Raw genomic sequence first — 51,372 nt, forward strand, 5'->3', positions numbered from 1 at the left:
CGGCAATGACCGCAACCAGTCCAGGATCTCCCCGTAATCAGGGGTCAGCCGACGCTCGAATACCTCACCGGTATCCCCGTCCAATGCACACCCGATCACCGAACGTGCGTGCACATCCAAACCAACACTCGTACGCTGAACCTTCACTGGGGCCTCCCACATCTTGTGGCTCTACCGGCCAGGACCTGATTCCTGTCGGCAACCCACGGTCACATGTGAGTGAGGCCCCAGCCCCCCATACCGTCTAAGCGCTAGTTCCCATGGCGCGAACCTGCGTCGCCCGGCTTCGCCGCGCTAGCAGTTCCCGCTAGGCCGGCATCAGCGCGGAGTCCGATTCCTCCTGCACCATGGGCGCGTCGGCGCCGCTGCCGAAGGTGTTCTCGAAGTGCTCCCGGAATCGTTCGGTGCACTGCTGCTGGGCGTCGGTGTCCGAACCGGCCTTGCTCATGCACGCCACATAGTCGCCGGCGCCAGCGGTCCGCCAGATGCCGACATATACGAAGATGCAGCCGATGCCGGCGATCACCGCCAGCGCACCCAAAATGATCCCGGCGAGTGCGACGCCGCCGTTGTCAGCCTCCCGCCGCTTGGCCCGGCCACGGCCGATCAGTCCGAGCACGACAGCCGCCAAGCCCAGTCCCACCCCACCGATCACCGACAACGCGGTCACGATCCCGGCGATCGCAACGATCAGGGCCGCGATGCCCGCCCCGTTCTTGAGCACCGGCGGTACCGCCGCGGGGGGATAGCCGAGGTACTGCCCGGGCACCGGCGGATACGGGTAGCCCGGCGGCGGAGGGTAGCTGGGACCGGGCGACGGCCAGGATTGCTGAGACTCAGGCGACAGCGAGGGCATGCCGGACTCGGGCATTGAGCAGACTCCAGATCAGAGCTTCACGCAGGTATCAAACAGGTCAGAATTCAAGGGTACCCGCGACGGGGCAATCAGGCCGCGGGTCGCCTGACGCCGCTACCCGGCCGGCAGCGTAGTACCGACCTTGTGTGAAGCGCTCCGAATCTTGAGTGCGGTGACGACCTCGACAATGCCGATGACGATGAGCCAGCTGCCGACGACCACCGCCAGCACCCATAGTGACGCGAATGGTGACGCCAGCGTCACCAGACCGGCCAGCAGACTGACCACGCCCGTGAAGATCTGCCAACCCCGGCCCGGCAGCGCCGGGTCGCTGATGGCTGCCACGGCAGTCGCCACCCCACGGAAGATGAAGCCGACCGCGATCCAGATGGCCAGCAGCAGCACCGCCAGTGCTTCTTCGTCGGAGTTGAAGTGCCGGAAACACAGGACCGCCAGAATCACCGACGCGGTGCCGCTGAGGAACAGCAACACGCGTCCGCCGGCGGACATGACGGGCAGGCTGAACGCGAAGATCAACTGCGCGATTCCGGTGACCACCAGATACACACCGAGCAGCACAGCGGCGGCGATGATGGTCCGGCCCGGCCAGACCAAGATCAGCACGCCCAAGACGAGGGCCAAGACACCAGAAACCAGTGTCGACTTCCACAGATTCGGCAGCAGGCGCGAAAGCGATGTTTCCATGGTCGAAGTCTGGCACAGATGTGGCGTTCCGGCCGGGCATTGGCCGCCTCAGCGGCCCGAGATGACCTGCGTGGTCTGCCTCGCATAAGCCTCGGCGAGGAACTGCTCGACGGCTACCGCCGTGTGCGCGGCCCGCGGCGAGCCGAAAATGTCGAAAGCGTGTTGGGCCAACGGCAACTCGGCATAGACGACCGGGCTCGTGCTGACTTCCCGTAGCCGCTCGGCAAATGCTCGGCCCTGCTCCACCGGCACCAGCGAATCATTGGTTCCGTGCAGCACGAAAAACGGTGGCGCATCAGCAGATAGATACGTCATCGGGGAGGCGTCGCGGTAGGTATCGGGGAAGCGCCGCCGGCTCTGCTTGAACACGTAGGCCCCCAATGCCGGGGTCAGCAGCGGGTGCAATCCAGTCTCGCCGGTGAAGTCGTAGATGCCGTAGAACGGGACCGCCGCCCGCACGCTGGTATCGGCGTCGGCGAAACCCGGTTGGAAACGCGGATCGTTTGCGGTCAGAGCGGTTAGAGCGCAGAGGTGACCACCTGCGGAGCCCCCGGTCACCGCGACCCAGTCCGGGTCGCCGCCGTAGTCGGCGATGTGGGCTTTGGTCCACGCCAAGGCCCGCTTGACGTCGATGATGTGGTCAGGCCAAGTGGAGCGGGGGCTCAGCCGGTAGTTGATCGACACACACACCCAACCGCGTTCGACCAGGTGGGCCATCAGCGGATGTGCTTGTCCGCGTTTACTTCCCACCATCCAGGCACCACCGGGAATCTGCAGCAGTACCGGCGCGCGACCATCACGAGGCAGGTCGCGATGCCGCCACACATCGAGCGTGTTGCGGCCGCCGTACTCGCCGTAGGGGATGTCGGAGTCGGAGGCGTAGTCCCGGTAGACCCGCATCATGCGCACCACGCCGGGTGCCTTGGCGATTTCCGCGTCCGACCCCGGCCGCTTCCACAAATCCCGGCTTTCGGTGCGTCGTCCCGCACCGAGTTCGGCGTCCAGCGCCGCGGTCAACGGTCTATTGGCGGTACGGCCGGCATAATTCAGCCCCACTAAGCCCAGCCAGGAGAGCGCCGACAGCAGCCAGCTGGTCCGCCGAGCCCGCGGCGACAACCGCCGACTCACCGCCGCCAACGCCGCGGAATGTCCGGCGATGAGCTGCAACGGCAGCTCCGAGGCGAACAAGCCGAAGGCGAACGCGTACAGCGACGGATAACCGCGCTTGGTCAGCGGGCGATACCCGTTCACGGTGGTGGCCAGACCGGCCAGCGAACCGAGCACGGCCAAAAGCCTTCGCATTGCGCTCCTCAGCGTTGTGGGACGACCTGATTCGGCACCCTACCGAAATCGGCCGAACCACCCGTTTATGCGGTGGTCCCAGCTTCGCCTCTCCTGCGTCGAGGCTCGCTGAACCACCGGATCAGCCCGCTGAGGTCGCCGACAGCGATCGGGGCGCCGGACCGCGCGAGGCCGGGGTACGGGCGTCAACCAGAAACCAGGTGCGCATGACGCCCTTGCCCTTGACGTCGACGTCGCCGCGCTCCTCGAACACGAAGTCCTCTTTGAGTCGTTCATAGACCGGCTGCGGCACCTGGATGCGGTTCGGGGCGCCGGTTGACTCCATCCGCGAGGCCAGGTTCACCGCGTCACCCCACACGTCGTAGAAGAACCGGCGGTGGCCGACGACCCCGGCCACCACCGGGCCGGTGGCCAAACCGATCCGCAGCGACACCGGCCGGCCCAGCGGATCGCGCAGGTCGGCGATGGTCGCGGCGATGTCGAGCGCCAGCCGCGCCAGCGCGTGCAGGTGATCGGGTCTCGGGTCCGGAACGCCGCTGACCACCATGTAGGAGTCGCCGCTGGTCTTGATCTTCTCCAGGCCGTGCTGATCGACGAGCCGGTCCAAGTCGCTGTAGAGCTCGTTGAGGAACCCGACCAGCTGGCCCGGGTCGGTCTGGCTGGCCCGTCGGGTGAAGTCGGCGATGTCGGCGAACAGCACCGAGGCGTCGGGGTAGCTGTCGGCGATCACGTCCACCGCCGGGTTTTTCAGTCGCTCGGCGACCGCGGTGGGCAAAATGTTGGCCAGCAGCGCTTCGGACCGTTCGTACTCGGCCTCCATCGCCGCTTCGGCGTGAGAGATCTCGCGCAGCGCGAACCAGACCGTGGCGACCACCATGAAGCAGGCCGACACGACCACCAGCACGTAGGACAGGTTGTGCAGCCACTCCGGTTGGTGGACGTTGTCGGCGGGGACCAGGAACTGCAGGGCAATGGTCAGCCCCGCACCGATGCCGGCCACCACGGCTGCCAGTTTGATCCGGTCCACGCCCAGAATCAGCACGCTGATCGACGCCGAGGCCAGAAAATAGAACTGGATCCCCGAGCCGGTGCCCACCATCCAGCAGACGACGGCGGTCGTCGAGTAGGCAATGGCCACGAAGGTCAGGGGCGCGAGAAGCTCGCCGTAGCGGTAGAGCAGCGGTGTCAGGACCAGCCCGGCCGCGGCGACGAGATTGATCGCGCCGATCCACCAGTAGGCGGGATCAACCCAGATCTCCAGCATTCCCCAGCCCGCGCTGATGAGCGCGGCCAGCCCGGCAGCCAGCTTGAGGATCCGCAGCCGCTGCGACACCCGCGCCGTGTAATGGCGGGTGCGGGCCGGTATGCAGTGTGTGCGCCGGTAGGGGCTGGAAGCCTCGGCCGGCACCGCGAGGAACCGCTTGACGGACACAAGCGACAGCCTAATCCGCTGAGCTGGGCCGTTGGCGGTTTCACCAGGTCGGGAGCGTGAGTCTAGGGTCGGCGCTCATGGTTGTGCGTTCCGTCGCGCTGTTCGTGTTGGCTGCCGTCGCCGAGATCGGCGGGGCCTGGCTGGTGTGGCAGGGGGTGCGGGAGCACCGCGGCCTGCTTTGGGCCGGTGCCGGGGTGATCGCCCTGGGGCTCTATGGCTTCGTGGCCACCTTGCAGCCCGATGCCCAGTTCGGCCGGATCCTGGCCGCCTATGGCGGGGTGTTCGTCGCCGGCTCGCTGGCCTGGGGGATGGCGTTCGACGGCTTCCGGCCCGACCGTGCTGACATCGTGGGGGCGCTGATCTGTCTGATCGGGGTGGGCGTGATCATGTACTCGCCGCGTTGACGCAGCGTCACCCGACGGCTTCGATACCCGAACTTGAGATCACGAAGCCACGTCCGGATGACTCGACGGTGCAGGTCACCCCGGCGGCTTCCGATTGACAGGTGAACGGTCCGGCAGCCGCGCTCTGGCCGAACGGAAGAATCGGTTGATCGAACGGGGGATTGGACAAACAGTTGACGCTGTCACTGCACATCGACAACTCCCCGTCGCTGTCCATCGATACGTGCTGCGGCGGATTCACCGACATGCAGTAGGCCGCATCGGGCAGTTCCCCGCGCCGGTAATTTATTTCGCAGTTGATCCCGGCCCGCGTCCCGAAAAACGGGACAAAGGGCAAGTTGCACGATTCGCAGTCGTCGTAGCTGGGCTCGCGAGCAATCTCCTGCAGTGGGTCGCGTTGCAGGAGATTGCCGCCGATGCCGCCGTCATGGCCGGATGACGCGTCGTCGTATTGCCCGCGAGTCTTGGCCTGCACGTACTTGGTGTCGTGCGCGTGGTTCGAGATCCACAAGAGAAAGCCGACCGACACGCCCAGCAGCACCACCAGCACACCCAGCACGGATTTCCTCAACGGGCCCTCCTCGGCTGCCAGTCCCGGCGTGCCCGAGTCTAATTTCGGCGGTGTCGGTAGGGGGCGACAATGACGATTCGTTCGGGACTTAGCGGCTCACCGGTTGGCAAGGAGCCGTCCGCGGGGCATTGCGCCTTATAGCGAATTCGAGGTATGAGGTTGCGCTGGTCAGTTAGGCCTTCGGCCAGCGGCATTCAACCTGACGTTCGTGGTGCCCTCGGTGAGATTCGAACTCACACTGCACGGGTTTTGAATCCGTTTCCTCTGCCAGTTGGGATACGAGGGCCCAGCGCTGACGCGCGGCTTCCTACCTTAGACGATGCCCCTCGGGGTTGCCCCAGCCGGCAGCCACGACAGAATAGGGGGATGACCGAGCCCACGTCCGACAGCAGCCCACGCCCAGCCCGGCGGGTGCTGATCGCCGAGGATGAGGCGCTGATCCGGCTGGATCTCGCCGAGATGCTGCGCGAAGAGGGCTATGAGGTGGTGGGCGAGGCCGGCGACGGGCAGGAGGCCGTCGAGCTGGCCGAACTGCTGCGCCCGGACCTGGTGATCCTAGATGTGAAGATGCCGCGCCGCGACGGCATCGACGCGGCGTCTGAGATCGCCGCCAAGCGGATCGCTCCGATCGTCATCCTGACCGCGTTCAGCCAGCGCGACCTGGTCGAACGCGCCCGTGACGCCGGGGCAATGGCTTACCTGGTCAAGCCGTTCACCGCCGGTGACCTGGTCCCGGCCATCGAACTGGCGCTCAGTCGGGCCGAGGAGATCACCGCCTTGGAGCGCGAGGTCAGCAACCTCTCCGACCAGCTGGAAACCCGCAAGCTCGTCGAGCGGGCCAAGGGCGTGCTGCAGACCGCACACGGCTTCACCGAACCCGAGGCCTTCAAGTGGATTCAGCGCGCGGCGATGGATAAGCGGACCACCATGCGCCAGGTCGCCGAAGTGGTGCTGGAAAACGTCGAGGCCCCGGTCAACCCACCGGCCTGATAGTCACGCCACCAACCTCGCTGAGCCCCGTCGGGTTGGTTCAGCAAGTACGCTCGATGACGTGCAGCGCAGAATCATGGGCATTGAGACGGAGTTCGGTGTCACCTGCACCTTCCACGGCCATCGGAGGTTGTCGCCCGACGAGGTGGCGCGCTATCTGTTCCGCCGGGTGGTGTCTTGGGGACGTAGCTCGAATGTGTTCCTGCGCAACGGAGCTCGGCTGTACCTGGATGTCGGCAGCCATCCCGAATACGCCACCGCCGAGTGCGACAACCTCATTCAGCTGGTCACCCACGACCGGGCCGGTGAACGCGTCCTCGAAGACCTGCTGATCGACGCCGAGCAGCGGCTGGCCGATGAGGGCATCGGCGGCGACATCTACCTGTTCAAGAACAACACCGATTCGGCCGGCAACTCCTACGGCTGCCACGAGAACTACCTGATCGTGCGGGCCGGGGAGTTCTCCCGGATCTCCGACGTGCTGCTGCCGTTCCTGGTGACTCGTCAGCTGATCTGCGGCGCCGGCAAGGTGCTGCAGACCCCCAAGGCTGCCACGTTCTGCCTGTCCCAGCGTGCCGAGCACATCTGGGAAGGCGTCTCGAGCGCCACCACTCGGTCGCGGCCGATCATCAACACCCGCGACGAGCCGCACGCCGACGCCGAGAAGTACCGGCGGCTGCACGTCATCGTTGGCGACTCCAACATGTCCGAGACCTCGACGCTGCTCAAGGTGGGCAGCGCGGCCCTGGTGCTGGAGATGATCGAGGCCGGGGTGCCCTTCCGGGACTTCTCGTTGGACAACCCGATCCGGGCGATCCGCGAAGTCAGCCACGATGTCACCGGCCGGCGGCCGGTGCGGCTGGCCGGCGGACGCCAAGCCGGTGCCCTGGACATCCAGCGTGAGTACTACGGGCGGGCCGTGGAGTACGTGCAGACCCGAGCCAGCAACCCCCAGCTCGAGCAGGTCATCGATTTGTGGGGCCGCCAGCTTGACGCTGTGGAAACCCAGGACTTCGCCAAGGTGGACACTGAGATCGACTGGGTGATCAAGCGAAAGCTGTTCCAGCGCTACCAGGATCGCTACAACATGGAGCTGTCCGATCCCAAGATCGCCCAGTTGGACCTGGCCTATCACGACATCAAGCGCGGGCGCGGAGTGTTCGATTTACTGCAGCGCAAGGGATTGGCCACCCGCATCACCACCGACGAGGAAGTCGACGAGGCGATCGACACCCCGCCGCAGACGACCCGCGCCAAGCTCCGGGGCGAATTCATCAGTGCCGCCCAGGCAGCCGGACGCGATTTCACCGTTGACTGGGTGCACCTCAAGCTCAACGACCAGGCCCAGCGCACCGTGTTGTGCAAGGACCCGTTCCGGTCGGTCGACGAGCGGGTCAAGCGCCTGATCGCCAGCATGTAGCGAACCGGTGATGACTCGGCTCAGCGGCCTGGCCGCCCTCATCCCGCTGGGCATCGCGCTGGCCGGGTCACCGGCCGCGCACGCCGGCGGCGTCGTCATCTGCCAGTTCAGCGTGGCCAAGCCGTTCGTCTACTCGGTCAATGGTGCCGACTACATGGGCAGCCGGGTCGACGTCAGCGATTGCCGGACCGATCTTCCCGGCACGCCGTTGACCCTGCAGATGCACCTGACGGCGTCCGGAGCGCCGTTGGAGCTGGCCGGCCCGTCGCACACCCTCACCTACGCCGAGACCCGTGCGGTGCACACCGGCGACAGCTTCTCGGTGGCGTTTCCCAACGACGACCGGTTGATGCCGCTGTACCCGGGCGTGTACGGCGCGAAGATGACGGCACGCACCGATCTCCCCGGCCAGCCGCGCGCCGAAGACCCCGAATTCTCGGACTACCAATGCAGCACCTGGGACTTCCCGGGCATGGCATGCACGCCGGCGACCCACATCTGAACAACCACCACGCCGCGAGCCCTTATCCTGTCTTGTCATGGCGACCGCGAAAGTCGAGCGACTCCTCAATCTCGTCATCGCGTTGCTGGCTACCCGCAGCTACCTGACCGCCGAGAAGATCCGAGCCACCGTGCAGGGCTACGGCGACAACCCCAGCGACGAGGCGTTCTCCCGAATGTTCGAGCGGGACAAGAACGAGCTGCGTGACCTGGGCATTCCGCTGGAGACCGGCAAAGTGTCGGCCTTCGAGACGGTGGACGGCTACCGGATCAACCCCGATGCCTACGCCCTGCCGACCATCGACCTGACCCGCGACGAGGCCGCCGCAGTGGCGGTCGCGGTTCAGCTGTGGCAGTCACCGGAGCTGCGCGCCAACGCCGAAGGTGCCGTCGCCAAACTGCATGCCGCCGGAGTCGAGGTGGACCCGAGGCAGGCCGACGTGCTGGTGGCGACACCCGCAGCGCTCCCGGGTATACACCGGGCCGAGCCGGCGCTGGGCGCGCTGATGGACGCCGTCCAGAACGGGCAGGCTGTGCAGTTCGAGCACCGGCCCTCACCGGTCGAGCCGTATGTCACCCGCACCCTCGAGCCGTGGGGAGTGGTCACCCACACCGGCCGCTGGTATGTGGTCGGCCACGATCGCGACCGCAACGCGATACGCACCTTCCGGCTGTCGCGGATCGGTCCGGAGGTTCGGCCGATCGGGCCCACCGGCGCCGTCACCCGGCCCGACAACGCCGACCTGCGCGCGATCGTCGCCGAGGCGGTCGGCGATGCACCCAGCGGGCTGCAGGCACGCATCTGGGTCGCCGATGGCCGTGCCGTGGCGCTGCGCCGGGCCGGCACCGTACTCGCCCGCCAGGCCCTCGCCGGCCGCGACGGCGACATCATCGGCGTCGATATAGGGACCCATGACCGGCTGGCCCGGGAGATCGCCGGCTACGGGGCCGACGCCATCGTCTTGGACCCGCCGTCGCTGCGCGACGATGTGGTGGCGCGACTGAGCGCGCGCGTGGGGGAGGTGCCGGTGTGACCCAGCTGTCGAAACGCCTGGTCCGGCTGCTGAACATGGTGCCGTATCTGAAAGCTCGCCCCGGGATCAGCAAGAAACAGGCCGCCGCCGAACTCGGCGTGAGCCTCAGCCAGCTGCAGAGCGACCTGCAGCAGCTGGTGATGTGTGGCCTGCCCGGTTACGGGCCCGGCGACCTGATCGACGTGACGTTCTATGAAGATCGCCTGGACGTGTTCGAATCCGCCGGTGTCGATCGGCCGTTGCGGCTGACGTCGCGTGAGGCCACGGTCATGCTCATGGCGTTGCGCACCCTGGTCGACATGCCCGGGATCGTCGACCCGCGGGCCGCCCGCAGTGCGATCGCCAAGATCGAGGAGGCCGCCGGTGCCGCAGCACCAGCGGCGCCCGTCTCGGTCACGCACGACGCCTCGGCCGCCGACGTGGTCCGCGACGGCGTCCAGCAACACCGAGCGTTGGCGATCGACTACTACGCGGCGTCGCGGGACAGCGTGTCGCATCGGATCGTGGACCCGATCCGGGTGGTGTTGATCGGCGCACACAGTTATCTGGAGGCGTGGTGCCGCGACTCCGAGGGGGTGCGGTTGTTCCGGTTCGACCGCATTGACGAGGTCCGCTTGCTCGACGAACCGTCGGCGCCGCCGGAGCCGGCGCGCCAGGCCGAAACCGACACCTCGCTGTTCGACGCCGACCCGTCACTGCCGGTCGCCATCGTGCGGGTGGCGCCGTCGGCGGCGTGGATGTTCGAGTACTACCCGATGCAGGATCTCGGCGAGCTCGCCGACGGCTGGCGCGAAGCCCGGCTGACCTACGCGTCCGATGAGTGGCTGATCCGGCTGCTGCTGGGTATGGGCGATGAGGTGCAGGTCAAGGCACCGGAATCGGTCGTCACAGGGCTACGTGACGCGTCGACCGCCGCACTGGCGATGTATGAGGTCAGCCTGTGACGGTCTACAACGCCGGAACCTTGGTGGCCGACCTCGTCTTCCTGGCCGTGATGGTAGGAATCGTGGTGGCCATCGTTTTTCTGGTCAAGGCCAGAGCGACGCACACTGAGCAACTGCCCGTGGTTCCGAACTGGTATCCCGATCCGGCTGACGCTGCGCAGCTGCGCTACTTCGACGGCCAGAGCTGGACGGAAGACACCCGGCCACGGGATGCACCACCGGGTTAGAGCCTCCGGCTGAACCGCCGGGTTGATGCGGCGGTCCCAGCTTCGCCTCTCCTTCGTCGAGCCTCGCTGAACCGCCGGGTTGATGCGGCGGTCCCAGCTTCGCCTCTCCTTCGTCGAGCCTCGCTGAACCGCCGGGTTGATGCGGCGGTCCCAGCTTCGCCTCTCCTTCGTCGAGCCTCGCTGAACCGCCGGGCCAATGAGCTGCGGTAGCATCGTGGCGACGTCTGGAGGTAACCAAAGTGAACGCTTTAGGACCGTCGCACCTGGCGATCCTCGCCGTCGCCGTGATCATTCTCTTCGGCGCCAAGCGACTGCCCGATGCGGCACGCTCGTTGGGTAAGTCGCTGCGCATCTTCAAGTCCGAGGTCCGCGAGCTGCAGAACGAGAGCAAGCCCGATTCGACTGCCACCTCGACCACCGTCCAGTCCGAGCGGGTCGATCCGCCGGCGGCCGGTGGCCAGTCGGCGTAACCCGGTTCCGCCGTCGCGGCGACCGCGCCCCAATCGACTGTGCGCACGCTCGGAGTTCTGCGGCGGCTCGACCCCCGTCAGCGGCGTAGCCGCACCAATCCCGACGGGACGATGTCGCTCGTCGACCACCTGCGGGAGCTACGTACCCGGCTGCTGATCTCGATGGCCGCGATCGTGCTCACCACGATCATCGGCTTTGTCTGGTACACCCAACCGCTCTTCGGGCTGGAAAGCCTCGGCGAGTGGCTGCGTCATCCCTACTGCGAGCTGCCGGAGTCCGCGCGTGCGGCGATCGCGCCCGACGGACAGTGCCGGCTGCTGGCCACGGCGCCGTTCGACCAGTTCATGCTGCGTCTCAAGGTGGGCTTGGCTGCCGGTATCGTGCTGGCCTGCCCGGTCTGGTTCTACCAGTTGTGGGCGTTCATCACCCCGGGGCTTTACCGCAAAGAGCGGCGCTTCGCGGTGGTGTTCGTCGTCTCGGCGGCCGTGCTGTTCGTCACCGGCGCCATCCTGGCCTACCTGGTGCTGGCCAAGGCGCTCGGCTTTCTGCTGACCGTCGGCAGCGACGTGCAGGTGACCGCGCTGTCCGGCGACCGCTATTTCGGGTTCCTACTGAACCTGCTGGTGGTGTTCGGGATCAGCTTCGAGTTCCCGCTGCTGATCGTGATGCTCAACATGGTCGGCGTCCTCAGCTACGCCCGGCTCAAAGAGTGGCGGCGCGGGCTGATCTTCGCGATGTTCGTGTTCGCCGCGTTCTTCACCCCGGGTTCGGACCCGTTCTCGATGATCGTGCTCGGTTGCACGCTGACTCTGTTACAGGAGTTCGCCATCCAGATCGCCCGGCTCCACGACAGGCGCAAGGCCAAGCGGGAAGCAGCCACCGCCCTTGACGACGAGCAAGCCTCGCCCATCGACGCGCCCACACCGGTCACCACGCCACATGACTAGTCCACCGGAAACGCCCGGACAGACCGAGCTGGATCGGTTCACCGCGGAACTGCCCTTCGGGCTGGATGGTTTTCAGCGTCGGGCCTGCGAGGCCCTGCAGGACGGTCGGGGAGTGCTGGTGTGCGCACCCACGGGAGCCGGCAAGACCGTCGTCGGCGAGTTCGCGGTCCACCTGGCGCTGGCCGGCGGCGGAAAATGCTTCTACACCACGCCGATCAAGGCGCTGAGCAACCAGAAGCACACCGATCTGGTGGCCCGGTACGGCAAAGACCGCGTGGGACTGCTGACCGGCGATTTGTCGATCAACTCGAATGCGCCGGTGGTGGTGATGACCACCGAGGTGCTGCGAAATATGCTTTACGCGAATTCACCGGCGCTGCAAGGCCTTTCCCACGTTGTCATGGACGAGGTGCACTTCCTGGCGGACCGGATGCGCGGCGCGGTGTGGGAAGAGGTCATCCTGCACCTGCCCGAGGAGGTACGGCTGGTCAGCCTCTCGGCGACGGTCAGCAACGCCGAGGAATTCGGCGGCTGGATCCAGACTGTGCGCGGCGACACCTCCGTGGTGGTCGACGAACATCGCCCGGTGCCGTTGTGGCAGCACATGATGGTCGGCAAGCGGCTTTTCGATCTGTTCGAGTCCCATTCCGACGCCCGCGCCGCGGGTGGCCAACCGCGAGTGGACCCCGAGCTGCTGCGCCACATCGCCCATCGCCGCGAAGCCGACCGGCTCACCGACTGGGGAAGCTCGCGTCGAACACGGCACGGGGGCGCGGGCCGCCCAGACCGGCCGACCTACCGGCCGCCGATGCGCCCGGACGTGATCGCCGTCCTCAACGCCGCGGGCCTTTTACCGGTGATCACCTTCGTGTTCTCCCGGGCCGGCTGCGACGCCGCGGTCAAGCAGTGCCTGCGCTCGCCGTTGCGGCTGACCACCGAATCCGAGCGGGCCCGTATTGCCGAGGTGATCGACCACCGCTGCGGCGATCTGGCCGACGACGACCTGGACGTGCTGGGTTACTACGAATGGCGGGAGGGGCTGCTGCGTGGTCTGGCCGGTCACCACGCCGGACTGCTGCCGGTGTTTCGCCACACCGTCGAAGAGCTGTTCGCCGCGGGGTTGGTCAAAGCCGTGTTCGCCACCGAAACCTTGGCGCTGGGCATCAACATGCCGGCCCGCACGGTGGTGCTCGAGCGGCTGGTGAAGTTCAACGGGGAGCAGCACGCCGCGCTGACGCCGGGGGAGTACACCCAGCTGACCGGCCGGGCCGGCCGGCGCGGCATCGACGTCGAAGGCCACGCGGTGGTGCTGTGGCACCCCGCGGAGAGCACCGCCGACCCCGACCAGGTGGCCGGGCTGGCGTCCACCCGTACCTTTCCACTGCGCAGCTCCTTCGCGCCGTCGTACAACATGACGATCAATCTGGTCCTGCACATGGGCCCCGAGCAGGCCCATCAGCTGCTGGAGCAGTCCTTCGCCCAGTTCCAGGCCGACCGGTCTGTCGTCGGCCTGGTGCGCAGCGCCGATCGCGGCGAGCGCACCCTGGACGAGATCGCCGCCGAGTTCGGCGGGCGCGACTCAGCCGTACTCGACTACGCCAGGCTGCGGGCGAAGATCTCCGAACGCGAACGCGCTCACGCCCGCGCTTCCCGGTTGCAGCGCCGTCGGGCCGCCAGTGACGCCCTGGCGTCGTTGCGCCGCGGCGACATCATCAATCTCAGCCACGGCCGCCGCGGCGGGCTGGCGGTGGTGCTGCAGGCCGATCGGGAGTCAGACGAGCCGCGCCCGCTGGTGCTCACCGAGCATCGCTGGGCCGGCCGCATCTCCTCGGCCGACTATTCGGGTGCCGTCCCGCCGATCGGCACGATGAGCCTGCCCAAGCGGGTGGAGCACCGCCAGCCGCGTGTCCGCCGCGACCTGGCCTCGGCACTGCGATCGGCGGCCGCCGGCCTCGATGTGCCCAGCTCGCGCAAGCGCCGCGGCGACGCAGACGAGTCACCCGTGGATCCAGAACTTGCGGCCCTGCGCCAGCGCATGCGCGACCATCCCGTTCACGATGCGCCGGATCGTGAAGCCAAGGTGCGTATCGCCGAGCGCTACCTGCGGGTGGAGGCCGACAACGCGCAGTTGCGCAGGAAGGTCGAGGCGGCCACCAATTCGCTGGCGCGCACCTTCGACCGCATCGTCGGGCTGCTGTCCGAACGCGGCTTCATTCGCGCCGGCGCCGACACCGAGCGCAGCGACGACGACCAGACGCGCGCTGACGCGGTCGACGCGGGGGATGGCGGTCCCCGCGTCACCGACGATGGCCGGATGCTGGCCCGGATCTACAGCGAGAGCGACCTTTTGGTTGCCGAGTGCCTTCGCACCGGGGCATGGCAGGGTCTCAAGCCCGCTGAACTGGCGGCGGTGGTCTCCGCGGTGCTCTACGAGACCCGCGGCGGCCAGGACTCCAGCGGCGCTGGCGGACTCTCAACCCTGCAGGCGCCAACCGAAGCGGTGCGCCGCGCCCTGCACCAGACCCGCAAACTCTCGGCGGCACTGCGGGCCGACGAGCGCCGGCACGGCATCAACCCGACCCGCGAACCCGACGACGGGTTCGTCGCCGCGGTCTACCGGTGGGCCCGCAGCGGCGATCTGGCCTCGGCACTGGCCGCGTCGGATGCGGCCGGCGCGGGAACGCCGCTGTCAGCGGGTGATTTCGTGCGCTGGTGCCGGCAAGTGCTCGACCTGCTGGATCAGCTGCGAAATGCGGCCCCCAGTCCGGAGTTGCGGGCCACCGCAAAACAGGCGATCGACACGGTTTTGCGCGGGGTCGTTGCCGTTGACGCCGGGTAGGCTGGTCCGGGCGCTACGGTGGAGAGCCGGCGGTGATCAGCACCCGCTACGTGAGAGGACTTGAGGAACAACGATGAGCGGACCGCAGGGATACGACCCGACGCAGCCGTGGCAGCCTCAGCAGCCCGGTCAGCCCGAGGACCAGGGCACCGGACAGGGTCCCGCGACCGGAGCTGAGCAGCAATGGCAGCCCCCGGCCTACACGCCGCAGCAGTACCCCCAATACCCGCAGCAGGGCGCGTACCCGTCGGCGCCGCAGCAATATCCCGGCTACCCGCAGCCCGAGCAGTACGGTCAGCCGTCGCCGTACGGCCAGCCGGGCCAATACGGTCAGCCGTCGCCCTACGGCCAGCCGGGCCAGTACGGTCAGCCGTCGCCGTACGGTCAGCCAGGCCAGCCAGGCCAGTACGGTCAGTACCCGCAGCAGCCGGGGCAATACCCGGCGCCGGGCACCGCGACCAAGCGCCCGTCCGGGATGGTCAGCTCGGTGCTCGCCGGGTGCGTGGGTGTCGCCGTCCTGGTGCTGCTGGTGCTCGGCTTCTGGAAGCCGGGTTTCTTCGTGACCACCAAGCTCGACATCGACAAGGCCCAGGAAGGCGTGCAGCAGATCCTGGCCGACCAGACCAACGGCTACGGCGCCAAGAACGTCAAGGACGTCCGCTGCAACAACGGGCAGAGCCCGGTGGTCAAGCAGGGCGACACCTTCAACTGCGAGGTCAGCATCGACGGGACCAAGCGTCAGGTCACCGTCACCTTCCAGGACAACTCGGGCACCTATGAGGTCGGCCGGCCCAAATAGGCCGCATTAACCGGCTGGCTTAGTCCGGCAGCGTGTCCAGCGCTCGCTGGAGCCGGGCGATCGAGGAACCGACTCCCAGGCGCTCCGCCAATTCGGCGACCCGCGCCGGGTCGGCTGCCACCCGCGGCAGGGTGTCCGACGGTGTCGACAGCGTGACCGGAGCGTCGGTGGCCACGCGTACCACCGGACCGGCGGCCTCGATGTAGGGCTGTCCCGCCTGCAGTTTGGCCCGAACCCCCTTGGCCATAGGCGATCCCGGGTCAGCGGCGGCGGCCAGCACTGCTTCGAGCGAGCCGTACTGGGTCAGTAGGCCGGCCGCCGTCTTCTCACCGATGCCGGCCACCCCGGGCAACCCATCGGAGGGGTCACCACGCAGCAGGGCCATTTCGGCGTAGGCAGCCCCGGCCCGCTCCGGCGGCAGGCGGTAGCGTTCGGCCACCTCGTCCGGGCCGAACAACGTCGCCTTGGCCAGTCCTTGGCCCAGATAGAGCACCGACACCGCGACCGGCTGGTCGGCGACCACCTGCAGCAGGTCGCGGTCACCGCTGACGACGATCACCGGGTCGCGTTGTTCGGCGGCCGCCAAGGTGCCCAGCACGTCATCGGCCTCAAAGTCGGGTGCGCCACCCGCGGTGATGCCGAACGCGTCGAGCAGCTCGGCGATCATCTCCACCTGCGGGCTCAGCTCGTCGGGCACCTCTTCGATGTCTGAATCATCGGGCACCTCTTCGGCCACCCGGTGCGCCTTATAAGACGGGATGAGGTCCACCCGCCACTGCGGTCGCCAGTCCAGATCCAGACAGACCACCAGCCGGCTGGGGCGCTGGCGGGTGATCAGGGTGGCAACCGAGTCGAAGAAGCCGCGCACCGCGTTTACCGGCCGGCCGTCGGGTGCGGTGATCGAGGACGGCACCCCGAAGTAGGAACGGAACCACATGCTGGCACCGTCGAGCAGCAACACCGGAGCAGTCATGGGTGCCAGCCTATTGGCCGGCGGTTGGCAAGGCTCGACGGAGGAGAGGCGAGCTGGACCGTCATTTAGGTGCGCCCGATAGCCTGATGTGCGTGACTTCCCGCTTCGAAAGCAGTGTCTACGCCCACCGATTGGCTGCCGCGGCCGCCGCGGCCGCGAAAGCCGGCCWGGCCGGCCTGGTGATCACGCCCGGTTACGACCTGCGCTACCTGACCGGGTCGCGGGCGCAGACCTTCGAGCGGCTCACCGCGCTGGTGCTGCCGGCCTCCGGTTCTCCGACCATGGTGGTGCCGCGGCTGGAGCTGGCCGCGCTGCGCGAATCCGCGATGGCAGACCTAGGGGTGGCGGTGCGGGACTGGGTCGACGGCGAAGACCCCTATCGCATGGTGGGCGAGGCGCTGGGCGCAGCATCGTCGTCGGCTGTTGCTGTCACCGACTCGATGCCGGCGCTGCACCTGTTGCCATTGGTCGACGTGCTCGGGTCAACGCCCGTTTTGGCGACGGGCGTCCTTCGTGATCTGCGAATGATCAAAGACCCCAGCGAGATCGATGCCCTGCGCAAGGCCGGCGCGGCGATCGACCGGGTACATGCGCGGGTGCCGGAGTTCTTGGTGGCGGGCCGCACCGAAGCCGACGTGGCCGCCGACATTGCCGCGGCGATCGTGGCCGAAGGTCATTCGGAGGTGGCCTTCATCATCGTGGGTTCGGGCCCGCACGGCGCCGACCCGCACCATGAGTGCTCCGAGCGGGTGCTGCAGGCCGGTGACATCGTGGTCGTCGACATCGGGGGGCCGGTCGAGCCCGGGTACCATTCCGACTCGACCAGGACCTACAGCCTGGGCGAGCCGAATCCCGAGGTAGCGCAACATTATTCGGTGTTGCAGGAGGCGCAGCGTGCCGCGGTCGCCAGCGTTCGCCCGGGCATGACGGCGCAACAGGTCGACGCGGCGGCCCGCGACGTGCTGGCGAAGGCCGGTCTGGCCGAATACTTTGTGCACCGCACCGGCCACGGCATCGGCCTCTCGGTGCACGAAGAGCCCTACATCGTTGCGGGCAATGATGAGACGCTCCGGCCGGGGATGGCGTTTTCGGTCGAACCCGGCATCTACTTTCCCGGCAAGTGGGGCGCCCGCATCGAAGACATCGTGATCGTCACCGCCGACGGCGTGGAATCACTGAACAGTCGGCCGCACGACCTGGTGGTGGTCCCGGTGAACCGGGCGACCGGCTAGCGGTTGCCGCGGTCGAGCAGGTCGGCAGAACCCAACACTCGCTCCACCTGCACTTCGATCACCACTCGCTGGGGATTGACCCGCGGGGTCCGGTAGCGCTGGGCGTAGCGTAGCTCGGCGTCACGAACCGCCGCGGGGGCGTCGTTGACCGTGGCGCTGCCTTCCAGGGACAGCCAGCGCGCGCCGTCGACCTGGCTCAGCACGGCGACCCCGGCGCGTTCGGCGTTGACCGCCTTCTGCGATCCGCCGGTGGTGATCACCCGGGCGATGTGGGTTTTCGGGTCGAAGGTGAACCCCACCGCGACCACGTGCGGCGAGCTGTCGGCACGCAACGTGGTCAGCATCGCCAGGTGGCGTTCGGTGAGAAACGCCAACGCGTCACTGGTGAGTCGAGTCGTTGCGTTCGCCATCACCGCCCACGCTAGCGCAGGCGATAATCTCTGCCGTGAGCGACACGGTTGACGGGCCGGTGGTGATTTTCGGCGGACGCAGTGAGATCGGCCTCGAGTTGGCGCAGCAGCTGGCGCCCGGCGCGACGGTGGTGCTGGCGGCGCGCTCCGCCGAGCGGCTTGAGGCCGAAGTCGCCGCGGTGCGCTCGGCCGGCGCGACCGCGGTACACACCAAAGAGTTCGATGCCGACGACGTGAGCGCCCACGGCCCTCTGGTGGCAGAACTGATCGCCGAGCACGGTCCGATCGGCACCGCCGTGTTGGCGTTCGGCGTGCTGGGCGATCAGGCCCGCGCGGAGTGCGATGCGGCGCACGCGGTGGCCGTCGTGCACACCGACTACGTCGCCCAGATCAGTTTGCTCACCCACCTGGCGGCGGCCATGCGCACCGCCGGCCGGGGCCGCATGGTGGTGTTCTCCTCGGTGGCGGGGGTACGGGTCCGGCGGGCCAACTACGTCTACGGCTCGGCGAAGGCCGGACTCGACGGCTTCGCCAGCGGGCTCGCCGACGCACTACATGGCACGGGCGTGCGCCTGCTGCTGGTGCGACCGGGTTTCGTCGTCGGCCGGATGACCACCGGCATGGATCCCGCTCCACTGGCGAGCACCCCGCAGCAGGTGGCGCTGGCGGCGGCCCGGGCCCTGCGCAAGGGCCGTCGCGCCGTATGGGTGCCGTGGGCCCTGCGCCCACTGTTCGCCGTGCTCAGAACGCTGCCGCAATCTGTGTGGCGCCGGATGCCGCGTTAACAAACGGGGGGTCCGCGCAGGCCCGCAACCGGGGGCTCCGTAGAATGTCTCGGAACCCGACATACCGGGTTGTGGGAATACGCGAAGAGTTTTGGCATAGGTTTCTGATCTCTTCCCGCCTGACAGGACTAGAGTGTACATCCATGGACGATCGTAAAAAGGACCCGTCGGTCGTGCTGCCTTACCTGGTCGGTAGGCCGCTTCCGGCAACCGAGGTATACGAGGCCTTCGGATATCGGAAGTCCGCCTACTACAAGGCCGCACACGAAGGGCGCTTGATCACCGCCGACAATCTGATCCGAGTTGCCACTCACTTCGGATTGAACGCGGTTGATCTGCTGGTGCGCTACGGGCTGATCACCCTTGATGCCGTCGCTGACTTCGTCGATGCGGAGCAGCCGAAGTCCGAGCTGCCCAAGCTCGCCGACTTGCATCCCATCGCCAACCGCCCGCCGCTGTAACTGTTGGGCGTGCGCCGCTGTCGCCGCGGAGCCGGACCCGTACCTAGCCAGGAAAAGGGACCCGGGGCTCTGGGCGGGTAAGTTCGCGGCCATGACCCCGACTTTCGCCCAGATCGCCAAGTCTGACTATTTGCTGCTGACCACGTTCACCAAAGACGGCCGGCCCAAGCCGACCCCGGTGTGGGCCGCGCCCGACGGCGACCGACTGCTGGTGATCACCCAGGAGTCGTCCTGGAAGGTCAAGCGCGTCCGCAACACCCCGCGAGTGACCTTGGCGGTGTGCGATGTGCGGGGACGACCCAAGAGCGAAGCCATCGAGGCGGTCGCCACAATCTTGGACAAAGCCGACAACGGCGCCGTCTATGCAGCAATCGGCAAGCGTTACAAGCTGATCGGGCCGGTGTTCAACTTTTTCAGCAAGCTGCGGGGCGGCATGCGGACCAACGTCGGGCTCGCATTGACCCCGGCAGATCGGGAGTGATCGACTACATCACATATAATGGACTTTGTTCATTTAAATGTGCATGGTTGGATCGCAACCCCGATCTCTAGGAGCCACCATGGCAACCGTCACTTCCGATCAGATTCTCGGTGACATCGTCACCGCCGACCCGTCGTCGACCCGCATCCTGAGCCGGTTCGGGATCGATTTCTGCTGCCATGGTCAGCGCACCCTGGGCGCGGCGTGCGCCGCCGACGGCGTCGACGCCGAGGAACTGCTGGCCGCACTCAACGGCGCATCTCCGGGGCAGCCGGCCGACTGGGCGGACTACGACGACCCCTCGCTGATCGCCCACATCGTCAGCACCCACCACCGGYTCCTGTGGGAGGAGTTCCCGCGGTTGGCGGAGCTGGTGGACAAGGTGGCGCGGGTGCACGGTCCCAACCACGGCGAGCTGCTGCGGGTCAGCGAGGTCTTCCATCGGCTCCGCGGCGGCATGGAGCCGCACCTGCGCACCGAAGAGACGCGGTTGTTTCCGCAGATCAGCCTGCATGCCGGGGGATCGGGTACGCCGCTGCCCGACGAGGTGCGCACCGAACTGGCCGAGAACCAGCAGGAGCATGACAATGCCGGTCACCTGCTGGCCGAACTGCGTGAGCTCACCAACGGCTACCGCGTCCCAGCGGATGCCTGCGCCAGCTACACCGCGATGCTGGCTGGTCTGGCGGACTTGGAGTCCGACATCCACCTGCACGTGCATAAAGAGAACAACGTGCTGTTTCCGCGGGTGCTGGCGGCGGCCGGCGGTCCGGCCTAAGCGGTCAAGGCGAAACGGTCACCCTGTGGGGTGCAGATGTTGGCCGAAGAAGCCGAACACGCGGTCCCAGGCGTCGGTGGCGGCGGCCTCGTTGTAGCCGAAACCGGCGATGCGGATCAGCGGCTGGGCCGGCAGCTCGTTGGCGAAGCTGTGGCCTGCGCCGGAATACACCTTGATGTCGTGGGCGATGCCTTTGCCTTCGACCACCCGACGTAACCGATCGGCGGCGCCGCGGCCCATCGGGTCGCGGCCTCCGAAGCTGGCCACGATAGGACATGCCCCATCGAGGGTCTGTTCGAGGTGGCGCGGCAACGGCACCCCGTAGAACGGGGCGGAGGCCCCGAAACCCTTGGGCGCCAAGATCAATGCGAACTGGCCGCCCATGCAGAAGCCGGCGATGGCGACCGCACCCGAGCACTCGGGCATGCCCAGCAGGTGATCGCGGGCCGCCAAGATGTCGTCGAGGGCGCGGCCGCGCTGGGTGAGCAGTTCCCGGAACACCCGGGTGATGCAGCGCGCCCGGCCGCCCCGGGAGTACAGATTCGGCGACAGCGCGAGGTAACCCGCGCCCGCGATACGTTCGGAGATGGCCTGCATGTCCCTGCCGTAGCCGATCGCGTCGTGGATCACCACCACACCGGGCCACGGCCCGGGCCCCGCCGGAGCGTCCAGCAGCGCATCGATGGGGCCGGCGGGCGCCTCGAGTTGGATCCTCGTCATCGCATCAGTATTGCCGTCCCGGCACGTCGTCGCGATGGGCTGGAACCACATCACCGGCCCGAACGTTGGGATGGCATGGTGAGCGGTGTGCTGCGGATCTTCGGTCTCTACGCCCTGGTGGAGCTGGCGGCGGTCGCCGCGTTGATCTGGGCGATCGGGTTCGGCTGGATGGCGTTGCTGCTGCTGGGGCTCTTCCTGGCCGGGGTAGTGCTGGCAGGCGGGCAGATCAGGCGGCAGATCCGCCGCCTGCGCACGCCCGCCGGCCCGGGTGTTCTCGCCGACAGCGGGCTGGTCACGGCCGGCAGCGTGCTGGTCCTCGTTCCGGGACCGGTGACCTCGTTGGTGGGTCTGCTGCTGTTGGCGCCCCCGACCCGGGCCGTCGCCCGTCCGCTGCTGGCGGCGGTGGCGGCCACCACGCTGGGCAGGCATACCCCGCTGGTGGCTGCGGCCACGGTCGGTCGGCAGTGGTACACCACGCGGCGGCCACCCGGAAGCCGAACCGACTACATCGACGCCGAATTCGTCGACGTCACCGACACCGGGCCGCGCGGCCTTCCGGTCGCCTGACCGGCAGCCTGCGCCAACCCGTACGTTCTACGTCGTGACCGTTGTGACCGGCAGGCCTGCCACCTTGCTGCTCGGCGGGCGAATCCACAGCCCGAGTCATCCCGACGCCACCGCGATGGCGGTCCGGGACGGGGTGGTGGCCTGGTTGGGCAGCGACGACGTCGGCCGCGATCAGTTCCCGCAGGCCGAGGTGATCGAACTCGACGGCGCGCTGGTGACGCCGGCTTTCGTGGACAGTCACGTCCACCTCACCGAGACCGGACTGTGCCGCATCGGGCTGGACCTTCGGGCGGCGACCTCGGCGCAGCACTGCCTGCAACTGATCGCCGACTACGCCGCAGCCCATCCGGGTGAACCGATCCGCGGACATGGCTGGGACGAATCCGGCTGGCCCGACGGTCGTGCCCCCGACACCGCGGCGATCGACGCCGTGGTGGGGGATCGACCCGCATACCTGTCTCGCGCCGACGTCCACTCCGCGTTGGCCTCGACGGCGTTGCGCAACCTGGTGCCGGAACTGCCGGCCGAGATCGACGCCGCCGTCCCGCTGTCCGGCGATGCCCACCATCGGGTCCGTTCCGTGGCCGGCACCCTGCTCACCGCCGCACAGCGCGCCGAAGCCCGGGTGGCCGGACTGGATGCCGCCGCCGCGGCCGGGATCGTCGCGGTACATGAATGTGCCGGCCCGGACATCGGCGGTCTCGACGACTGGCGCGAACTGCGGGCCCTGGGCGAAGGCGGCCACGGCGTCGAGGTCATCGGCTACTGGGGCGAGGCCGTCACCAGCGCCGCCCGGGCACGCCAGCTGGTCGCCGAGACCGGTGCACGCGGACTCGCCGGCGACCTGTTCGTCGATGGCGCGCTGGGCTCGCACACCGCTTGGCTCCACGCGGACTACGCCGACGCCCCCGGCAGCACCGGCGTGTGCCATCTGGACCTCGACGCCGTCACCGCCCACCTGTGGGCCTGCACCGAGGCGGAGGTGACGGCCGGATTCCACGCGATCGGCGACGCCGCGGTCACCACGGTGGTTGCGGCGCTGGAACGGGTGGTCGGGAAATTCGGGGTGCCCGCGGTGGCCCGTTGCGGACATCGGCTGGAGCACCTGGAGATGGTCAGCGCCGAGCAGGCCGCCAAGCTGGGCTCCTGGGGCGTGATCGCCAGCATGCAGCCGGTGTTCGATGCACAGTGGGGCGGCGAGGACGGCATGTACGCCCAGCGCCTGGGTGCCGAGCGAGCCGCCGGGTTGAACCCTTTCGCGCTGTTAGCATCCCAAGGCGTGCCCCTCGCGTTCGGTTCTGACAGCCCGGTGACCGCACTGGACCCGTGGGCTGCCGTGCGCGCCGCAGCGAACCACCGCACGCCGGGCAGTGCGGTATCGGTGCGGGCGGCGTTCGCCGCGTCGACGCGCGGTGGCTGGCGGGCCGCCGGTATCAACGACGGCCTCACCGGGACCTTGGCGGCCGGTGCGCCCGCCTCCTACGCGGTCTGGGAGACCAGCGCCCTTGCCGTTGAGGCACCTCGCGACTCCGTTCAGCGATGGTCGACCGATCCACGCGCACGGGTGCCCGCGCTGCCGGTGCTCGAGCCCGGCGCCAGTCCCCGATGCCGTCGCACGGTGCACCGTGGTGTGGTCCTGCATGGTTGAGCCCACCGAGGAACCGGCAGCGGAAACCCCGGCGGACCCCGTCGACCCGGCCGCTGACGTTTCCACCGAATCTGACGGCGAGGTTCTCACCCACGCCGAGCCGGCCGGGCCGAACCGGCTCGAACGGCTGGGCATCGCCGCGGCCGATCGCTGGGCGCAGCTGGCCGCATCGGTGACTGCGGGCATGTTGTTGCGTGCCAGTTTCCCCCCGCTGAACTGGTGGTGGGCCGCGATTTTGGCGCTCGCGCTGCTGAGCTGGGTGCTCATTCGCCGAGAGACCACCCTTGCCGGGGGTTTCGGGTATGGCCTGCTGTGTGGCCTGGCGTTCTATCTGCCGCTGCTGCCGTGGGTGGGCGGGCTGGTCGGCGCCGCGCCCTGGCTGATCCTGGCGTTGATGTGCGCACTGTTTCCCGCCCTATTCGGGTCGGCGGCGGTGGCAGTGCGGTCCCTGGCCGGCTGGCCGATCTGGTTCGCGCTGCTGTGGGCCGCCCAGGAATGGGCGAAGTCAGTAGTCCCGTTCGGGGGGTTCCCTTGGGGGGCCGTGGGATACGGCCAGACCGCGGGACCATTGCTGCCCCTGGTCACGCTCGGCGGCGTGCCACTGTTATCGACCGGAGTGGTGCTGATCGGTTGCGCCGGCACCGCTTTGGCCATCGAGATCGTGCGGTGGCTGCGGAACCCGCCGGCACCCGGCTCCACCGACCGCCCGCCGGCGGTGCTGGTGCCCGGACTGTGTATCTGCCTGGTGCTGCTGACCACCGTCGTGGTGTGGCCGGGGGTGCGCCGTTCCGGCGTGGGAGCCGGCGACGAACCCTCGATCACGGTGGCGGCGGTGCAGGGCAACGTGCCACGACTCGGGCTCGACTTCAACGCCCAGCGCCGGGAGGTGCTGGACTATCACGTCCGCGAAACCCTGCGGCTGGCAGAGGATGTCGCGACCGGGCACGCCCCGCAGCCACTGTTCGTGATCTGGCCGGAGAACGCCTCGGACATCGACCCGTTGACGAACATCGATGCCGCGCAGCAGATCACCGTCGCCGCCCAGGCGGTCGACGCCCCGATCCTGGTGGGCACGGTGCGTGCCGCGCCCGGCTGGAGCCGGGACAATCCGGTGGCGTCGAATTCGGTGCTGGTGTGGGATCCGCGCACCGGGCCGGGGGAGAGCCACGACAAGCGGATCGTGCAGCCGTTTGGTGAATACCTGCCGTGGCGCGGCCTGTTCCGCCACCTGTCCGGCTATGCCGATCGGGCAGGGTATTTCGTTCCCGGCCACGGCAACGGGGTGGTGCACGTCACCGGCGTCCCGGTCGGGGTGACCACCTGTTGGGAAGTCATCTTCGATCGCGCGCCGCGCCAGTCGGTGCTCGCCGGCGCCCAGCTGCTGGCGGTACCGACCAACAACGCCACCTTCGACGAGACGATGAGCGAGCAACAGTTGGCGTTTGCCAAGGTGCGCGCCGTCGAGCACGACCGCTACGTCGTCGTCGCCGGAACCACCGGAATCAGCGCGGTGATCGCCCCCGACGGACGTGAGCTGGCCCGTACCGCCTTCTTTGAGCCCGCCTACCTCGACAGCCACGTGCGGCTCAAGACCACCCTGACGCCGGCGACGCGGTGGGCGCCGGTGCTGCAGTGGGTGCTGCTCGCAGCGGCCGTTGCGTCTCTGCTGGCCGCCATACGGCAAAATGGAAACTTCATGCGCGGTCGGATTACGCGACGACATTTCAAGCGGGGCCGCACCGGCGCCGATGCGGAGAACGGGAGGAACGGCGCCGATGAGTGAGCGTCCCAGCCTGCACACTCTGGTGGTCATCCCCACCTACAACGAGCTCGAGAACCTGCCGATCATCCTGGACCGGCTCCAGCAGGCCCGACCGGACGTGCACGTCCTCGTTGTCGACGACGGCAGCCCCGACGGCACCGGCACGCTGGCCGATGAGCGGGCGGCCGCCGACCCGGAGCGCATTCACGTCATGCACCGGACCTCCAAGGCCGGACTGGGCGCGGCCTACCTGGCCGGGTTCGCCTGGGGGCTGGACCGCAACTACGAGGTGATCGTGGAGATGGATGCCGACGGCAGCCACGCTCCCGAGCAGCTCTACCGATTGCTGGACGCCATCGACGCGGGCGCCGACCTGGCGATCGGCTCGCGTTACGTCGACGGCGGGACGGTACGAAACTGGCCGGTGCGCAGGCTGGTGCTGTCCAAGACCGCCAACACCTATGCGCGGTTGCTGCTCGGCGTCGGAATCCACGACATCACCGCCGGCTACCGGGCCTACCGGCGCGGCGTGCTGGAGAAGATCGGGCTGGACGCGGTCGACTCGAAGGGCTACTGCTTCCAGGTCGACCTCACCTGGCGGGCCGTGAACAGCGGATTCACCATCACCGAGGTGCCGATCACGTTCACCGAACGTGAGCTGGGCGTGTCGAAGATGAGCGGCTCGAACATCCGCGAAGCGATGGTCAAGGTCGCGCGGTGGGGGATCGGCGGCCGGCTCAACCGGCTCCGGGGCGTCGTCCGGAGCTAAAACACCGCGACGTCTCGGGTGAGACGCCGCGGTGCAGCGAAGTCCGCGGTTTTAGCCGCGCCGCTTGGTCTTGATCAGCTCCAGGCGCTCCTTGAGCAGCTCCTCGAGCTCTTCGACCGAGCGGCGCTCCAGCAGCATGTCCCAGTGCGTGCGTGGCGGCTTGACCTTCTTCGGCTCGGGCAGGTCACCCTCGAGCAGGGTGCCTTCCAGGCCGTTCCGGCACATCCAGGTACCGGGGAGCTCAGCGTCGTCGGCGAAGGGGACCTCGAACTCTTCACCGTTGTCGGTGCGGTAACGCGCCATGCGGCGCGGCGCCAGGTCGTGGTTGCGGTCGGTCTCGTAGCTCACGGCTCCCAGCCGACTGCCCCGCAGAACACGATCAGCCATGACCCACTCTCCTTTGCCTATTGGTGAAAAATGCCTCGCGAGTGTCAACGCGGGCGAACCCTCTGAAGTTCCCGGCGCATACGGCGCGACCTCTCATGATACCGGGAACGTCGCGGTCCTCGGACTAAGGTCTTCAGACGTGCCTCGCAGTCCCCGCCCCCAGCCGTGCCGATGGTGTGGCCGCGACGTGGGCGATGCCGGGATCGGCCGTCGGCGCCAGTACTGCCGGCAGTCCTGCCGGCAGCGCGCCTACGAGCAGCGCGCCCTGATCAGCAGCGGGAAGACGACCGCCCTGACGCCCGACTCCGTGGTGCTCTCCGCCGACGAGGCGACCGCCCTGTCCGATCGGGTCTATCAGGTGCGCTGCGCGGCCGAGGACATCGCGACCGCGCTGTCCGAAGACGCCCCCCACGACGAGCTGCGGCAACTGTGCGACGTCCTGCTGCAGGCCGTCGATTCGGCCGATCGCTGGCGCTGAAGCTCAGCTGGCGCAGCTGAACTGCTCACCGGCGTTGGCCGGCGGCGGCACCGGGTGCAGGCAGCCGAAGGTTCCGATGCCGGTCGGGCTGAACAGCACCGCCGACCGGTGGGCGTAGTTCACGCAGATCAGCCCCACTTGATCCGCCCGGCAGCGGTAGTCGCCGAACGACACGCTGGATCCGTCGGGCAGCTGTGCCCCGTCGCCGTGCACAAACCGGCCCGGATCGCCGTGCGCGGAGCCCACCCGCAGCGTGTTGCCGCCGAAGTCGACCCAGCCGCCCTTCCACTCGCCGTAGATGTCGGCGGGTTGCGCCGGCGGGTTGGCCAGATCCACCACACAGGCCAGGGCACTGTCGGAGGAACCGGCATCGCTGATGCAGGTGGTGGCGCGGCGGGGTGCGGCCGCCACCGTGAAGGCGACATCATCGATGAGGTCGGTGACCTCGCCGTCGCGGGTGGCCTTGTGGTAGTCGGCGGCGTCGACGGGGCGACCGGCCTCAATCCAGGCGATCACGTCGGAGATCGCCGCACCGGCAGCGGGGGGAGCCAGCGGACCCGACGGCTTCGCCGAGGTTGACGTCACCGATGTCGACGGCGGTGCCGTGCTGGAGGCAGACGGCCCGGTCGAAGTCGGCGTCGGCTCGTCGACCTTGGCGCCGGAACATCCCGCGACCAACAGCAGTACGGCGACCAGTCCGGTGAGACGCATGCCGATAGGCTAACCGGCTGTACTCAATCGGCGGTCCAGCCTCACCTCTCCTGCGTCGAGGTTCGCTAACCACCGGGTGATTCGCTACCGTTCGGCTCATGCATAACCACCCTGTGCAGGCCCGCATCGCCACCGGCGTTGTGGAGGGTTTCGTCCGCGACGGGGTGCGCAGATGGCGGTCCATCCCTTATGCCCGTCCGCCGGTCGGTCCGCTGCGGTTTCGGGCGCCCCAGCCGGCGGAGCCGTGGTCTGGGGTGCGCCATTGCCACGGATTCACCAACTGCGCGCCCCAGGAACGGTTCTACACCGTCCTGGGTCCCGGCCGGTTCCAGCCGACCAGCGAAGACTGTCTGACGCTCAACGTGGTAGCCCCGGAGCGCACCGACACCGAGCCGCTGCCGGTCATGGTGTTCATCCACGGTGGCGGCTACATCATGGGCAGTTCGGCTACCCCCATCTATGACGGTGCGGCGCTGGCCCGTCGCGGGTGTGTGTACGTGTCGGTCAACTACCGGCTGGGCGCGCTGGGCTGTCTGGATCTGTCGTCGCTGTCGGCCCCCGGCGTCACCCTGGACAGCAATCTGTACCTGCGCGATCTGGTGCTTGCCCTGCGCTGGGTTCAGGAGAACATCGCGGCGTTCGGCGGCGACCCCGACAACGTCACCATCTTCGGGGAAAGCGCCGGCGCGCACGCGGTGGCCACCCTGCTGGCGGTTCCCGCGGCGCAAGGCCTGTTCGGCCGTGCGATCGCCGAAAGCCCGGCCGCGGGGCTGGTGCGCAACACCGACATTGCTGCCGCCTTCGCCGAACGATTCGCCGCGCTGCTCGGAGTACGCCCGTCCGACGGCGCCCAGGCGCTGCTGCGCGTGACGCCGTCGGAACTGCTCGCCGCCCAGGACCGACTGATCGCCGACGGCAACCGAGACATGCTGGGCGCGTTCCCGATCGGCCCGGTCTGCGGAGACGACGTACTGCCGGTGGACCCGGTTGAGGCGATGCGGCAGGGGTCGGCGCACCAGGTTCCGCTCATCGTGGGCAGCAACGCCGATGAAGGGCGGCTGTTCACCCGGTTCTTGCGGATGCTGCCGGTCGACGAGCCGACGGTCGAGGCGGTGCTGGCCGGCACCGACGCGGGAGTGCGCGATCGCATCATCGCCGCCTATCCGGACTACCCCAAGCGGGCGGCCTGTATCCGGCTCGGCGGTGATTTCGCCTTCAACGCCGCGGTGTGGCAGATCGCCGAAGCCCATGGGGCGCATGCACCCACCTACGTCTACCGCTACGACTATGCGCCGCGGATGCTGCGCTGGTCGGGCATGGGCGCCACGCACGCCACCGAGTTGTTCGCGGTGTTCGATGTGTACCGCACCGGCGGGTTCGGGCGCCTACTCACCGCGGGCGCGGACCGCCGCACGGCGTTGCAGGTCAGCAAGCAGGTGCAGCGCCGGTGGGGGGCGTTCAGCCGAGCGGGGGTGCCGGGCGACAACTGGCCGGCCTACACCGCCGACGAGCGCGCCGTCATGGTGTTCGACCGCAAGACCCGCCTGGAATACGACCCGGCTCCCGAGCGACGCAAGGCCTGGCAGGGCTTTTCGCTAGCCCGCTGACGCCCCGGCAGGGGAATCAGGCCCGGGTCACCCGGGTGCCGCCGGCCAGCTCGTCGTGCTTGCCCTGCTTGGTCGGACTGCCGCTGATCGTCACGGCGATCACGACGTAGGCCACGAAGGCCAGCAGCGCACCGAAGTAGGGGACCACGGCCAGCAGGGTGAACGAATTACGGATGGCCGACTGCGACGCCGTCGGCTTGGACACTCCGTCAGGTCCGTGCACCGAAAGGCCCAGCAGTCGCTTGCCGGCGGTGGCGCCCTGCGTTACCTCGAACAGCACGAAGTAGCCGAACGTCAGCGCCCCGGAGAACAGGCCGGTGACCAGGAACGGGTAATCGTCGGAGAACAAGAACACCGACAAGAAGAACGACACGATTCCGACCAGGAAGCCGTCGAGCACGCGGGCCCAAAAGCGCCTGCCGAGCCCGCCCGGTTGCTGTCCCCATCCGGGCTGGGCCCCCCAGCCCTGCGGCGGCGGATAACCGCCGGGCTGGCCATATCCAGGGCCATATCCGGGGTTTCCGGGGTTTCCTGGGCCGTAGCCAGGACCGTTCGGGCCGAAATCGCCGGTTGTCATCAGATTCACTCCTGACCACGTTGGATGTCCGCCAATGTACCGTGACGGACAGGGACGGAAGCGGTTTCTGCGGAGGGCGAAACGGCGGACCGATGTACCAGATCGCGGTGGTGCTCATCGTCGCATCGCACCTTGCGTTCGTCGGCTACGTCGTGCTCGGCGGCTTTCTCGCCGTGCGATGGCCACGCACCCTTTGGCTGCACATCGCGGCGGCGTTCTGGGCGATGCTGATCGTTGTCGGACACCTGGACTGCCCGCTGACCTGGCTGGAGCGCCGGGCGCGCGCCGCCGCCGGGATGGCCCCGCTGCCGCCGGATGGATTCATCGCCCACTATCTGGCCGGTGTGTTGTATCCGCCCGCGTGGACCACCGCGGTCGAGGTCGCGGTGCTGGGGACGGTGCTCGGATCCTGGGCGCTGTGTGCGCGAGAAGCGCTGCGGCGCCGACGATACTGTGGACGGATGCGGGCGCTGGTCATCGTCGACGTGCAGAACGATTTCTGTGAGGGCGGCGCGATCCCGGTGTCCGGCGCGGCGGCCCTCGCACAGGAGATCAGCCGTTACCTGGACAGCCCGACCGGCAAAGCCCGCTATGCGCATGTGGTGGCCACCCAGGACTGGCACGTCGACCCCGGCGCGCATTTCTCCGAGCATCCGGACTACCAGACGTCCTGGCCGCCGCACTGCGTGGCGGAAAGTCCTGGTGCGCAATTCCATCCGGCGCTGCGCACCGATCGGATCGAGGCGGTCTTCAAAAAGGGCGCCTACAGCGCGGGATACAGCGGCTTCGAGGGTGTCGATGACGAGGGCACCGCACTGCGTGACTGGCTGATCCAGCATGCAGTGCGCAACGTCGACGTGGTCGGAGTCACCACCGAGCACTGCGTGTGCTCTACCGCCAAAGACGCTGTCCACGAAGGATTTACCACCGCCGTACTGTCGAACCTGACCGCGGGCGTGTCGGCCGAGTCGACCGCCGACGCGTTGGCGGCGATACGCAGCGCCGGTGCGACGGTGATGCAGGCGGCCCGATGACTTAAGGCCGGGGCCGCCGAGCTCACAGCAATCCGGTATTTCCCAGGAGGCTGATTAGGCGCGACAGCGGCGATAAACTCCCTGCGTGCCGAGCTTTCGTATTGCCGAAGTCGCCGAGCTCCTCGGGGTCAGCGATGACACCGTCCGCCGGTGGATCGACTCCGGTCGCCTATCGGTGACGACGGGCAGTGGTCCTCGCATGGTCGACGGTGCCGAGCTGGCACGGTTCGCCCAGGAGCGCGCTGCCGTCGAACCGGTGTCACGCAATCCGGTGGTGGGCCAGTCGGCGCGTAACCGGATGGTCGGGCTGGTCACCAAGGTCACCCGTGACACGGTCATGGCGCAGGTCGAGGTCCAGGCCGGCCCGTTCCGGTTGGTCTCGCTGGTCAGCCGGGAGGCCGCCGACGAGTTGCAGCTGCAGCCCGGCAGCCTGGTCGTCGCCTCGGTCAAGGCCACCAACGTCGTCGTCGAACTGCCGCGACGCGCCGGCGCGGCCAGCCACACCGACCCGGCCGCCGAATTCGGTTAGGTCAGGCCAGCAGGATCGCCAGCGAAGCCGCCGACAGCAGCAGATAGGCGGCGGGGAAACCGATGTTGGACAACACCCCGGCCCGCACATGGGTCACGACCGCCCCGACGAAGTACGCGACCAGGCCGGCCGCGGCCGCGATGCCGAGCTCCGGGAACCCCGCCAGGCCGGCGAGCAGGCCGGCACCGCCGGCCAGTTTCAGCCCGCCCAAGAGCGGCAGCCAGGACCGCGGCACTCCCACCCGCGCCGAATTGGCCAGCACGAACTGTGCGGGAATGAAATCGGGTACCGCGATGGCGACGGTGGCGACCGCGGTCACCACGACGGTCACCAGATAGATCGTCTGTACGCTCATGGTGTTGCTCTTCCTGTCGTCGGTGGATGTGGCTCTATCCCTGTGACGACTCCCGAACGGGAAAGGTGACCCATGGGCAACACCGATGTTTTGGCCCAACGCTTCGAGGACCACCGCCGGCATCTGCATTCGGTGGCGTTTCATCTCCTCGGCTCAACCGCTGACGCCGAAGATGCCGTCCAATCAGCGTGGCTCAAGGCCAGCAGTGCCGATTTCGCCGCGGTGGACAACCTGCCCGGATGGCTCACCACCATCACCGCACGCACCGCGATAGACCAGTTGCGGGCACGTTCGCGTCGCCTCGAGCAACCGCTGTCGGAGCCACCCGAGTTGGACAGCTCCCCGGCTATGGCCGCACCGGCCGCCGACGAACAGGTGCTGCGCTCTGAAGCGGTCAGCCGGGCCCTGCTGGTGGTGCTGGATCGGCTGTCGCCGGCACAGCGCGTCGCGTTCGTGCTGCACGACGTGTTCGACGTGCCGTTCGAGCAGATCGGCCCCGTACTGGACCGCTCGCCGGACGCGGCCAAGAAGTTGGCCAGCCGTGCCCGCGCCAGGCTGCAGGCCGCGCCGGCCGCGCAGCCGCGGCTGCGCGCCGAGCATCTCGAGATCGTGAGCGCGTTTCTGGCCGCTTCGCGCGGCGGCGACATCCCGGCCCTGCTGAAATTGTTGGCGTCCGACGTGGTGCGCCGCGTCGATCCCGTGTTGCTACCGGCCGGCGTGCCCACCGAGATGCGCGGCGCCGGCGATGTCGCCACCGAGACCCGGCACTTCACCCGGCGTGCACGCGCCGGTACCGTGCTGCTCTTCGATGGGGCACCGGGCATCGCGATCGCCCCTGCGGGTCGCCTGCTGGCGCTGTTGCGCATCGGGATCGGCGATGACGGGCGCATCCACAGCATTGATATCGCGGGTGATCCCGAGCGGTTGCGCGACGCGACGCTACAACTCCCAGCGCCTCTGCTTTGATGGGTCACGCGAACCGATGTGTGAGGGGGCGTCCATGCCAGACGAAACGACAGCCGCAGGGGAGACGTCCGCGGCGGGGGAGAGTACGGCGCCGTCACCGCCCGCGGTGACCGCCCGCGGTATCACCATGACCGGGCCGTGGGGACGCGTCTTCGGGCCGCTCGATCTGGACATCCCGGCCGGCGGTACCACCGTGTTGGTCGGTCCTCCGGGGTCGGGTCGCACCGCCCTGATGATGAACCTGGCCGGCCGGATGAAGCCGTCGTCGGGCACGCTCACCGTGCTCGGGCGCAATAAAGCCCGCGACATCTTCGACGTCGCTGCCCTGGCAGGAATCGAACAGCTCGACGCGATCTTCGAGTCGGTCACGGTCGCAGACCTGATCACCGAACAGATCCGCTGGGATGCACCCTGGTATCAGCTGGTCCGCCGCGCCGGCGAGGCCGAGCGCGACGCGATCTGCGGCCCGGTCTTCGGCGACCTGCCGGTGCCCCGACTGCACGACTACGTCGAGCATCTCGACGAAATGACCGGGCTGTTGCTGCGCATCGCACTGGCCAACACCGCACGCCCACCGCTGCTGGTGGTCGGCAGCATCGATGAGATCAAGAACAGCCGCGATCGCGCCATCCTGCTTACCCGCCTGGTCGCCTTGGGGGAGAAGCAGACCGTGATCACGTCATCAGCCAACCCGATTCCCGACGGGTTCGGGCTCGCCGGGCAGATCACCGTCGACCGTCTGGAGCGCGCCGAGCTCGTTCCCGGCCGACACGAGAAGGGGAACCGCTGACCATGCTCGCCGGAATGTCGCTGGGAACCGACCTCAAACGCTATTCGCGTGGCACCATGCCGCGTCTGGCCCTGATCACCATCATCGTGCTGCCGCTGCTGTACGGCGCTATGTACCTGTGGGCGTTCTGGAATCCGTTCGCCGCCATCGACAAGGTCCCGGTCGCCCTGGTCAACGAGGACACCGGTGCCGTGGTGTCCGGCGAGCAGTTGCACGCCGGTGATGAAGTGACCCGGGCATTGGTCGACTCCGGCCAGCTCGATCTGCATCAGGTGTCGGAAAGCGAAGCCGTCAAGGGTGTTTCCGACGGGACCTATTACTTCTCGATCACCCTGCCCTCGGACTTCAGCACGGCGGTGGTGTCCCCGGCGGGCCCGCACCCGCAGAAGGCGCAGATCCAGTTCCGGTTCAACGACGCCAATAACTACCTGGCCTCGGTCATGGGGCAGAACGCCGCCCGCGAGGTGCTCAACGAAGTGAGCTCCAAGGTCGGCCAGAAGGTGATCGGCACCGCACTGACCCAGGTGACCGACGAGGTCAAGAAGGCGGCGGACGGAGCCGGCCAGCTCTCGGACGGCTCAAAGACGTTGGCCGACAACATGGGTACCGCGCGGGACGGCTCCGCGGCGCTCGCCGACGGAATCCGCCAGCTGAATCACGGTGTGCAACAGGCCACCGATCCACTGCTCAAGGTGACCGATGACCTCGCCAACATGGGCTTCGACCCCAACGCCGCCGGCGCGGCCGCCGCGAGCCTCAGCGGCAACCTCAAGACGGTCAGTGACCGGATCGCGTCGCTCAACGTCAACTACCAACAGGCCGCCGGGATCGTCAACCAGGTGGTCGACGCATTGCGCAACAACCCCGACCCGGCGGTACGCGGGCTCGGTGACACCCTCGCCGGTGCCCAGCGGCTGCTCGATGTCGAGGGACTGGACCCGGCCACCGACGAGGGCCTGAACCAGCTGCGCACCGACACCCAACAGCTGGAGAACGATCTGGCCAATCCCAACAGCGGGTTGCGCACCTTCATGAACCACGTCCTCGACGGCGGCCTCCGATCCGATGTGGTCGCGCTACGCGACGGCGCGACGGCGCTGGTAGCCGGGGCGAACCAGCTCAGCGACGGCCTGGTCCAACTGACCGACGGCAGCAATCAGCTCAAGGACGGCGCCGCCCAGCTGGCGTCGGGGCTGGGCGAGGCCGACCAGCGCGCGTCGGCCATCACCGACCAGCAACGGGTGGACGTCTCGGCAATCCTGGCCAGCCCGGTCGGGGTGGACATGGACTTCACCCATCACGCCGCCACCTTCGGCACCGGTTTCGCGCCGTTCTTCTTGCCGCTGGCACTGTTCATCGGTTCGCTGATCGTATGGATGTTGTTGACCCCGATGCAGACTCGTGCCATCGCCAACGGCCTGGGCGCGCTGCGGGTGGTACTCGCGTCGTACTGGCCGGCCCTGCTGCTGGGGGTGTGCCAGGTCTTGCTGATGTACACGGTCGTGCACTTCGGGGTGGGGCTGCAGGCCCGCCACGCCGCAGGCATGGTCGCCTTCCTGGCGTTGATCGCCGCGTCGTTCCTGGCGATGATCCAGGCGTTCAACGCCGTGCTCGGTGTGGCCGTCGGCCGGGTCTTCACCCTGGCCTTTTTGATGTTCCAGCTGGTGTCGTCCGGCGGGGTGTATCCCGTGGAGACGACGGCGAAACCGTTCCAGATATTGCATCCCTACGATCCGATGACCTATGCGGTCAACGGGTTACGCCAGCTGACCGTCGGCGGCATCGACGAGCGGCTGTGGACGTCGGTGGCGGTGCTGGCCGGGATCCTGGTGGTGTCACTTGCTGCCAGCTCCTGGGCGGCGCGGCGAGATCGTCAGTTCMCCCTCGAGCGCCTCTACCCGCCGATCGAAGTCTGACGGTTCGCAGGTGCTGGCCTCCGGTGCACACTCGCTCACGCGAAGAAGCGTGCTGCGCGGGGCCGGAGCGATCGGCGCAGCTGCGCTGTTGCCCGCGGCGTCGGCCTGCGGCAGTGATGACGACGCACTGACCTTCTTCTTCGCGGCCAACCCGGAAGAGGCCGACGCCCGAATGCGGATCGTCAACGCGTTCCAGCGCGAACACCCCGACATTCGGGTGCGCACCATTCTGGCCGGCGGGGATCCGACCCAGCAGATGTCGACGTTCTGCGCCGGTGGGAAATGCCCGGATGTGCTGATGGCCTGGGAGTTCAACTACGCCGGACTTGCCGACCGCGGTGTGCTGGCAGACCTGAACATCCTGCTGGATCGGGATCGGCAGTTCGCGGCGGCGTTGCACGCCGACAGCATCCCCGCGCTCTACGAGACGTTCGGCTTCAACGGCGGCCAGTACGCGTTCCCGGAGCAGTGGTCGGGGGCTTTCCTGTTCTACAACACCCGGATCTTCGCCGAGGCCGGTGTGCCACCACCACCGGGTCGCTGGGACACGCCTTGGACTTTCGGCGAGTTCCTCGCCACCGCCGCCGCACTCACCCGACGATCCGGTGATGGCCGAGTCACCCAGTGGGGCTTCGTCGACACCTGGTCGCCGCCGTACTCCGCAGCACTGTTCGGCATGAACAACGGGGTGCCGTGGGCGGTGCCGCGACTCAACCCGACCCACCTGAACTTCGACAACGACGACTTTCTCTCCGGGATCCAGTTCTATGCGGATCTGTCCAACCTCCATCGCGTAGCGCCCGCCGCCGCCGACACCCAGTCGATCTCCACGATGGGCCTGTTCACCGCGGGCAACGCGGCGATGGCACTCGGCGGACACTGGCGCTACCAGACCTTCATCCAAGCCGACGATCTGGAATTCGACGTGGCGGTGCTGCCGACCGGACCGGCTGCTGCGGCCAAGGGCATGGCGGCCCAATCCGCCATCGGCAGCACCGGTCTGGCCATCGCCGCAGACAGCCGGCACCGGGAACAGGCCTGGGAATTCCTCAAGTTCGCGGCGGGGCCGGTAGGACAGTCTCTGATCGGTGAGTCCGGGCTGTTCGTACCGGTGCTGCGCTCGGCGATCGATTCACCCGGATTCACCGCCGCCCACACCGGGATCGGCAACCTTGCGGTGCTGACCGGCGGCCCGGCGCATTCCGAAGGGCTGCCGATCTCCCCGGCCTGGCAGAAGGTCCACGCCCTGATGGACCGCGCTATCGGGCCGGTCCTGCGCGGTAAGCGGCCCGCTGCAACGCTGAAGACCGGCCTATCACCGCAGATCGACGAAGTGTTGGCCACCGCATGAATCCCACCCGGCGACGCGCACGCGCTGGGCGCTGGTTCATCGCCCCGAACCTGGCCGCGGTCGCGGTGTTCATGGCGTTCCCGCTGGCCTTCTCGCTCTACATGAGCTTCCAGCGGTGGGATCTGTTCACCCCGCCGACGTTCGTCGGCGCCACGAACTATCGCGACCTGTTCACCGGCGATCCGTTGTTCGGCATCGCGGTCCGCAACACGACGGTGTTCACCCTGGGCACCGTGATCCCGACGGTACTGATCAGCCTGGCGGTGGCGGGACTGCTGAACCGGAAGATCAAGGGAATCGGCCTGTTTCGGGCCATTGCCTTCCTGCCTTTGGCGGTCTCCTCAGTGGTGATCGCGGTGGTGTGGCAGTTCGTGTTCAACACCGACAGCGGACTGCTCAACATCATGCTCAGCTGGTTCGGCATCGCACCGGTGCCGTGGCTCACCGAACCGCACTGGGCGATGGCCTCGTTGTGTCTGGTCAGCATCTGGAAGAGCGTGCCGTTCGCGACGGTGATCCTGCTGGCGGCCATGCAAGGTGTGCCCGACTCCCTGCACGAGGCGGCCCGCATCGACGGCGCCGGCGAGGTGCGGCGCTTCGTGTCCATCACCGTGCCGATGATCCGCGGCGCGGTGTGGTTCGTGGTGGTGATCTCGGTGATCAACGCGTTCCAGGCATTCGATCTGGTGTACGTGCTCACCGGCAGCAGTGGCGGCCCGGAAACCGGCACCTACGTCCTGGCCATCATGCTGTTCCAGCAGGCCTTCGCCTTCTTGGACTTCGGGTACGCGTCCGCGCTGGCCTGGGTGATGTTTGCCGTGCTGCTGATCCTGACCATCGTCCAACTGCGCTTGTCACGCAGGAACGCGGTGGACCAGTGACCGCCCCACCGGCACGGCACCGCATTGCCGGACTGCTGGGCGTCTACGCGGGATTGGGCGCCGTCACTGCCTGCGCACTGTTCCCGATCCTGTGGGCGCTGTCGGGCTCACTGAAGCGCCAAGCCGAGATCAGCCAACCGATGTTGTTGCCGGCCCACCCGCAATGGTCGAACTACCTCGAGGTGTTCGCCCGAATGCCGTTCTGGCGGATGCTGTTCAACACCATCCTCTACGCCGGCTGCGTGACGGCTGGACAGGTCTTCTTCTGTTCACTGGCCGGCTATGCCTTCGCTCGGCTGCCGTTCACCGGCCGTGACACCCTGTTCGTGCTGTATCTGGCCACCTTGATGGTGCCGTTGACGGTCACGGTGATCCCGCAGTTCATCTTGATGCGGGTGTTCGGGTGGACCGACACCATGTGGGCGATGATCATCCCCGGCCTGTTCGGCAGCGCGTTCGGCACCTATCTGATGCGACAGTTCTTCGCCACCGTGCCCATCGATCTGGAAGAGGCCGCGATCTTGGACGGGTGCTCACCGTGGGCGATCTACTGGCGGATCCTGTTGCCGCACGCCAAACCTGCGGTGATGGTGCTGGCAGTGCTGACCTGGATCAACGTCTGGAATGACTTTCTGTGGCCGCTGCTGATGATTCAGCGCAAGGGCATCGCCACCCTGACCCTCGGTTTGGTGTGGATGCAGGGGGAGTACGTCGCCGAGTGGCCGGTGCTGATGGCCGCGTCCATGCTGATGCTGGCCCCGCTGGTGATCATCTATGCGATCGCCCAACGGGCCTTCGTCAGCGGGATCGCGGCCACGGGCTTCGGTGGACGGTAGTCGGGCGACGGTGGACGAAGTCAGGAGAACGCAGTGGCCTCAGCGACCTTCGCCTCGGTGACCCGGCACTATCCGGGCGCCGAGCGCCCCGCCCTGGACGCGTTGGATCTGGCGGTCACCGACGGCGAGTTCATGGTGCTGGTCGGACCGTCGGGGTGCGGCAAGACGACGACGCTGCGCATGCTGGCCGGCCTGGAACCCGTCGACGCCGGCCGGCTCTACATCGGCGATCGCGACGTCACCGCAACTGACCCCGGCCATCGCGACATCGCCATGGTGTTTCAGAACTACGCCCTGTATCCGCATATGACGGTGGCGCAGAACATGGGCTTCGCACTCAAAGTCGCCAAGACGCCGAAGGCCGAGATCCGCGGCAGGGTGGCCGAAGCCGCCCAGCTGCTGGGTCTGGCCGAACTGTTGGGGCGCAAGCCGAAGGATCTCTCCGGCGGCGAACGCCAACGCGTCGCGATGGGCCGCGCGATCGTGCGCCGTCCGCAGGTCTTCTTGATGGACGAGCCACTGTCGAACCTGGACGCCATGCTGCGAGTGCAGACCCGTAACCAGATCGCCGAACTGCAGCGGCGACTGGGCATCACCACCGTCTATGTCACCCACGATCAGGTGGAGGCCATGACGATGGGCGATCGGGTGGCGGTGTTGCGCGACGGCGTGCTGCAGCAGTGCGCCGCGCCCCGTGAGCTCTACCGCACCCCGGCCAATGTGTTCGTCGCCGGATTCATCGGGTCACCGGCGATGAACCTGTTCACCATTCCCGTCGTCGACGGCACGGTGACGCTGGGTGGCTGTGACATCGGCGTACCGAGGGCAATCTCTTCTGCGACATCGCAACTGATCGTGGGCATTCGGCCCGAGCACCTGCAGATCGCCGATCGCGGGATCGGTGCCGCGGTGGACTTCGTCGAGGAACTGGGCGCCGACACCTACCTGTACGGCACGACGGATGACCCGCGGACCTCGCAGTCAGTGGTCGCCCGGGTTCCCGGTAGCACCGAAGTGCGCCGGGGAACCCGGCTGTCACTGGGCTTCGACGCGACCGATCTGCACTTCTTCGGCGTCGACGGCGCCCGGCTCGGCTGAGCGACCGCGCGTCGCCCGGGCATTTCGCCCGGGCCCGAGGGTGACCGCCAGGTGGTGCAGCATCAGGACGAACACAACGGTCCAGGCGGTCAGCGCGATCCAGCTCTCGACCGAACCGATGTAGTAGACGATCGGCAGCCGGTCGGCCTGCCCCAGATAGTGGCTACCCACCCCGTACATGCCCAGCGGGAAAATCACGCTCCACCAGGGCGCTTCGTAACGAAGTGGGACACGATGCACGATATGGCGCCACACGCCGGCGGCGATCATCGGCGGGATCAGCCAGGTGCCGAACGCCCAGAACACCACCGACGTGCCGGCGATCAGACCGCGGGTGGCGTGCACCATCGGCGCTTCCGCCATCTCGACGATGTGAGCACCGGCCAGCACGGTGATCGCGGTGGCGCCCATCGCCACCCAGTACTGCGGAACGAGATCCTCGGGGAGCAGCGGGTACAGCAGCAGCCGCAGCGCGACAAAGATTCCGGCGGCGCCGTAGAGGAACACTCCGATCGACCAGGAGACCACCGCGAGCAGCGCCAGGCTTTGGCGCCACGGCTCGGAAACCTCCACCTCGAGCACCGCCGCCAACACCGCGATGGACTGGCTGGCCACCACCCAGATGAACCAGGTGCCGTTGGCCCGGCGCACCACCGGCCGCTCCGAGGTCCCCAGCACCGCGGTCCATGGGATTAGATAGCCCAGTACCAGCCAGGTCAGCGTGCTGACCACCAGCAGCCCGACCGCCACAGTGCTGTGCCCGTCGATGACCAGTCGCGCTCCCAGCACATTGGTGGCCGAGACGAAGGTGAAGAGCCCGAAGGCGCGCCCGGAATCGTAGAGATCGGCCAGGAACTCGCGCCGGTAAGCGATGACGCGCACCGTCGATACCACGATCAACACCAGGTAGGAGATCACCGTCACCCACAGCAGCAGCACCGAAACCCAGTGAGATTCCTGGTGATGCATCGCGATCGACACCATGCCGCTGGCCATCACCAATGCGAAGTAGCCCGGGTTGAGCGTCCGGATCGCCTCGCGAATCCTAGTGGCCCCTGCCTGGGCGCGCATCAGTCGAGCAGCTGCCGCAGCACGTATTGCATGATGCCGCCGTGCCGGTAGTAGTCGGCTTCGCCGGGGGTGTCGATGCGCACCGTCGCATCGAATTCGATATCGCCCGCCTGTACATGCACGGTGTCGGGGATGCCGTCGGCCAGCGCGGTCACCCCGGTGATGTCGAACGTCTCTTCACCGGTCAGGCCCAGCGAGTCTGCGTCGGCGCCGTCGGGGAACTGCAGGGGAAGCACGCCCATGCCGATCAGGTTGGACCGGTGGATGCGCTCGTAGGACACCGCCAGCACCGCCCGCACACCGAGTAGCACGGTGCCCTTGGCGGCCCAGTCACGCGAGGAGCCGGATCCGTATTCCTTACCGGCCAGGATCACCAGGGGAGTGCCGGCGGCGAGGTAGTTCACCGACGCGTCGTAGATGGTGCTCACCGGACCGTCGGGCTGGGTGAAGTCGCGGGTGAAGCCGCCCTCGGTGTCGGGTGCCAATTGGTTGCGCAGTCGCACGTTGGCGAAGGTGCCGCGGATCATCACCTCATGGTTGCCGCGCCGTGAGCCGTAGGAGTTGAAGTCCTTGCGCTCGATTCCATGCTCGGACAGGTATTTTCCGGCGGGTGAGTCGTATCGGATGGATCCGGCCGGGCTGATGTGGTCGGTGGTGACCGAGTCGCCGAGTTTGGCCAGCACCCGGGCACCGGTGATGTCGGTGAGTGGTGCTGGGTCGCGGGTCATGCCGTCGAAGTACGGCGGCTGGCGTACGTAGGTGGAATCCGGCGCCCAGGAGAAGGTGTCGGTGTCGGGGACGTCCAGCGAACGCCAGCGGTCGTCGCCGGTGAAGACGTCGGCGTAGCTGGCGGTGAACATCTCGGCCTGCAGGTTGTCGTCGACCACGGCGGCGATCTCGTCGGCGGTGGGCCAGATGTCGCGCAGGTACACCGGTTCGCCGTCGCTGCCGGTACCCAGCGGATCGGTGAGCAGGTTGACGCGAAGCGTGCCGGCCAGTGCGTAGGCGACCACCAGCGGCGGGGACGCCAGGAAGTTCATGCGGACTTCGGGGTGGATGCGGCCCTCGAAGTTGCGGTTGCCCGACAGCACCGAGCACACGGTCAGATCGTTGTCGACGACGGCCTTGCTCACCTCAGGGATCAACGGCCCCGAGTTGCCGATGCAGGTGGTGCAGCCGTAGCCGACCAGGTTGAAGCCCAGCTTGTCCAGGTAGGGCGTCAGGCCCGCCCGCTCGTAGTAGTCGGTGACCACCCGCGACCCGGGCGCCAGGGTGGTCTTCACCCACGGCTTGCGCGAGAGCCCCTTGTCGACGGCGTTGCGGGCCAGCAATGCCGCGCCGACCATCACCGACGGGTTGGAGGTGTTGGTGCACGAGGTGATCGCGGCGATCACCACGTCGCCGTTGTCGATCTCGGTGCGGGTGCCGTCGGCGAGTTCGATCGGCTTGGCATCGGTCCGCCAGGGCAGCTTGTCGCCGCCGGCCCACTGCGCGCGGGGTTTGCCTTCCGCTTGGGACTGGCCGAACGCGATCGGGTCGCTGGCCGGGAACGAATCCGCCGACGCCTTGTCCAGGTCTGACAGGGCCTGAGCGGTGGTTTCGGCGCCGTCGAGCAGCGCGGCGACGGTGTGCGGGGCCAACCGCAGTGGGATGCGGTCCTGGGGGCGTTTGGGGCCGGCGATCGACGGCTCAACGCTGCTCAGATCCAGTTCCAGCGTTTGCGAATAGACCGGTTCGCGATCGGGGTCATGCCACATGCCCTGCTCTTTGGCGTAGGCCTCCACCAGCGTGATCTGATGCTCAGAACGGCCGGTCAGGCGCAGATAGTCGCAGGTGACGTGATCGATCGGGAAGATCGCGCAGGTCGCCCCGTACTCCGGGCTCATGTTGCCGATCGTGGCCCGGTTCGCCAGCGGGACGTTGGCCACGCCGGGCCCGAAGAATTCGACGAACTTGCCGACCACCCCGGTGGCGCGCAGCAGCTCGGCGACGGTCAGGACCAGGTCGGTGGCAGTGGTGCCGGGCTGCAGTTCGCCGGACAGTTTCAGGCCGACCACCGGGGGGATCAGCATGCTCATGGGTTGACCGAGCATGGCCGCTTCGGCCTCGATCCCACCGACGCCCCAGCCCAGGACGCCGAGTCCGTTGACCATCGGGGTGTGCGAGTCGGTCCCGACGAGGGTGTCGGGGTAGGCCAGCGGCCCTCCGGGACTGTCGCGGGTGAACACCACCCGCGCCAGGTACTCCAGGTTCACCTGGTGGCAGATGCCGGTGTCGGGCGGGACCACGGAGAAGTCATCGAATGCCTGCTGGCCCCAGCGCAGCAGCTGATAGCGCTCGGCATTGCGCTCGAACTCCAGCTCGGCGTTGATCGCGAAGGCGTCGGTGCGTCCGAAGACATCGGCGATCACCGAGTGGTCGATCACCAGCTCGGTGGGGCACAGCGGGTTGATGCGGGTGGTCTTGCCACCCAGTTCGGAGATCGCGTCGCGCATCGCGACCAGGTCGACCACACACGGCACTCCGGTGAAGTCCTGCATCAACACCCGCGCCGGCGTATAGGCGATCTCCCTGCCGTGCGCGGCGCCAGGGTCCCAGGCCGCCATTGCCTCAACCTGTTCGGCGGTGACCAGCCGGCCGTCTTCGTTGCGCAGCAGGTTCTCGAGTAGAACCTTGAGACTGTAGGGAAGTCGCTCCGAGCCCTCGATGCGATCGAGCCGTCGAATCTGATACGTGGTGTCGTCGACGCTCAGCTGACCCCGGGTACCGCAGCTGTCGAGGTTACTGTCTGCGGCCATGTGCGAGCCCTCCCACCGGTCGGATCTGTTATCACCGACCCTAGGTCGGCTTTACCGACGGGGCCAGGGGGAGTAGGCCCCCAATCAGCCTTGCTGGGCCGCGCGCTCCAGCACCGGCCGCTTGTCCGGGCAGTAGGTGTTGACCGAGGCGCCGAGGAACTGCCAGGCCTGCGCCTGGTTGGTGCCCTTCTGCAAATTGGGGGTGATGAAGCGAACCGACTTGGCCGCGTCGCCGTCGACACCCTTGTCCAACCGCTCGCACACGATCTTGCCCAGCCAGGCGTTGTAGTCGCGCGGGCCGTAGATGCCGTAGGTGTGCAGTTCCCGGGCGAAATCGGTGTCAGGGTCGGCGTGAGCGGGCGCCGCCAGGCTCACGGCCAAGCCCAAGACCGCTGCGGCGAGGGTCGTCGATTTCATGAGATGCAGTGTAGACCCATCTGCTTAGGTGGTCTTCCTTTGCAGGCGGGGGAGGCCGGCGCGAGGCCGCGCTCACCTGCGCGAATCGCACACAATGTGGCGCCCGTCGCCCATTCGGATGTGACGGGCAAAACAATAAGGAATTTATGAGGTTTATAAATTTGTGACTATTAGCCAAATTTCTCGTATTGTGTCTCCCCGTGGGCCGACACGAGTTAGCCAGCCAGCGCAAACGATCCTCGGTATTGATGGCGGCAGTCCTCGCACCAGCTACATTGTTCTTTGCTGTGGGAGGTAGCGCCAATCCTGCGGTGCCGAAAGAATCCATTGCGGTGGTTGCTGAAGACAATTCACCAGGCGGTTTGCAGCTGGTAGCCGCACCGATAGCGACCCCGGAGACGGGCCCGCCGGCGCGGTTCGCCGTGGCCTCGCGGACGCGCACCGTGCCACGGTTCCTGCCCGCGGGAGTCGCCCCGGAGCGCGGACTGCAGGTCCGCACGATCCAGGCCGCTCGCAGCATCAGCGACGCCTTTCCCGAGATCATGCAGATCGGCGGGGTGCGGGCCGATGCGCTGCGTTGGCACCCCAACGGGTTGGCGCTCGATGTGATGGTGCCCAACCCGGGCAGCCCCGAGGGCATCGCGCTCGGCGATGCGATCGTGGCCTACGTGATGGAGAACGCCGGCCGGTTCGGCCTGCAGGACGCCATCTGGCGCGGCGTCTACTACACACCCGGCGGCGGAGCCCAGCGCGGCGGTTACGGCCACTACGACCACGTCCATGTCACCACCACCGGCGGCGGGTACCCCAGCGGTGCCGAGGTCTACCTGCGCTGACAGCGCGGCAATGCCAGCTCGGCGTTACCGGTCGAGGAATCGGCGTTACCGGTCGAGGAAGAAGTCCCTCAGCGGCTCCGGGCCACCCCCGTAGCCGGAGAAGTCCGTCACGCCGGCCTCCGCCAACACGTCGGCGTCGATGTAGCACTGGCCGCTGGCCTGGGCTGCCGGACGCCGCAGAATCTCCACGGCGGCGTCGGCCATGATCTGCGGGCTGCGCGCCTTCTCCAGTAGCTCGCCGCCATCGGGGGAGTTGGCCACCGCGGAGGTCGCGATGTAGGTCTGGGGCCACAGGCAGTTGCAGGCGATTCCAGTGTCGGCATACTCAGCGGCCCAGCCCAGCGTCAACAACGTCATGCCGTATTTGGACAGCGTGTAGGACGGGTGCACGCCCAACCAGTACGGGTTCAAGTTGATCGGGGGAGCGATCGTCAGGACGTGTGGCGCCGCGGACTTGCGTAGGTACGGCAGGCACGCCTTGGTCAGCAGGAACGTCCCGCGCACGTTGATGTCGTGCATGAGGTCAAACTTCTTGGCGGACAAATGTTCTGACGGCTCAGTCGCGATGGAGCTGGCGTTGTTGACGCAGATGTCGATGCCACCGAACCTTTCCACCGCGGCGTCGACGGCGCGCTGCACGTCCTCCTCGCTGCGCACGTCGCCCACCACCGCCAGAGCCTTACCGCCGGCTTTCTCGATCTCGGCTGCCGCGGTGTGCACGGTGCCGGGCAGGCGCGGATGCGGCTCGGCTGTCTTGGCCAGCAGCACCACGTTGGCGCCCAGTCGTGCCGCACCCAGTCCCACGGCCAGCCCGATACCGCGGCTTGCGCCGGACACCACCATGGTGCGGCCGGAGAATTCGGTGCCTGCCACCTGCTGACTCCTTGTCGTCGATGCGCGGGGAGTGGCGGACCTTCCGGTTGGATTCGCCCGCCCCACGTCCGGCCGCAAGCGTGACAGTTTGACGCAGAATTGTAAAGTTCCTCAGGCGGCCGCGGGCGCCTTGAGTGCGGCCGCCAGCATGGTCGCCGTCAGCCGCACCATCGCCTCGCGATCCGCGGTCGCGGGCCGCTGCAAGGCGATTCGCAGGCAGGCGCTCGACGTCACCCCCATGGTCACGAACACCAGGTCGTCCAACTCCGCGGGTGAGAGATCGGGACGGGACCGGCTCGGGATCACGCTGCCCAGCGGCAACAGGCTGCGCTCGATCTCGTCCATCGCGGTGTGGTTGAGGTAGGGCGGCAGATCGAAAGATGAGGATGTCAGCGCCGCCAGCAGAATCGGGGCGTGCTGCTCATAGACGGTCGTCAGCGTGTCGACGATCAGCAATGCCGCCGCGTCGACCTCGAGGTCGATCGCCTGTCCAACAGTGCGGACCAGCTGGAACGAGATGTCGCGGGTGGCGGCATCCACCAGCTCGGCGATGATCGCCGCGCGATCCGGAAAATACCGGTAGACAGTGCCGATACTGACGTGTGCCGTGTCCGCGATGCTCTGCGTGGTCAGCGTTTCGACACCACGGCGCGCGATCAGCTGACGGGCGGTCTCGAGCAGGCGGCTGCGCATCTCGCGGGCGCGCTGCTGCTGCGGCCGCGACCGTGTCTGTGCGGGCATGGCACCCCCAAATAAAAGTGAGTAGTAACTGAGCTGTTCTCATGTTTCCATAGCGGTATGGCAAATGTGCCCAATGTCCCCAATGCCGACCTGGCCATTACGCGATACGGCCAGGCCGGCCGGGACTGGATCGCCGGGACACAGCTCGCCGATCCGCTGGCCGATGCCGTGGTCGCCGACTTCGCCACGCTGCCCCGCGGGGCGGGGATGGCCATGTTTCGGGCTGCGCTCCAGCACGGCATCGACGCGGTCGAATCGCCACCGGAGTCGCTGCGGGCATTGTTCGACGAGATCGATCACGAGCCCGACTGGCTCGACCACGACCGCCTGGATCGCGCTGCGGGCCATATCGTGCGCCACACTGCGTCCTACGGCATCGTTTTGGGTGCGGCCTCGTTAACGTCTGGCGCCATGAACGCCGCCGCCGGCATGCCGTTGGTGCTGACCGGTCGCTACACCAGCCAGGCGGCCGTGCGGTCGATCGAAGTCGGCGCATGGCTGGAGGAGATCCTGACGCCCGGCGGGCTGCGGCGCCACGGTGCCGGCGTGGCCACGACATTGCGGGTCCGCATCATTCATGCGTTCGTCCGGCGTCATCTGCTCGCCGAAGGCGACTGGAACAATGCTGCGTGGGGTGCCCCCATTCCACAGAGCTACATGGCGTTCACCATCGTCGAGTTCGGCCGAATCGCTCTGGCGGCAATGCACCAACTGGGTGTTCGTTATAAGCGAGAAGAACTCGACGACATCTACCACTTCTGGCGTTACGTTGGTCGGCTCAACGGCGTTGCGGAAGAACTGAATCCGGCAACCGAGGCCGATCAGATCCGGATCGCCGAGCTGTACGCGCTCACCGCGGTGGAACCCGACAAAGAAGATCGCGACTTCGTCCGCGCACTGACGCACGACTACCTGGCGCGTGAGATTGCCGAGCTGCTGCCCTTCGCGGGATCCTGGAAGCATCGGTTGGGTGTCAACATCATCAGCGGTATGACCCGGGCGTTTCTCGGTGATGCCAACGCCAGCCGCCTGGGCGTGGCGGACACGCCGTTCAAATACCTGCCGCGGGTACTCGGACCGGCCGTCGGCGGGGTCAACCAGGTGCTGGCGCGCATTCCCGGGGTCAACGAACTGCGGACCCGACGTGCGCTGGCCAACTACCCGCTGCTGATGGCCCAACAGCGGCAGCGCTACGGGGTACACCACGACCTGGTGGATGCCGCGCCCGACAATGGCGGCCATCCCGCTGCGGTGCGCTCCGGGTAGCAGCTCTGCGCCGGCAACGACGTCCATCGCTCGCTAGCCTTCTCGGGCATGCCTTGCACCGGTGATTGTGAAACCGCCTGAATGGGTAGTAGTCCCATGATCACGTCCAGCTTCGAGTGGACGCTTCTGATGGGAGGATTCGATGAATGTGTTCGTTCGCCGCATGGCGTTCGCCGTCGCTATTGCGCTAGCGCCCATGACCTACGTGGCAGCAGTGTCACCTGGTGTGGCCATCGCCACGCCCCCTGACTGCGGTCCGGGCAACTGGTGGAACCCGGGTGCCAACGCGTGCCAGCCCACCGCACCCCCGAACTGCGGTCCGGGCAACTGGTGGAACCCGGCGGCCAATGCCTGCCAGCCGGTAACGCCGCCACCGCCGCGGTAACTGCAGCGCTCGGCCATGGCGGCCATCTGCCCCTGGCGATGGCCGCCATGGCTCACATCTGAGTCCGCAGGTCTAGCCGGCTTTCGCCTCGAGGTTGCGCGTCCGGGCTAGACGGCGGTCCCGTTGCTCCTCGAACTCAACACATGGCGCTCAAGGCCCTCGAGGTACGTTGCGAGCTGTTCCCGGCGTCGTTCGCCACGCGACGTGAAATCATCACGCTCGAAAGTCCGCCACTTACGCAGGTTCGGCCGCACGACTTCGTCCAGAGGCTCCGAACCCGTCCCTACAGTTGTGCGCGGCCGAACCGCCCGTCATGGGTCAATGGTTGCCGATTGGCCACTGCTGCAACTGGATTCGCCAATGGCCTCCACTGAACCCCATTCCGTCACTGTGACGTACTGCTTCAGCAAGTGTGGGGGACGAGGGGAGAGCGAGTGGTGGTGCCCGTCATGGGCGGCCGCATTACAACGAAGACCTCGACGTAGCGCCAGCCGACGAAGCTGTCGAGGCTCTTCGCGCAGAGGCGGCCCACTCCGACGCCCTGTTGGTGGTCACCCCCGAGTACAACGGCGGTTTGCCCGGCGTCTTGAAGAACGCGTTCGATTGGCTCTCACGCCCCTACGGCGAGGCTGCATTGCTGGGCAAGCCCGCAGCAGTGATCGGCACCGCACTGGGTCGCTACGGCGCGGCCTGGGCGCACGCGGACGCACGAAAGACGCTCGCTATCGCTGGCGCTAAGGTGCCCGACGACATAGAACTGTCGATCCCGGCCAAGAACTTCAACGGGCTACATCCGCAGGACTCCGAGGAGGTCGTCGAATCGCTGCGCGGCGTGTGGTCACAGCTGATTCGCCACTTGCAGAATTGATTGCGGGCTGGCGGCTGGGCGGACGATGCGAACTTTTGGTTGCGGCAACCCGCCTCACGCCTGATTCGCCACTCCGAGAAGTGATTTCGCGTCGATAGGGCGCTCCGGGCCATGCTCAATCATTTCGTCACTGTGACGTATTGGCACGGTGCGACAGGGGTGAGGCAGGGGCGACTCCGGGTCAGTCGTGGCCGGCACCGCGCCGTGAATAGCGGCGAGCACATCCGAGGCGGCGACGCACCTGCGCAGGCTCCGTGGATGCGCAGCAATCGCCGCGACGCTTGTGTGGGTTTGCACATCGGGCAACCGCGCCGGGACGGGCGATGGTTGACCATGGCGGCAATCCAGGGGCGAGTCCACAAACACGGCGAAGGAAACGACGATGCGGATCTGGACTCGGCCCCTTCCCACACCGTATCGCTAACGCCGATAACGTACATTATGTCAATTAAAGTACGCCATGTTCATCAGATGAATCACTGACTTCGGTCTCCTAGAAAAATGCTGCCTGCCGCTGCTAAACCGCTGTGCTACAGCATGTTTCATTGACACCGTTTCGCAGCCGGCGTGCGTGGTTTGCGGCCAAGCGGCTACGGCGCTGCCAAGTCCCACGGATTGATGAGTTCGACGCCGGTGTCAACGAAGTCACTGACGTTGCGCGTCGCAAGTCCGGCGTTCCAGTTGCGGCAAATTGCGGCGATCTGCCCATCGGCCATACTGATCTGGAACCCGCTACGCTCCCGGTCAGCAACGATTTCCGCATAGTGGGTTGCAGCCAGCGCGTCGAATGGCAAAATCCTGTCCCGGAAATCCTCCGCCAGCAGTCCGTCGACCTTTACGCGAAGCTCCCGTCTGCGTCGCCCGTTCGGCAATCGGGCGACGCCGTACATCAGTTCGGCCGCCGTCACGGCAGTCAGCAATATGTCGGACGCATCCAAACTGTCGACCCAACTAGCGACACCAGGTTCCGGTGCCGCGCGCATGAGCTCCGAGACGACGTTGGTGTCCAAGACGATCATTCGTCAAGGACCGCAGCACGTGGACGCTCGGTCCGGCTGGGCAGGTCAAGCTCCACACCCCCAGTACCCGAGAAACGCTGCCGAATCCGCGTTGCCATCCCAGGACCGCCCACAGGGCGTTCCAATGCCGTGCGCAAGATCTCGCGCACCTCTGATTCCATCGACCGGCCGTGCTCTGCTGCGCGAACACGCAGCGCCGCTTTGAGCTCGTCGTCAAAATCACGAATCGTCAAGGTCGCCATCAGTCACCCCTCGCCCATTGCTTGCATTGCTGTCAATGCTAGCAGATTGTCGGCACCTGGCGCGTTTTCTGCCTAGTAATCTCCGCGCACGGTTACTGGGGCAGGACCGAGGAATGAAATGACGCCCCCGGCTGGCAGATGACGACTCCCTGCCTACCAACTGGCCAAGCCGCTGGCGCGGTACCTCCAGTGGAGGAATACGGCGGAATCGAATATGGCGGGTGACCAGTAAAGTACGCCACGTTCATCAGATGAAACCCCCGCCGAGCGAGACCGTATTACACAGGGTGTCGTGTGCGAGTTAACGTTCGACCGCGATGAGATCACCTTTTACGGACCAGCGAGGACCATCCGGATGCGCGGCTATCAGCTCGCCAGCAACGCACCAGTGGTCCGCGGGGTCCCACTTAACGCCCTTTCGGTACCGCGAGACGAGCCGCGGCACGGCACCGAGGACGGCCCAGCGCTTCTCAAGCAGGTGCTTCTCGATCTCCGTTCGGTCAGCCTGAAGGATTGCCGCGAGTCGGGCTGTGACCTCCGGCAGCACAGCCATGTCGGTGTGTGCCTGGAACGCGCTAATCACCCCATCGAAGATGCCCTTCAACAATCCACCCCACACCGGTTGTCGCCCGTCGGCTGGCCGGATCTTGACTCTGACGGCGAATGGCGCCGCGACCCCACTTCCAAAGCCGTTCGGCTCAATCTGTTCGCGAGCTCGTGCCAGAGCCAGCCACACGCGTGCCAGCTTGGCGTGATCCTGAGTTTCGCCGACGGATGCGCCTAGGTCGATCCAGTCGAAAGACGCCAGCGTTCGTCCCAGCCGCCAGTGAGCGAACGTGTCCGACTTTGACGTAAGTGCATACCGGTATCCAAACCCGTACTCAGCGTTATCCGGAGCCGACGGCACCACCGCGCCGTGTTCGAAGCGGATCCCGTTGCGGCCTGCGGATTTGAAGGAGTCAATGTTGTAGAGCGCGAGGTTCTCAACATCGGCGTTGGGAAGTTTGGGGCCAAGAAACGCGGCATGCAACACCTGCCCCGCCGATGGAGCCAGCCGGCCGCAGCGGAATTTGTCAAGGCGTTTGAGTCCATCAGGTGTTAGGCGGCTGTTGTGTCGGCCTCCTGGGCTGGCTGGTTGATCCAGACGGTGTCGGGCAGGTCGAGGATCTTCGGCGCACGGTTGGTACCGAAGCGGTGCGGGTGTCGGATACGGGCGTCGGCGAGCACGGCTCGCCGGTCGGCAGCCTTGTCGGCGGCCAGCCCGAAGTGCACGTCGGCAGGCGTGTGTAGCCCGATCCCGGTATGACGATGC

At 67.3% G+C, this 51,372-nt stretch carries 55 protein-coding genes, 1 tRNA gene and 4 pseudogenes; 35 read left to right on the top strand and 25 right to left on the bottom strand.

Features of this window, described 5'->3' with window-relative positions:
• From EJK91_RS22435 to EJK91_RS13815, 5 genes and pseudogenes are all read right to left on the bottom strand, one after another.
• Positions 1 to 162 (bottom strand): annotated as a pseudogene (locus tag EJK91_RS22435) (IS110 family transposase); the annotation flags it as partial.
• A 145-nt stretch (positions 163 to 307) separates the two neighbouring features.
• The gene (locus EJK91_RS13800; protein WP_036458242.1) at positions 308 to 871 is read right to left on the bottom strand and encodes a DUF4190 domain-containing protein; all 564 of its coding nucleotides are present in this window, start codon (positions 869 to 871) and stop codon (positions 308 to 310) included.
• Positions 872 to 970: 99 nt separating this feature from the next.
• On the bottom strand, positions 971 to 1,579 hold the full coding sequence (locus EJK91_RS13805) for an HdeD family acid-resistance protein (protein ID WP_444850821.1): 609 nt from the start codon (positions 1,577 to 1,579) through the stop codon (positions 971 to 973).
• A 30-nt stretch (positions 1,580 to 1,609) separates the two neighbouring features.
• The gene (locus EJK91_RS13810) at positions 1,610 to 2,863 is read right to left on the bottom strand and encodes an alpha/beta hydrolase (RefSeq protein WP_125079216.1); all 1,254 of its coding nucleotides are present in this window, start codon (positions 2,861 to 2,863) and stop codon (positions 1,610 to 1,612) included.
• 121 nt (positions 2,864 to 2,984) lie between these two features.
• Positions 2,985 to 4,295, bottom strand: coding sequence for an adenylate/guanylate cyclase domain-containing protein (locus tag EJK91_RS13815; RefSeq protein ID WP_024443083.1), 1,311 nt, complete (start codon positions 4,293 to 4,295; stop codon positions 2,985 to 2,987).
• A gap of 77 nt (positions 4,296 to 4,372) precedes the next feature.
• Here EJK91_RS13815 and EJK91_RS13820 point away from each other — a divergent pair, with 77 nt between their 5' ends.
• On the top strand, positions 4,373 to 4,699 hold the full coding sequence (locus tag EJK91_RS13820; protein ID WP_046301791.1) for a YnfA family protein: 327 nt from the start codon (positions 4,373 to 4,375) through the stop codon (positions 4,697 to 4,699).
• Between the two features lie 7 nt (positions 4,700 to 4,706).
• Here the strand turns inward: EJK91_RS13820 and EJK91_RS13825 are convergent, their stop codons facing one another.
• A complete protein-coding gene (locus EJK91_RS13825; protein ID WP_125079217.1) occupies positions 4,707 to 5,270 on the bottom strand; it encodes a hypothetical protein in 564 nt (187 codons plus the stop codon).
• 209 nt (positions 5,271 to 5,479) lie between these two features.
• A tRNA-Leu gene (locus EJK91_RS13830) sits at positions 5,480 to 5,556 on the bottom strand.
• An 80-nt stretch (positions 5,557 to 5,636) separates the two neighbouring features.
• Here EJK91_RS13830 and EJK91_RS13835 point away from each other — a divergent pair.
• The 10 genes from EJK91_RS13835 to EJK91_RS13885 all read left to right on the top strand — a co-directional run bounded on the left by EJK91_RS13835 (position 5,637) and on the right by EJK91_RS13885 (position 15,442).
• Positions 5,637 to 6,260 carry an ANTAR domain-containing response regulator gene (locus EJK91_RS13835; RefSeq protein WP_024443080.1) on the top strand — a complete coding sequence of 208 codons (624 nt, stop codon included), beginning with the start codon at positions 5,637 to 5,639 and terminating at the stop codon, positions 6,258 to 6,260.
• A gap of 61 nt (positions 6,261 to 6,321) precedes the next feature.
• Complete coding sequence (gene pafA, locus EJK91_RS13840) at positions 6,322 to 7,680, top strand: Pup--protein ligase (protein WP_024443079.1); 1,359 nt, start codon at positions 6,322 to 6,324, stop codon at positions 7,678 to 7,680.
• Positions 7,681 to 7,690: 10 nt separating this feature from the next.
• Positions 7,691 to 8,182, top strand: a complete 492-nt coding sequence (locus tag EJK91_RS13845) for a hypothetical protein (protein WP_046301790.1) — start codon at positions 7,691 to 7,693, stop codon at positions 8,180 to 8,182.
• A 37-nt stretch (positions 8,183 to 8,219) separates the two neighbouring features.
• Positions 8,220 to 9,215: a helix-turn-helix transcriptional regulator gene (locus tag EJK91_RS13850; protein WP_125079218.1), complete on the top strand. Its 996-nt coding sequence runs from the start codon at positions 8,220 to 8,222 to the stop codon at positions 9,213 to 9,215.
• Positions 9,212 to 10,159: a helix-turn-helix transcriptional regulator gene (locus tag EJK91_RS13855; protein WP_024443076.1), complete on the top strand. Its 948-nt coding sequence runs from the start codon at positions 9,212 to 9,214 to the stop codon at positions 10,157 to 10,159. Before EJK91_RS13850 ends, EJK91_RS13855 begins: the two co-directional genes overlap by 4 nt.
• Positions 10,156 to 10,386 carry a DUF2510 domain-containing protein gene (locus EJK91_RS13860; protein ID WP_024443075.1) on the top strand — a complete coding sequence of 77 codons (231 nt, stop codon included), beginning with the start codon at positions 10,156 to 10,158 and terminating at the stop codon, positions 10,384 to 10,386. The genes EJK91_RS13855 and EJK91_RS13860 overlap by 4 nt, the downstream gene beginning before the upstream one ends.
• A gap of 239 nt (positions 10,387 to 10,625) precedes the next feature.
• Complete coding sequence (tatA, locus tag EJK91_RS13870; protein WP_046284045.1) at positions 10,626 to 10,856, top strand: Sec-independent protein translocase subunit TatA; 231 nt, start codon at positions 10,626 to 10,628, stop codon at positions 10,854 to 10,856.
• Between the two features lie 39 nt (positions 10,857 to 10,895).
• Positions 10,896 to 11,804: a twin-arginine translocase subunit TatC gene (gene tatC / locus EJK91_RS13875; protein ID WP_046300864.1), complete on the top strand. Its 909-nt coding sequence runs from the start codon at positions 10,896 to 10,898 to the stop codon at positions 11,802 to 11,804.
• Positions 11,797 to 14,643: a DEAD/DEAH box helicase gene (locus tag EJK91_RS13880; RefSeq protein WP_125079219.1), complete on the top strand. Its 2,847-nt coding sequence runs from the start codon at positions 11,797 to 11,799 to the stop codon at positions 14,641 to 14,643. The genes tatC and EJK91_RS13880 overlap by 8 nt, the downstream gene beginning before the upstream one ends.
• Positions 14,644 to 14,716: 73 nt before the next feature.
• Entirely contained in the window at positions 14,717 to 15,442 is a 726-nt protein-coding gene (locus EJK91_RS13885) for a DUF4333 domain-containing protein (RefSeq protein ID WP_046300866.1), read from the top strand.
• Between the two features lie 19 nt (positions 15,443 to 15,461).
• Here EJK91_RS13885 and EJK91_RS13890 read toward each other — a convergent pair whose 3' ends face one another.
• Entirely contained in the window at positions 15,462 to 16,415 is a 954-nt protein-coding gene (locus EJK91_RS13890) for a 5'-3' exonuclease (protein WP_125079220.1), read from the bottom strand.
• Between the two features lie 86 nt (positions 16,416 to 16,501).
• Between EJK91_RS13890 and EJK91_RS13895 the strand changes: the two genes are divergently transcribed.
• Positions 16,502 to 17,647 carry a M24 family metallopeptidase gene (locus EJK91_RS13895; RefSeq protein WP_125079221.1) on the top strand — a complete coding sequence of 382 codons (1,146 nt, stop codon included), beginning with the start codon at positions 16,502 to 16,504 and terminating at the stop codon, positions 17,645 to 17,647.
• Here EJK91_RS13895 and EJK91_RS13900 read toward each other — a convergent pair.
• Entirely contained in the window at positions 17,644 to 18,057 is a 414-nt protein-coding gene (locus tag EJK91_RS13900) for a F420-dependent biliverdin reductase (RefSeq protein ID WP_024441249.1), read from the bottom strand. The two genes, EJK91_RS13895 and EJK91_RS13900, sit on opposite strands and share 4 nt — an antisense overlap.
• A 35-nt stretch (positions 18,058 to 18,092) precedes the next feature.
• Between EJK91_RS13900 and EJK91_RS13905 the strand changes: the two genes are divergently transcribed.
• The 4 genes from EJK91_RS13905 to ric all read left to right on the top strand — a co-directional run bounded on the left by EJK91_RS13905 (position 18,093) and on the right by ric (position 20,562).
• On the top strand, positions 18,093 to 18,842 hold the full coding sequence (locus EJK91_RS13905; RefSeq protein ID WP_024441250.1) for an SDR family NAD(P)-dependent oxidoreductase: 750 nt from the start codon (positions 18,093 to 18,095) through the stop codon (positions 18,840 to 18,842).
• 143 nt (positions 18,843 to 18,985) lie between these two features.
• Positions 18,986 to 19,303 carry a hypothetical protein gene (locus EJK91_RS13910; RefSeq protein WP_024441251.1) on the top strand — a complete coding sequence of 106 codons (318 nt, stop codon included), beginning with the start codon at positions 18,986 to 18,988 and terminating at the stop codon, positions 19,301 to 19,303.
• Positions 19,304 to 19,394: 91 nt separating this feature from the next.
• A complete protein-coding gene (locus EJK91_RS13915) occupies positions 19,395 to 19,784 on the top strand; it encodes a PPOX class F420-dependent oxidoreductase (RefSeq protein WP_024441252.1) in 390 nt (129 codons plus the stop codon).
• 79 nt (positions 19,785 to 19,863) lie between these two features.
• A complete protein-coding gene (ric, locus tag EJK91_RS13920; protein ID WP_125079222.1) occupies positions 19,864 to 20,562 on the top strand; it encodes an iron-sulfur cluster repair di-iron protein in 699 nt (232 codons plus the stop codon).
• 18 nt (positions 20,563 to 20,580) lie between these two features.
• Here the strand turns inward: ric and EJK91_RS13925 are convergent, their stop codons facing one another.
• Positions 20,581 to 21,282 (bottom strand): dienelactone hydrolase family protein, encoded by a 702-nt coding sequence (locus tag EJK91_RS13925; protein WP_046300870.1) that lies wholly within the window; start codon positions 21,280 to 21,282, stop codon positions 20,581 to 20,583.
• A gap of 78 nt (positions 21,283 to 21,360) precedes the next feature.
• Here EJK91_RS13925 and EJK91_RS13930 point away from each other — a divergent pair, with 78 nt between their 5' ends.
• The 4 genes from EJK91_RS13930 (at position 21,361) to EJK91_RS13945 (ending at position 26,028) form a co-directional block, all read left to right on the top strand.
• The gene (locus EJK91_RS13930) at positions 21,361 to 21,849 is read left to right on the top strand and encodes an FxsA family protein (RefSeq protein WP_241178701.1); all 489 of its coding nucleotides are present in this window, start codon (positions 21,361 to 21,363) and stop codon (positions 21,847 to 21,849) included.
• 115 nt (positions 21,850 to 21,964) lie between these two features.
• Entirely contained in the window at positions 21,965 to 23,497 is a 1,533-nt protein-coding gene (locus EJK91_RS13935; RefSeq protein ID WP_125079238.1) for an amidohydrolase, read from the top strand.
• On the top strand, positions 23,490 to 25,280 hold the full coding sequence (gene lnt / locus EJK91_RS13940) for an apolipoprotein N-acyltransferase (RefSeq protein ID WP_125079224.1): 1,791 nt from the start codon (positions 23,490 to 23,492) through the stop codon (positions 25,278 to 25,280). Before EJK91_RS13935 ends, lnt begins: the two co-directional genes overlap by 8 nt.
• Positions 25,273 to 26,028, top strand: coding sequence for a polyprenol monophosphomannose synthase (locus EJK91_RS13945; RefSeq protein ID WP_024441258.1), 756 nt, complete (start codon positions 25,273 to 25,275; stop codon positions 26,026 to 26,028). The genes lnt and EJK91_RS13945 overlap by 8 nt, the downstream gene beginning before the upstream one ends.
• A 51-nt stretch (positions 26,029 to 26,079) precedes the next feature.
• Here the strand turns inward: EJK91_RS13945 and EJK91_RS13950 are convergent, their stop codons facing one another.
• Positions 26,080 to 26,415, bottom strand: a complete 336-nt coding sequence (locus EJK91_RS13950; protein ID WP_024441259.1) for an RNA polymerase-binding protein RbpA — start codon at positions 26,413 to 26,415, stop codon at positions 26,080 to 26,082.
• Between the two features lie 139 nt (positions 26,416 to 26,554).
• Between EJK91_RS13950 and EJK91_RS13955 the strand changes: the two genes are divergently transcribed.
• Positions 26,555 to 26,893: a hypothetical protein gene (locus tag EJK91_RS13955; RefSeq protein ID WP_046300871.1), complete on the top strand. Its 339-nt coding sequence runs from the start codon at positions 26,555 to 26,557 to the stop codon at positions 26,891 to 26,893.
• A gap of 3 nt (positions 26,894 to 26,896) precedes the next feature.
• Here EJK91_RS13955 and EJK91_RS13960 read toward each other — a convergent pair whose 3' ends face one another.
• Entirely contained in the window at positions 26,897 to 27,604 is a 708-nt protein-coding gene (locus EJK91_RS13960) for a hypothetical protein (protein ID WP_024441261.1), read from the bottom strand.
• A gap of 98 nt (positions 27,605 to 27,702) precedes the next feature.
• On the opposite strand from EJK91_RS13960, the gene EJK91_RS13965 reads away from it, so the two are divergent.
• A complete protein-coding gene (locus tag EJK91_RS13965) occupies positions 27,703 to 29,211 on the top strand; it encodes a carboxylesterase/lipase family protein (protein ID WP_024441262.1) in 1,509 nt (502 codons plus the stop codon).
• A 16-nt stretch (positions 29,212 to 29,227) separates the two neighbouring features.
• On the opposite strand, the gene EJK91_RS13970 is transcribed toward EJK91_RS13965, so the two are convergent.
• Complete coding sequence (locus tag EJK91_RS13970; protein ID WP_125079225.1) at positions 29,228 to 29,788, bottom strand: RDD family protein; 561 nt, start codon at positions 29,786 to 29,788, stop codon at positions 29,228 to 29,230.
• A 92-nt stretch (positions 29,789 to 29,880) separates the two neighbouring features.
• Here EJK91_RS13970 and EJK91_RS22440 point away from each other — a divergent pair.
• From EJK91_RS22440 to EJK91_RS13980, 3 genes and pseudogenes are all read left to right on the top strand, one after another.
• Positions 29,881 to 30,198 (top strand): annotated as a pseudogene (locus EJK91_RS22440) (DUF2784 domain-containing protein); the annotation flags it as partial.
• Positions 30,199 to 30,249: 51 nt separating this feature from the next.
• A complete protein-coding gene (locus EJK91_RS22445; RefSeq protein WP_241178702.1) occupies positions 30,250 to 30,822 on the top strand; it encodes an isochorismatase family protein in 573 nt (190 codons plus the stop codon).
• An 85-nt stretch (positions 30,823 to 30,907) separates the two neighbouring features.
• Positions 30,908 to 31,351 (top strand): TOBE domain-containing protein, encoded by a 444-nt coding sequence (locus tag EJK91_RS13980; protein ID WP_024441265.1) that lies wholly within the window; start codon positions 30,908 to 30,910, stop codon positions 31,349 to 31,351.
• 1 nt (position 31,352) lies between these two features.
• Here the strand turns inward: EJK91_RS13980 and EJK91_RS13985 are convergent, their stop codons facing one another.
• Positions 31,353 to 31,706 carry a DoxX family protein gene (locus EJK91_RS13985; RefSeq protein ID WP_024441266.1) on the bottom strand — a complete coding sequence of 118 codons (354 nt, stop codon included), beginning with the start codon at positions 31,704 to 31,706 and terminating at the stop codon, positions 31,353 to 31,355.
• A gap of 72 nt (positions 31,707 to 31,778) precedes the next feature.
• Between EJK91_RS13985 and EJK91_RS13990 the strand changes: the two genes are divergently transcribed.
• Genes EJK91_RS13990 through EJK91_RS14020 form a run of 7 tightly spaced genes read left to right on the top strand, consistent with a single transcriptional unit; the run spans position 31,779 to position 39,544 of the window.
• Complete coding sequence (locus tag EJK91_RS13990; RefSeq protein WP_125079227.1) at positions 31,779 to 32,672, top strand: sigma-70 family RNA polymerase sigma factor; 894 nt, start codon at positions 31,779 to 31,781, stop codon at positions 32,670 to 32,672.
• A 34-nt stretch (positions 32,673 to 32,706) separates the two neighbouring features.
• Positions 32,707 to 33,462, top strand: coding sequence for an ATP-binding cassette domain-containing protein (locus tag EJK91_RS13995; RefSeq protein ID WP_024441268.1), 756 nt, complete (start codon positions 32,707 to 32,709; stop codon positions 33,460 to 33,462).
• A 2-nt stretch (positions 33,463 to 33,464) separates the two neighbouring features.
• Positions 33,465 to 35,378: a YhgE/Pip domain-containing protein gene (locus EJK91_RS14000; RefSeq protein WP_125079228.1), complete on the top strand. Its 1,914-nt coding sequence runs from the start codon at positions 33,465 to 33,467 to the stop codon at positions 35,376 to 35,378.
• A gap of 13 nt (positions 35,379 to 35,391) precedes the next feature.
• Positions 35,392 to 36,729 carry an ABC transporter substrate-binding protein gene (locus EJK91_RS14005; protein WP_241178703.1) on the top strand — a complete coding sequence of 446 codons (1,338 nt, stop codon included), beginning with the start codon at positions 35,392 to 35,394 and terminating at the stop codon, positions 36,727 to 36,729.
• Positions 36,726 to 37,610: a carbohydrate ABC transporter permease gene (locus EJK91_RS14010; RefSeq protein WP_125079229.1), complete on the top strand. Its 885-nt coding sequence runs from the start codon at positions 36,726 to 36,728 to the stop codon at positions 37,608 to 37,610. Before EJK91_RS14005 ends, EJK91_RS14010 begins: the two co-directional genes overlap by 4 nt.
• Positions 37,607 to 38,446: a carbohydrate ABC transporter permease gene (locus tag EJK91_RS14015; protein ID WP_125079230.1), complete on the top strand. Its 840-nt coding sequence runs from the start codon at positions 37,607 to 37,609 to the stop codon at positions 38,444 to 38,446. The genes EJK91_RS14010 and EJK91_RS14015 overlap by 4 nt, the downstream gene beginning before the upstream one ends.
• Positions 38,447 to 38,479: 33 nt before the next feature.
• A complete protein-coding gene (locus EJK91_RS14020) occupies positions 38,480 to 39,544 on the top strand; it encodes an ABC transporter ATP-binding protein (RefSeq protein ID WP_125079231.1) in 1,065 nt (354 codons plus the stop codon).
• On the opposite strand, the gene EJK91_RS14025 is transcribed toward EJK91_RS14020, so the two are convergent.
• From EJK91_RS14025 to EJK91_RS14035, 3 genes are all read right to left on the bottom strand, one after another.
• Positions 39,482 to 40,615: a tellurite resistance/C4-dicarboxylate transporter family protein gene (locus tag EJK91_RS14025; protein ID WP_082105697.1), complete on the bottom strand. Its 1,134-nt coding sequence runs from the start codon at positions 40,613 to 40,615 to the stop codon at positions 39,482 to 39,484. The genes EJK91_RS14020 and EJK91_RS14025 overlap by 63 nt on opposite strands.
• Positions 40,615 to 43,413 carry an aconitate hydratase AcnA gene (gene acnA / locus EJK91_RS14030; protein WP_125079232.1) on the bottom strand — a complete coding sequence of 933 codons (2,799 nt, stop codon included), beginning with the start codon at positions 43,411 to 43,413 and terminating at the stop codon, positions 40,615 to 40,617. Before acnA ends, EJK91_RS14025 begins: the two co-directional genes overlap by 1 nt.
• 84 nt (positions 43,414 to 43,497) lie before the next feature.
• Complete coding sequence (locus EJK91_RS14035) at positions 43,498 to 43,830, bottom strand: DUF732 domain-containing protein (protein ID WP_024441275.1); 333 nt, start codon at positions 43,828 to 43,830, stop codon at positions 43,498 to 43,500.
• Between the two features lie 200 nt (positions 43,831 to 44,030).
• On the opposite strand from EJK91_RS14035, the gene EJK91_RS21805 reads away from it, so the two are divergent.
• Positions 44,031 to 44,666: a hypothetical protein gene (locus EJK91_RS21805; protein WP_206430419.1), complete on the top strand. Its 636-nt coding sequence runs from the start codon at positions 44,031 to 44,033 to the stop codon at positions 44,664 to 44,666.
• 45 nt (positions 44,667 to 44,711) lie between these two features.
• Here EJK91_RS21805 and EJK91_RS14045 read toward each other — a convergent pair whose 3' ends face one another.
• Both EJK91_RS14045 and EJK91_RS14050 read right to left on the bottom strand, forming a co-directional pair.
• On the bottom strand, positions 44,712 to 45,539 hold the full coding sequence (locus EJK91_RS14045) for an SDR family oxidoreductase (RefSeq protein WP_082105652.1): 828 nt from the start codon (positions 45,537 to 45,539) through the stop codon (positions 44,712 to 44,714).
• Positions 45,540 to 45,650: 111 nt separating this feature from the next.
• On the bottom strand, positions 45,651 to 46,280 hold the full coding sequence (locus EJK91_RS14050; RefSeq protein WP_125079233.1) for a TetR/AcrR family transcriptional regulator: 630 nt from the start codon (positions 46,278 to 46,280) through the stop codon (positions 45,651 to 45,653).
• 57 nt (positions 46,281 to 46,337) lie between these two features.
• Here EJK91_RS14050 and EJK91_RS14055 point away from each other — a divergent pair, with 57 nt between their 5' ends.
• The gene (locus tag EJK91_RS14055; protein ID WP_125079234.1) at positions 46,338 to 47,546 is read left to right on the top strand and encodes an oxygenase MpaB family protein; all 1,209 of its coding nucleotides are present in this window, start codon (positions 46,338 to 46,340) and stop codon (positions 47,544 to 47,546) included.
• Between the two features lie 201 nt (positions 47,547 to 47,747).
• Here EJK91_RS14055 and EJK91_RS21810 read toward each other — a convergent pair whose 3' ends face one another.
• The gene (locus EJK91_RS21810) at positions 47,748 to 47,987 is read right to left on the bottom strand and encodes a hypothetical protein (protein WP_164517967.1); all 240 of its coding nucleotides are present in this window, start codon (positions 47,985 to 47,987) and stop codon (positions 47,748 to 47,750) included.
• Between the two features lie 16 nt (positions 47,988 to 48,003).
• Positions 48,004 to 48,197: pseudogene (locus EJK91_RS22450) on the bottom strand (acyl-ACP desaturase); the annotation flags it as partial.
• A 146-nt stretch (positions 48,198 to 48,343) separates the two neighbouring features.
• On the opposite strand from EJK91_RS22450, the gene EJK91_RS14070 reads away from it, so the two are divergent.
• Positions 48,344 to 48,799, top strand: a complete 456-nt coding sequence (locus tag EJK91_RS14070; protein WP_125079236.1) for an NAD(P)H-dependent oxidoreductase — start codon at positions 48,344 to 48,346, stop codon at positions 48,797 to 48,799.
• A gap of 590 nt (positions 48,800 to 49,389) precedes the next feature.
• On the opposite strand, the gene EJK91_RS14075 is transcribed toward EJK91_RS14070, so the two are convergent.
• From EJK91_RS14075 to EJK91_RS21815, 4 genes and pseudogenes are all read right to left on the bottom strand, one after another.
• Positions 49,390 to 49,818: a type II toxin-antitoxin system VapC family toxin gene (locus tag EJK91_RS14075; protein ID WP_024441291.1), complete on the bottom strand. Its 429-nt coding sequence runs from the start codon at positions 49,816 to 49,818 to the stop codon at positions 49,390 to 49,392.
• Complete coding sequence (locus EJK91_RS14080; RefSeq protein WP_046300405.1) at positions 49,815 to 50,060, bottom strand: FitA-like ribbon-helix-helix domain-containing protein; 246 nt, start codon at positions 50,058 to 50,060, stop codon at positions 49,815 to 49,817. Before EJK91_RS14080 ends, EJK91_RS14075 begins: the two co-directional genes overlap by 4 nt.
• 301 nt (positions 50,061 to 50,361) lie before the next feature.
• Positions 50,362 to 51,093: a hypothetical protein gene (locus EJK91_RS14085; RefSeq protein ID WP_125079237.1), complete on the bottom strand. Its 732-nt coding sequence runs from the start codon at positions 51,091 to 51,093 to the stop codon at positions 50,362 to 50,364.
• A 65-nt stretch (positions 51,094 to 51,158) separates the two neighbouring features.
• A pseudogene (locus EJK91_RS21815) lies at positions 51,159 to 51,372 on the bottom strand (IS3-like element ISAar46 family transposase); the annotation flags it as partial.

It is taken from the genome of Mycobacterium sp. P7213 (assembly GCF_900604305.1).
Classification (GTDB): Bacteria; Actinomycetota; Actinomycetes; order Mycobacteriales; family Mycobacteriaceae; genus Mycobacterium.

Excerpts from the sequence above, each read along its gene's own strand:
- EJK91_RS13970 (WP_125079225.1), bottom strand. The coding sequence starts at position 29,788 with ATGACAACCGGCGATTTCGGCCCGAACGGTCCTGGCTACGGCCCAGGA.
- EJK91_RS13960 (WP_024441261.1), bottom strand. The coding sequence starts at position 27,604 with ATGCGTCTCACCGGACTGGTCGCCGTACTGCTGTTGGTCGCGGGATGT.
- EJK91_RS13845 (WP_046301790.1), top strand. The coding sequence starts at position 7,691 with ATGACTCGGCTCAGCGGCCTGGCCGCCCTCATCCCGCTGGGCATCGCG.
- EJK91_RS13950 (WP_024441259.1), bottom strand. The coding sequence starts at position 26,415 with ATGGCTGATCGTGTTCTGCGGGGCAGTCGGCTGGGAGCCGTGAGCTAC.
- EJK91_RS13810 (WP_125079216.1), bottom strand. The coding sequence starts at position 2,863 with ATGCGAAGGCTTTTGGCCGTGCTCGGTTCGCTGGCCGGTCTGGCCACC.
- EJK91_RS14080 (WP_046300405.1), bottom strand. The coding sequence starts at position 50,060 with ATGGCGACCTTGACGATTCGTGATTTTGACGACGAGCTCAAAGCGGCG.
- EJK91_RS13925 (WP_046300870.1), bottom strand. The coding sequence starts at position 21,282 with ATGACGAGGATCCAACTCGAGGCGCCCGCCGGCCCCATCGATGCGCTG.
- EJK91_RS22445 (WP_241178702.1), top strand. The coding sequence starts at position 30,250 with ATGCGGGCGCTGGTCATCGTCGACGTGCAGAACGATTTCTGTGAGGGC.
- EJK91_RS14075 (WP_024441291.1), bottom strand. The coding sequence starts at position 49,818 with ATGATCGTCTTGGACACCAACGTCGTCTCGGAGCTCATGCGCGCGGCA.
- EJK91_RS13995 (WP_024441268.1), top strand. The coding sequence starts at position 32,707 with ATGCCAGACGAAACGACAGCCGCAGGGGAGACGTCCGCGGCGGGGGAG.
- EJK91_RS13945 (WP_024441258.1), top strand. The coding sequence starts at position 25,273 with ATGAGTGAGCGTCCCAGCCTGCACACTCTGGTGGTCATCCCCACCTAC.
- EJK91_RS13850 (WP_125079218.1), top strand. The coding sequence starts at position 8,220 with ATGGCGACCGCGAAAGTCGAGCGACTCCTCAATCTCGTCATCGCGTTG.
- lnt (WP_125079224.1), top strand. The coding sequence starts at position 23,490 with ATGGTTGAGCCCACCGAGGAACCGGCAGCGGAAACCCCGGCGGACCCC.
- EJK91_RS13965 (WP_024441262.1), top strand. The coding sequence starts at position 27,703 with ATGCATAACCACCCTGTGCAGGCCCGCATCGCCACCGGCGTTGTGGAG.
- EJK91_RS14010 (WP_125079229.1), top strand. The coding sequence starts at position 36,726 with ATGAATCCCACCCGGCGACGCGCACGCGCTGGGCGCTGGTTCATCGCC.
- EJK91_RS13880 (WP_125079219.1), top strand. The coding sequence starts at position 11,797 with ATGACTAGTCCACCGGAAACGCCCGGACAGACCGAGCTGGATCGGTTC.
- EJK91_RS13820 (WP_046301791.1), top strand. The coding sequence starts at position 4,373 with ATGGTTGTGCGTTCCGTCGCGCTGTTCGTGTTGGCTGCCGTCGCCGAG.
- EJK91_RS13800 (WP_036458242.1), bottom strand. The coding sequence starts at position 871 with ATGCCCGAGTCCGGCATGCCCTCGCTGTCGCCTGAGTCTCAGCAATCC.
- EJK91_RS13885 (WP_046300866.1), top strand. The coding sequence starts at position 14,717 with ATGAGCGGACCGCAGGGATACGACCCGACGCAGCCGTGGCAGCCTCAG.
- EJK91_RS13990 (WP_125079227.1), top strand. The coding sequence starts at position 31,779 with ATGGGCAACACCGATGTTTTGGCCCAACGCTTCGAGGACCACCGCCGG.
- EJK91_RS13935 (WP_125079238.1), top strand. The coding sequence starts at position 21,965 with ATGGCGGTCCGGGACGGGGTGGTGGCCTGGTTGGGCAGCGACGACGTC.
- acnA (WP_125079232.1), bottom strand. The coding sequence starts at position 43,413 with ATGGCCGCAGACAGTAACCTCGACAGCTGCGGTACCCGGGGTCAGCTG.
- EJK91_RS14050 (WP_125079233.1), bottom strand. The coding sequence starts at position 46,280 with ATGCCCGCACAGACACGGTCGCGGCCGCAGCAGCAGCGCGCCCGCGAG.
- EJK91_RS13900 (WP_024441249.1), bottom strand. The coding sequence starts at position 18,057 with ATGGCGAACGCAACGACTCGACTCACCAGTGACGCGTTGGCGTTTCTC.
- EJK91_RS14035 (WP_024441275.1), bottom strand. The coding sequence starts at position 43,830 with ATGAAATCGACGACCCTCGCCGCAGCGGTCTTGGGCTTGGCCGTGAGC.
- EJK91_RS13835 (WP_024443080.1), top strand. The coding sequence starts at position 5,637 with ATGACCGAGCCCACGTCCGACAGCAGCCCACGCCCAGCCCGGCGGGTG.
- EJK91_RS14055 (WP_125079234.1), top strand. The coding sequence starts at position 46,338 with ATGGCAAATGTGCCCAATGTCCCCAATGCCGACCTGGCCATTACGCGA.
- EJK91_RS13915 (WP_024441252.1), top strand. The coding sequence starts at position 19,395 with ATGACCCCGACTTTCGCCCAGATCGCCAAGTCTGACTATTTGCTGCTG.
- EJK91_RS14025 (WP_082105697.1), bottom strand. The coding sequence starts at position 40,615 with ATGCGCGCCCAGGCAGGGGCCACTAGGATTCGCGAGGCGATCCGGACG.
- EJK91_RS13890 (WP_125079220.1), bottom strand. The coding sequence starts at position 16,415 with ATGACTGCTCCGGTGTTGCTGCTCGACGGTGCCAGCATGTGGTTCCGT.
- EJK91_RS13910 (WP_024441251.1), top strand. The coding sequence starts at position 18,986 with ATGGACGATCGTAAAAAGGACCCGTCGGTCGTGCTGCCTTACCTGGTC.
- EJK91_RS13985 (WP_024441266.1), bottom strand. The coding sequence starts at position 31,706 with ATGAGCGTACAGACGATCTATCTGGTGACCGTCGTGGTGACCGCGGTC.